Raw genomic sequence first — 42,275 nt, 5'->3', positions numbered from 1 at the left:
ACAGCTTGCCGATCACCAGCGCGAGGAAACCGTAGACGGTGAAGTCGAAGAACTCGAGGCCGTTGCCGATGGTGGTGGCGACGATGGTCTGGCGCCGGCTGGCGGCGCTGTGCGCGGGACGGGTGGGGCTCATGTCTCGGGGTGTTGGTGTGGTTCTGTGGGAATGCGGGTAGGTCGAAGGTCTTCGGCCGCGACGGATGCTAGAGAGTCGGTTGCTCGCTGAAAAGACAATAATTGGGCCAGTACGATAACTTTTGGTTGTCGCCTGTCCGGCACCCGTCCTCCATGAAACCCAACCAGTTGCACGCCTTCGTCGCGGTGGTCGAGCAGATGAGCATCCGCGCGGCGGCGCGCGTGCTCGGCATCTCGCAGCCCGCGGTGACCAAGATCGTGCGCGAACTCGAGCGCGAGGTCGACGCGCCGCTGGTCGAGCGCAGCGTCAAGGGCGTGCGGCTCACGCCCTTCGGCGAGGCTTTCGCGCCGCGCGCGCGCATGCTGCTGGCCGACATGCAGCGCGCCCGCGAGGAGATCGCGCAGATCCGCGACGGGCTCACGGGCCGGGTCGCGCTGGCCGTCAGCACTTCGTTCGCGCAGACCATCCTGCCGGCGGCGTTCAAGGACTTCCATGGGCGGCTGCCGGCCGTCGACGTGCAGTTCAGCGAGGCGGTGCTGCCCTGGATGTTGGCGCGGCTGCGCGAAGGCTCGCTCGATTTCGCGGTGGCGCACGTGGTGCCGGGCCGGCTCGATCCGCAGTTCGAGGCCATCGAGCTGTTCCCGGTGAAGCTGGTGGTGGGGCTGCGCGAGCGCCATCCCCTGCGCGCGAGCCGCTCGATGGCCGAGCTCGCGACCGCCGAGTGGATCCTGCCGGGCGACGATCATTTCAGCGGCCGCGAATCGATCTCGGCGCTGCTGCCGCTGGGCCTGCCCGCGCCGCAGCGCGTGATCCAGGGCCACTCGGTCACGGTCGCGCTGTCGCTGGTCGGGCAGATGGACCTGATCGGCCTGTTCGTCGAGCCGCTGGCCGCGCTGAGCTTCAAGCGCCACGGCATCCGGCGCGTGGACGTGGTCGAGACGCTGCCGACGCTCAACGTCTGCGTGGTCAAGCGCCGCGGCCAGTTGCTGACGCCGGCCGCGCAGCACTTCGTCGAATGCATCCAGCGCGCCTCGGCGCGCGCGGTCGCGACCTGATCAGCGGCCGCGCCAGGCCGGCGGCCGTCCCTCGGTGAAGGCCGCCACGCCCTCGGCGAAATCGGCGCTGCCGTAGCTGCGGCGCACCAGGTCGTCGGTGTCGGGCGCGCCCTGCGCCGTGCCGCGGCGCAGCGCTTCCTTGGCGGCCGCCTGCGTCACGGGCGCCAGCGCGGCCAGCCGCGCGCACAGCGAATGCAGCGCGCCGTCGAGTGCTTCGGCCGCGCAGACCTGCTCTAGGAAACCGCAGGCCAGCGCCTCGCTCGCATCGAGGACCTGCGCCAGCAGCAGCATGCGCCGCACCGGCTGCAGGCCCCAGGCCGCGCGCAGCCGCGCGAAGTTCAGCGACGACAGCGTGTTGCCCAGCGTGCGCGCGATCGGCACGCCGAAGCGCGCGCCCGGCGTCGCGAGCCGGAAGTCGCAGGCGGTCGCGATCGCGAGTCCGCCGCCCACGGCCCAGCCCTCGACCACCGCCACGGTCGGCATCGGCAGCGCCTCGATCAGGCCGATGCCGGCATCGATGCGCCGCTCGTAGGCCACGCCGTCGTCGCCGCCCGCGAAGTCGCGGAACTGCGCGATGTCGGTGCCGGCCACGAAGGCCTGGCCGCCCGCGCCGCGCAGCACCGCCACGCGCACCTCGCCGGCGCGCGCGGCCAGCGATTCGCAGTGCGCGGCGAGCGACTGGTACATGGCCCAGGTCATGGCATTGCGCGCGGCCGGGCGGTCGAACACCAGCGTGGCGATGCCCTCCGTCACGGAGAGATGTACGCTGCCTTCGCTCATGACCCGAAGGCTCCGGCCGCGGCCAGCTCGCGCTGCGCCGGCGCATCGATGCCGAGCTCGGCCAGCACCTCGGCCGTGTGCTGCCCGAGCAGCGGCGGCGCGCGCCGCACCTGCTGCGGCGTGCCGCCCATCTTCACGGCGAAGCCGATGTTGGGCACCTTGCCCTCCACCGGATGGTCGATCTCGATGCGCATGCGGCGGTGCCGGCCATGCTCGCTCTCGAAGGCCTCGGGGTAGCTGAGGATCGGCCCGGCCGGAATGCCCACGGCCAGCAGCCGGTCGATCCAGTGTTCGCAACCTCGTTGCGCGAAGCTGCGCTCGAGGCTTTCGATGAGCGCATGCCGATTCGCCAGGCGCAGCGACACGGTCGCGAAGCGCGCGTCATCGAGCAGGTCGGGCCGTTCCAGCGTGGCACACAGCATCTGCCACAGCTTCTGGTTGGTGGCGCCCATCACGAAGTGGCCATCGGCCGCCTTCATTGCCTGGTAGGGCGCGCTCATGCGGTTGGCGGTGCCGAGCTGCTCGGGCTCGCGGCCGGTGCCCCAGTATTCGCTGATGTCCCAGATCGAGAAGGCCAGCGCGGAATCGAACAGCGAGGCATCGACGTACTGGCCGCGTCCCGTGGCCTTGGCGCCGATGTAGGCCGACAGCATGCCGTAGGTGGCGAACAGCGCGCAGCCGATGTCGGCCACCGGCACGCCGGCCTTGGCGGGCGGGCCGTCGGGATGGCCGGTCACGCTCATGATTCCCGACATCGCCTGCGCCATCAGGTCGAAGCCCGGCCGGCCGGCCCAGGGCCCGGTCTGGCCGAAGCCCGAGATGCTGACGTAGACCAGCCGCGGGTTGATCGCGCTGAGCGTCTCGTAGTCGGTGCGCAGCCGCTTCATCACGCCGGGGCGGTAGTTCTCCACCAGGATGTCGGCCTGCGCCACCAGCTTGTAGAGCACCTCGCGCCCGCTGTCGGACTTGAGGTCGAGCGTGATCGAGCGCTTGTTGCGGTTCATGTTGAGGAAGCCCATGCTGTCCGTGCCCTTGAGCTTGAAGCCCATGGCACCGCGCGTCTGGTCGCCGCCTTGCGGCGGCTCGATCTTGATGACGTCGGCGCCGAGGTCGGCCAGCAGCATGCAGGCATAGGGGCCGGCCATGACCTGGCTCACGTCGAGCACGCGCACGCCGGCCAAAGGGAGGGGACGGGAGGAGGAGGTGTCGCTCATCGGTTGGCGTCTTTCAGGGGGAAAGGAAAATGGTCTCAAGCGTCGGCGCGCACGCCGGCTTCTTTAACGATGCGGCCCCACTTGGCGTATTCGCTCGCGATGAAGGCGCCGAACTTCTCGGGGCTGCCGCCCGCGTCCTCGGCGCCGAACTCGTCGAGCCGCTGCGCGATGTCGGGCAGGGCCAGCACGCGGTTGATGTCCTCGCTCATGCGCTGCACTATCGGCGCGGCCATGCCGCGCGGGCCGACCAGGCCGTACCACGAGGCCGCGTCCAGCCCCGGAAAGCCCGACTCGGCGAGCGTGGGCACGGTGGGATGGCTGCGCGCGCGCTGCAGCCGCGTCTGCGCGATCGCAATCACCTTGCCCTGCTTCACGAAGGGCGTGGCGGCGGTCATGGTGTCGAAGGCGTAGTCGATCTGCCCACCGAGCAGGTCGACGATCAGGGCGCTCGAGCCCTTGTAGGGCACATGAACCGCATCGACCTTGGCCTGCAGCTTGAACATCTCGAAGGCCAGGTGTTGCGCCGAGCCGATGCCCGAGGAGCCGAAGGACACGCGGCCCGGCCGCTCGCGGCACAGCGCCACGACCTCGGGCAGGGTGCGCGCCTTCTGCGCCGGCGCGCAGGTCAGCATGTTCGGCGTCACGCCCACCAGGGTCAGCGGCGTGAAGTCGCGCCGCGGGTCGTAGCGCACGCCGGTCAGCAGCGCCGGCGCGATCGCGTGGCTGTTGACGTGCGCCATCAGCAGGGTGTTGCCGTCGGGCGGCTGCTTGCTCACGTAGTCGGCCGCGATCGCGCCGGTGGCGCCGGGCTTGTTCTCGACCAGCACCGAGGCGTTCCACATCGCGCCCAGCTTCTGGCCGATGACGCGCGCCAGCACGTCGGTGCCGCCGCCGGGCGCGAAGCCGACCACGATCTTCACGGGGCCGGCCGGTGGCGCCGCCTCGTTCGCGGCGCGCACCAGTCCCGGTGCGGCGAGGGCGGCCGCGGCCGCCAGGGTGAAGCTTCTGCGTTGCATGCTGCGATGTCTCCGTCGTTCTTTAGGGTCGACGGATGGTGCGCAAGGCCCGCACCGGGCGCCATCGCTATTTGGGCGAGGCTGGATTCGCGTTTTGCGTATCCGCGAGCACGCGTGCCACGCTGGCCGCGGCGCGCGACAGCGAATCCCCGGCGCGATGGCACAGCACGAACTGGCGCCGCGCCCAGTCGCCGCGGATCGGCAATCGCGCGAAGCGGCTGCCCGCGGCCACATGGCGCGCGATGGCCGCCGGCATGACGCCGATGCCCAGGTCCTGCGCCACCAGCGCCGCGATGCTGTCGAAGCCGCCCACGCGCATGCGCATGCGCAGCAGCTGGCCGGTCTCGTCGGCCAGCCGCGCGAGCATGAGCGAGATCGCCGAGCCCTCGTTGAGCACGATCAGGTCGCAGGCCAGGATGTCCTCGAGCACCACCTCGCGCCGGCCGGCCAGCGCATGGCCGCGCGCGGTGACGGCCACCAGCTCATCGCCGCGGTAGGGCAGCATCGGCAGATCGATGGCACCGAGGCTGGCCTCGTAGATGCCGATGTCGACCGTGCCGCGGCGCAGCGCCTGCTGCACCACCTGGCTGTTCATCTCCTGCAGGTCGATGCGCACGCCGGGGCAGGCGGCGGCGCAGCGCTCGATGTCGCGCGGCATGAACTGGATCACCGCCGACTTCGGCGCCGCCACGCGCACCACGCCCTGTTCGCCGCCGAGGTAGGAGGCCGCGTCGTCCTGCATGCGCAGCACGGTGTGGGTGATGTTGCGCGCATGCGCGAGCATCGCGCGCCCGGCATCGGTCAGCACCATGCCGTGCGGGCGGCGCTCGAACAGCGCCACGCCGAACTGCGATTCGAGCTCGAGGATGCGGCGCGAGGCCGCGGCCGGCGCCATGTGCATGCGCTCGGCGCCGCGCGTGACGCCGCCGAGCTCGGCGGTGGCGATGAAGAGCTGGACCGTCGTGAGGTCGAAATGCAGGCGCGTGCTCATGGGAAGGCGATGCCGGCCTCGCCGCTGCGCCAGGGCGGGTTCTTGCGCATGACGCTGTCGAACAGCGGCGAGGCGATCCAGTCCGCGAGCCAGGCGCGCAGCCGCGGCCAGGACTGGGCCTCGAACCAGGCCGGCTCGACCATCGCGTACTGGCGCACGAAGGGCATCAGCGCGGCATCGGCCAGGGTGGCGTGGGCGCCGAGCAGGAAGGCCGAGGCGGCCAGCCGCGCCTCGAGCTCGCGCAGGAAGCGCGCGCCCTGTTCGCGCGCCTCGGCCTGCACCGCATCGGCGAAGCGGCCCGGGTACTTGTAGCGGTCGAGCTGCGGCTTGAAATGGTCGTCGCAGGCGGCGACCAGCGCCTCGGTGTCGCCGGGCTGCAGCCAGCGCAGCGGATCGGCCGCCGCGAGCGCCCAGCGCATGATGTCCAGGCTCTGGTCGATCACCGTGCCGTCGGCCAGCACGAGCACCGGCACCGTGCCCTTGGGCGAGGCGGCCAGCATCTCGAGCGGCTTGCGCTTGAGCTCGACCTCGCGCAGCTCGCAGCGCTGGCCGCTCGCCGCCAGCGCGAGGCGGGCGCGCATCGCATAGGGGCAACGGCGGAAGCTGTAGAGCACGGGCGGGGTCATCGGCGGCGGTAGGGCGGAGGCGGGCCCCGAGTCTATCGGCGCGGCCGGAGGCGGGCGCGGCGGGCGCTTTTCCGCTTTACATGCAACAGTGTTGCGTCATTCATATAATGCAATGCAGTTGCATATCAACGAGACCCACGCCATGCCCCAACGCCTTCCCGTCACCGTGCTGTCCGGCTTCCTCGGCGCCGGCAAGACCACGCTGCTCAACCACATCCTGCACAACCGCGAGGGCCGGCGCGTGGCGGTGATCGTCAACGACATGAGCGAGGTCAACATCGACGCCGCGCTGGTGCGCGAGGGCGGGGCCGAGCTGTCGCGCACCGACGAGCGGCTGGTCGAGATGAGCAATGGCTGCATCTGCTGCACCTTGCGCGAGGACCTGCTGATCGAGGTCGGGCGGCTCGCGAAGGAGGGCCGCTTCGACCAGCTGGTGATCGAGTCGACCGGCATCTCCGAGCCGCTGCCGGTGGCCGAGACCTTCACCTTCGCGGGCGAGGACGGCAAGAGCCTGGCCGACGTGGCGCGGCTCGACACCATGGTCACGGTGGTCGATGCCTTCAATTTCCTGCGCGACTACGGCTCGGCCGACAGCCTGCGGCAGCGCGGCCAGTCGCTGGGCGACGAGGACGCGCGCACCGTGGTCGACCTGCTGATCGAGCAGATCGAGTTCTGCGACGTGCTGGTGCTGAACAAGACCGACCTGGTGAGCGCGGCCGAGCGCGAGCGGCTGATGGCGATCCTCAAGAGCCTCAATCCGCGCGCGCGCATCGAGCTGTCGCAGTTCGGCCGCATTGCGCTCGACCGGGTGCTCGACACCGGCCTGTTCGATTTCGCGCAGGCCGAGCAGGCGCCGGGCTGGCTGGCCGAGCTGCGCGGCGAGCACCTGCCCGAGAGCGAGGCCTACGGCATCCGCAGCTTCGTCTACCGCGCGCGGCTGCCGTTCAATCCACAGCGCTTCTGGGACCTGGTGCAGCAGGAATGGGAGGGCGTGGTGCGCTCCAAGGGCTTCTTCTGGCTCGCGAGCCGGCCCACGCGCGCGGGCAGCTGGTCGCAGGCCGGCGGCGCCTGCCGCTACGGCGCGGCGGGTTTCTGGTGGGCGGCGGTGCCGCGCGAGCACTGGCCCAGCGATCCCGAGGGACTGGCGCTGATCCAGAGCCACTGGGACCCGGCCACGGGCGATGCGCGGCAGGAACTGGTGCTGATCGGCATCGGCATGGACGAGGCCGCGCTGCGCGCGCGGCTCGATGCCTGCCTGCTCACCGAGGAAGAGATGCGCTACGGCGCCTCGTGGTGGCAGAACCTGCCGGACCCTTTCCCGTCCTGGAACGCGTAGGGCGGGCGGCGGGCCGGGCCGCGGGTGCGGCTTCGGCCGGCACGCAGTCGCCGCAAGTGCCGTGCAGCGTGAGCGCGGTGCGGCGGGTGTCGATGCCCTGCTTGCGCAGCGCGCGGCCGAGCCGGCCCATGACCTTCGGCAGTTCGGGGTCGGAGGGCAGGGCCAGCACCTTGTGGCACTGGTCGCACTCGAAGGTGTTGCCCGAGGCGGCCTCGACGTGGCGCGCGAAGCGGTTCACGCGGTCGGCGCCGACGCGGCGGTCGCACAGGCCGACCTCGACCAGCCGGTCGAGCACGCGGTAGATCGTGACCCGGTCGGGTTCCTCGCCGGTGGCGGTGGTGTAGGCCGCGGCGACTTCGTCGTGCGTGAGCGGTTGGGAGGTGTGCTCGAGCAGCTCGAGCACGGTCTGGGCGGCGCGCGTGACGCGCAGTCCGCGGTCGCGCAGCTGGCTTTCGCTGTCGAAGGTTGCGTGGGCCATTCGGGGCTTCGGTTGCGAGGTCGTTGTCTTCATGCGAGCCGCCATTGTGTTGCATCCCGCGTCGTCGTGGGCGCGCCGCGGTGAATCGCCCGGCTTCCATGCCAGATAATCCGCGCGAATCGGACAGACCACGGACGCCACGACACGACAGCATGGACACGGGACGCGACGGCGACGCACTGAGCCACCTGCTCGCGGGCTACAAGTCCGAGCGCGCCGTCACGGCACGCTTCTCGCTCTCGGCGCCCTGGGCGCTGCACTCGACCGGCGTGGACGGCCCGCTGATCCGCCTGTGCACCGGCGCGCCCTACTGGATTTCGGTGGGCGATGCCGAACCGGTGCAGGTGGCGCCGCACGACATCGCGATGCTGCCGCAGGGCGGCGCGCACACCGTGTCGTCGGCGCCGGGGCTCGAGGCGCGGCCGTTCCGCGAGCTGATCGCCGCGCATTCCACCGGCCGCCACGGCGACCACCCGATCGTGTTCTCGCACGGCGGCGGCGGTCCGGTCACCGAACTGTTCTCGCTGCACCTGTGGCTTCCTGCCCAGGGGCTGGGTTCGATCATCGCGAGCCTGCCGCCGCTGATAGTGCTGCGCCAGGCGCAGATTCCCACCACCGCCTCGCTGGCGCTGGCGATGGAGACGCTGGTCAACGAGACCGTGGCGCAGCGCCCGGGCTGGCAGCTCTCGGCCGCGCGCATGGCCGACCTGCTGCTGGTCCACATCCTCTGCGAGCACCTGTACGCGCAGCCGGCCGCGGCGCCGGCCGAGCGCCTGGGCACCCTGCGCGGGCTCGACGACGAGAGCATCGCGCGCGCCATGGCGCTGATGCACGAGCGGCCCGCGCATCCGTGGTCGGTGGCGACGCTGGCGCAGGCCAGCTACCTGTCGCGCACCATCTTCAGCGAGCGCTTCCGCACGCTGGTGGGCGTGACGCCGATGCACTACCTGGGCTCCTACCGCATGACGCTGGCGGCCGAGAAGCTCAAGAACCGGCAGCTGAGCCTGCACCAGGTGGCCGAGTCGGTGGGCTACGCGTCGGAGAAGGCGTTCTCGCGCGCCTTCCAGCGCTGGACCGGGCTCACGCCCAGCGCCTACGCCCGGCGCCACGGCGCCGCCTGAACGCCGTCATCGTCCGGTCACGGACGAACGGTGACCAAATCCGGCGCGCCGGAGGTTGAGCCGCCGGCCCCGGGGCCGAAGAATCGCCGCATCCCCATCACGGCCCGCGCAGCACGCGGGCCAGAGAGACGACGACATGACGGTTTCCCCCTCGCGCCCCCGGCGGCAGCGCGTGATCCCCGCGGTGCGCGATCCCGCGCTCGAACTGTCGCTGGTCAAGCCGATCGCGGCCGGCGACAACCACCAGCGCGCGGCCACGGTGCAGGACACCGACGGCGAGCCGCTGCTGCGGTTCGAGGGCAGGAGCAACCCCTACCTCGAGCACCAGCGCAACGACCTGCTGCTGAGCCTGCAGCACATGCGCAGCGAAGGCCACGACGAGATGGTCTTCATGTGCATCACCCATTGCAAGGAACTGAGCTTCAAGGCGATCCACTACGAACTCTCGAACATGCAGCTGCGCGTGCGCGCCGACGACGTGGTCGGCGCACTGCAGCTCGCGCCGCGGGTGTGCGCGCTGCTCGAGTTCCTGGCCAAGACCTGGGACGTGCTCTCGACCATCACGCCGCACGAGTTCAACCAGTTCCGCAACACGCTGGGCATCGCCTCGGGCCAGCAGTCGTACATGTACCGGCACGTGGAATTCATCCTCGGCAACAAGTCGATTCCGCTGGCGCGCGCGCATGCCAACAACCCCGACGTGTGGCCCTACATGGAGCGCGCGCTGAATTCGCCGAGCCTCTACGACGACGTGCTCGCGCTGCTGCACCGGCGCGGCGTGCCGGTGCCGGCCGAGGCGCTGGCGCGCGACTGGTCGGCCAGCTATGCGCCGAACGCGGGCGTGGAGGCCGCGTGGCTGCAGGTCTACGGCGATCCGGCACCCGAGAACGATCTCTACCGGCTCGGCGAGGCGCTGATGGACATCGCCGACGTGTTCTCGCAGTACCGCTGGCGCCATTTCGTCTCGGTCGAACGCATCCTGGGCTTCAAGCCCGGCACCGGTGGCTCGGCCGGCGTGGGCTGGCTGCGCAGCGTGGTCGACCACCGCTTCTTTCCCGAGCTGTGGTCGGTGCGTACGCGGCTCTGAGCCTTTTCTTTCGTTTTTCTTTCTGGAGCACGCGTGTTCGATCAACTGCCGGCCCATGCCGACGATCCCATCCTCGGCCTGTTCGAGGCCTACAAGGCCGACCCGCGGCCGCACAAGGTCAACCTCGGCATCGGCATCTATTGCGACGAGCAGGGCCGGGTGCCGGTGCTGGATTCGGTGCGCGCCGCGCGCGCGCTGCTGGCCGAGGCCGATGCGCCCAGCGTCTATGCGCCGACCGAGGGGGCGCAGCCCTACCGGGACGCGGTGCGGCGGCTGGTGTTCGGCGAGGTGGCAACGGCGCCGCTCGTGGTGGTGCAGACCGTGGCCGGCACCGGCGCGCTCAAGACCGGCGCGGACCTGCTCAAGGACCTGTCGCCCGAGGCCACGGTGTGGATGCCCGACCCGACCTGGGCCAACCATGCGGCGATCTTCGAGGGCGCGGGGCTGCGCGTCGATCACTATCCCTACTACGACGGCAGCACCGGCGGCTTCGATCTCGACGGCGCCATCGCCACGCTCGGCAAGCTTCCGGCCGGCGACATCGTGCTGCTGCATCCCAGTTGCCACAACCCGACCGGCGTGGACCCCTCGCACGAGGAGTGGCACGCGCTGTTCGACACCATCGCGCAGCGCGGCCTGCTGCCCTTCTTCGACATGGCCTACCAGGGCTTCGCTCGGGGCGTGGAGGAGGACGCCTGGGCGGTGCGCGAATGCGTGCGGCGCGGCATCGCCTGCCTGGTGGCGAGCTCGTTCTCGAAGATCTTCTCGCTCTATGGCGAACGCGTGGGCGCGCTCGCCGTGCATGCGCCGGGCGCCGACGCGACGCGGCTGCTGGGTCGGCTCAAGCTCGGCATCCGGCGCAGCTATTCGTGCCCGCCGGGACAGGGCGCGGCACTGGTGCAGGCGATCCTGTCGGACCGCGCGCTCGAATCGCAATGGCGCGCCGAGCTCGAGGCGATGCGGCTGCGCATGCGCGCGATGCGCACGGCGTTGCATCGGGCGTTGCATCAGGCGTTAGGGCCGGGCTCCGGCTACCTGGTGGCGCAGCACGGCATGTTCAGCTACACGGGACTGGCGCCCGCGCGGATCGATGCGCTGCGCGAACGCTTCGGCGTCTACCTCGTGGGCTCGGGGCGGCTGTGCGTCGCGGGGCTCAATGCCTCGAACATCGAACGGGTGAGCGCCGCGCTCGCGGCGGTGCGCGCATGACGCGGCCCGAACGCATCCTCGTCGTGGGCGCCGGCATCGCGGGCTGCTCGGCGGCGATCGCGCTGGCGAGCCGGGGCTTCGGCGTCACGCTGGTCGAGAAGCAGGCCGAATGGCGCTTCCAGAGCTCGGGCATCTTCATCTACGGCAACGGTCTCGAGGCGCTGCGCGCGGTGGGCGTGCTGCCGCGCATCCTCGAGGCCGGCTTCGCGATCGAGGACGGGCGCAACGTCTACCTCGACCACCTCGGCGCGCCGATCGTCGACGTGTTCTATCCGCGCTCGCAGGGCGGCGCGGCGCCGATCGTGGGCATCAAGCGTTCGCAGATGCACCGCGTGCTCGCGGACCGGTTGTCGGCGCTGGGCGTGGAGATCCGGCTCGCGACCACGGTGGAATGGGTCGACCCCGAGAGAGAGCGCGCGCGGGTGCTGCTGTCCGACGGCACGGCGCGGGCCTTCGACCTCGTCGTCGGCGCCGACGGCATCCGCTCGCAGCTGCGCGAACGGGTGACGGGTCCGCTCGCGCCGCGCTACACGGGCTTCGGCGTCTGGCGCAGCGTGCACGAGCGGCCGCGCGCGCTGGTGGCCAAGATCATGATGATGGGCATCGGCAAGCGGCTGGGCATCATGCCGATCGCCGACGACCGGCTCTACCTGTTCGGCACCGTCGCCGAGCCGGCCGGCCGCTGGTATCCGAAGGAGGAATGGCCCGCGCGCATGCGCGAGCGCTTCGCCGAGTTCGGCGGACCGGCGCGGCCCTTCCTCGACCAGCTCGGCGCGGGCTCGGAGTTGCTCTACACGGCGGTCGAGGAGGTGCAGGCGCCGCTGCCCTGGCATGCGGGGCGCATCCTGCTGATCGGCGACGCGGCCCATGCCTCGACGCCGTTCATGGGGCAGGGTGGGGCGATGGCGGTGGAGGACGCGGTGGTGCTGGCCCGGATGCTGGACGAGCACGGCATTTCGGAGGCCAGCTTGCGCGCCTTCGGCGAGCGCCGCTATCCGATGTGCCGCTTCGTGCAGGACGCCTCGCGCCAGGTGGGCGAGGCCGGGGCGGTGGAGGACGCCGCGGGCTGCGCCTCGCGCAATGCGGCGATGCGCGAGGGCGCGCAGCGGCAGGTCGACGCGTTCTACGGCCAGCTGGACGCGCTGCGCGCGGGGTAGCGAGGGCCCTTATGTCCGAATCGCCCTAAGCATCTGACGAATGGGTCGTTCGCGTCCGGACGAGGGCGCGACAGAATCGCGCGCGTTCCCCAGTCCGTACCCGAAAGTTCTCCATGCGCGTCCCCTCCCTGTTCAAGCCGGCCTTTCTGTTCTGGGCCGGCGCGTCGATCGCCCTGGGCGCGCAGGCGCAAAGCGCCGACGCTTCCTATCCGGCCAAGGCCGTTCACATCACCGTGGCCAATACGCCCGGCAGTTCGCCCGACGTGCTCGCGCGCTACCTCTCGTCGCGGCTGTCGGCGCAGTGGAAGCAGCCGGTGGTGGTCGACAACAAGGCCGGCGCGGCCGGCATCCTCGCGGCCGACGGGCTCGCCAAGGCGCAGGCCGACGGCTATTCGCTGCTGGTCGGTGCCGACGGCCCGATCACCATCCTGCCGAACCTGCAGGCCAGCCTGCCCTACGACGCGCGGCGCGACCTGCTGCCGGTGGTGTCGCTGGGCCAGATCGACTTCGTGCTGGTGGCCAATCCCAAGACCGGCTATCGCAGCGTGGCCGACTTCGTGCGCGCCGCCAAGGCGCAGCCGGGCCGCATCAACTACGCCTCGGCCGGCAACGGCAGCCCGCAGCAGCTGGGCATGGAGCTGTTCAAGCAGAAGGCCGGCATCTACGTCACCCACATCCCCTACCGCGGCGGTCCGCTGGGCATGCAGGACGTGATCGCGGGCCAGGTCGACGTGATGCTGATCGCCGTGGGCCCGGCGCTGCCGCACATCCGCAGCGGCCGGCTGGTGGCGCTGGGCACGGGCGGCGAGAAGCGCCATCCGCTGCTGCCCGAGGTGCCGACCCTGGCCGAGAGCTACCCTGGCTACCGCGCCGGTACCTGGTTCGGGCTGTTCGCGCCCGCGGGCACGCCGCAGCCGGTGGTCGACGCGATCGCGCAGGAGGCCGGCCGCATCGTGCGCACGCCGGCCGCGCGCGCCGACCTCGCGGCCCAGGGCATCGAGGCCACCGGCTTCGCGCAGCGCCAGTTCCAGGGCCAGGTGGCGGCCGAGTACGAGCGCTATGCGCAGATCGTGAAGGCGAACGGCATCAAGGCGGAATAGAAGCCGGTCAACGCACCGACTTGGCCAGCGCCCGGGCGAAGGCCGCGACATCCTCGTCGCGGCAGACTTCCGCCACCAGCGGCGCATGGCCCTGCGCCACGGCCGCCAGGGCCATCGCCTTCTTCGGGCACAGGCCCAGGCAGCTGGACTGCACCACGCGCAGCCGCAGCGGCACATCGCGCAGTTCGTGCTTCAGTTCCTTGCGCACCGGCCTGGCCTGCAGCTTCGCGGGACCGTCCTTGCGCGCCTCGCACTCGCCGCAGACCAGCACGAGGCCGGCCAGCTTGGTATCGACCAGGGGTGGGGAATGGCTCACGCGGGGTCCTTCGCTGGGGTTCTTGCGGACCATCTTGGGGGCGGGGCCGCGCCGCGCAAGTCGGCCAAGCGGCCGTCCGGGTGCGCGGGATGGGGCGAATCCCTGTGCCGGATCAATGCCCCCGCCGGCCCGAATGCGCTAAGGTCCGGCCATCCGCGCCTGTTTGGCGTACTTTTTCACGACTTTCACCGACCATGTCCCGTCCCCCCATCGAGATCGAAACCGCCCCCCATCCCACCGCCACGGTGATCGTGATGCATGGCCTGGGCGCCGACGGCAACGACTTCGTGCCCATCGCCAACGAGCTCGACCTCTCGAGCGTGGGCCCGGTGCGCTTCGTGTTCCCGAACGCGCCCGTGATCCCGGTCACCATCAACGGCGGCTACCAGATGCCGGCCTGGTACGACATCGCGGTGGCCGACCTGGTGGCGCGCGAGGACGAGGCCGGCCTGCGCCGTTCGCAGGCCACGATCGAGGCGCTGATCGCCAACGAGAAGGCGCGCGGCATCGCGGCCGGGCGCATCATGGTGGCCGGCTTCTCGCAGGGCTGCGCGATGGCGCTGATGACCGGGCTGCGCCATGGCGAGCGGCTCGCGGGCATCGTCGGCCTCTCGGGCTACCTGCCGATCGCGGCCACCACCGCGGCCGAGCGCCATGCATCCAACCACGACACGCCGGTGTTCCTGGCCCATGGCCGGCAGGACCCGGTGGTGCCGATCGCGCGCGCCCAGCAGTCGCGCGACGCGCTCGCGGCGCTGGGCTACGCCGTCGAATGGCACGAGTACGCGATGGCGCACTCGGTCTGCCTCGAGGAGATCGGCGACCTCAACGCCTTCCTGCTGCGCGTGCTCGCCCCCTGAACCGGCGGGCCGAGGCGCCCGCGACCCGAAAAAGGAGACACCCCATGATCCTCGTCATCGGCCATGCCACCGCCAAGCCCGACACTCTGCAGGCCATGCTCGCGATCAGCGTCGAGCACGTGCAGCGCTCGCGCGCCGAGCCCGGCTGCCTCTCGCACGAGGTCTCGACCGACGCGATGCAGCCGCTGCGCCTCACCTTCGTCGAGCGCTGGAGCGACATGGCGGCGCTGCAGGTGCATTTCCGCGTCGAGGCCTCGCGCGCCTTCGGCAAGGCGCTGGCCGCGATGGCCGACGGGCCGCCGCAGATCCATGTCTACCAGTCCGAGGAGATCGACCTGGCCGGCCTCGCGGGCCGTTCGGGCGCTGCTTCACGGCCCCCCGAAAAGAGCTGATCGCCCCACCGAATCGAAAGGTGATGCTATGGAAAAAATAGCGAGCCGCAGCATAGCCGGCAGCGGGTTTCCCTGCACGAGCAGCGCCCGCGCCGCCGTGCTACCTTCCAGCCCCTCAGAAGATTGATGGGTCATAACAATATGAGCAACAGATTGCAGGAGAGGCTGGGTTCGCTCTCGGCCGGGCGGTTGAAGGGCATGCGGCGCGGCATCGAGAAGGAAAGCCTGCGCGCGCTGCCCGACGGCAAGCTCGCGCTGACGCCCCATCCGCTCGCGCTCGGCTCGGCGCTGACCCATCCGCACATCACGACCGACTTCAGCGAGTCGCAGCTCGAGTTGATCACCGGCGTGCACGGCGATGCCGAGGCCGCGCTCGACGAGCTGACCCGCGTCCACCAGTTCACCTACCGCGTGCTCGACCAGCTCGGCGACGAGCGCATGTGGGTCTCGAGCATGCCCTGCGGCCTGCCGACCGACGAGACCATTCCGATCGGCCGCTACGGCTCCTCGAACGTGGGCCGCGCCAAGAGCGTCTACCGCATGGGCCTGAGCCATCGCTACGGCCGCCGCATGCAGACCATCTCGGGCATCCACTACAACTGGTCGCTGCCCGAGGTCTCGAGCGAGGAGTACTTCGCGCTGATCCGCAACTTCCGCCGCCACGCCTTCCTGCTGCTGTACCTGTTCGGCGCCTCGCCGGCGCTGTGCTCGAGCTTCGTCGCGGGCCGCCCGCACGAGCTGCAGCCGCTGGGCGACGGCAGCATGTTCATGCCGCACGGCACCTCGCTGCGCATGGGCCGCCTGGGCTACCAGAGCGACGCGCAGGCCTCGCTGGCCGTGAGCTACAACAGCCTCGAGGGCTACGGCGCCTCGCTGCAGGACGCGCTCACGCGCCCGTGGCCGGCCTACGAGGCCATCGGCATCCGCAACCTCGGCGGCGACTACAACCAGCTCGGCACCAGCCTGCTGCAGATCGAGAACGAGTTCTACGGCACGATCCGCCCCAAGCGCGTGATCAACCCCGGCGAGCGCCCGCTGCATGCGCTGCGCGAGCGCGGCGTGGAGTACGTCGAGGTCCGGCTCATGGACCTCGATCCCTTCGAGACCGTGGGCATCAACGCCCAGACGATGCGCTTCCTCGACGTGTTCCTGCTGCACTGCCTGCTGAGCGACAGTCCCGACGACACACCGCAGGAGATCGCCGACCTCGCGCACAACCAGCACCTGACGGCCGCGCGCGGCCGCGAGCCGGGCCTGGCGCTGCGCCGCGGCGGCCAGCCGGTGACGCTGGTCGACTGGGGCCTGGAGCTGGTCGAGCAGTGCGCGCCGATCGCCGAGCGGCTCGATGCCGCGCACGGAGGCACGGCCCATGCCGAGGCGGTGCGCGCGGCGCGCGAGGCGCTCGGCAACCCCGACAGCCTGCCCTCGGCGCGGGTGCTCGCGGCGATCGAGCGCGAGCATGCCAACTCCTTCGTCGGCTTCGTTCGCGCGCGCTCCGAGCAGACCCGCGCCGCGCTCATGGCGCTGCCCTTCTCCGAGGCGCAGCGTGCCGAGTTCGCTCGCATGACCGAGGACTCGATCCAGGAGCAGAAGCGCATCGAGATGGCCGACACCCTGCCGTTCGAGATCTACCGCGAGCAGTACGTCTCGCCCGCGCGCCTGGGCGTGGGCCGGGGCCAGCGGGTGGCCGTGGCCGCCTGAGGGCGGGCCGCCGGCCGACGACAGCCGTCTTGGCCGGTGGCCTACAGGCGGTCGGTGTCGCTGGCTCACGCGGCACCGCCGCATGGCTGAGAGGATGGCGCCATGCAAGCCGTCGTCCGCCAGCCCGTCCCTCCCGTCCCGTTCCGCTTTCCGGCCCATCCGCAAGGGGGCGCCGCGCGGGGCGGGCGATCATGAGTCTCAAGGCCTATCTCGTCGAAGACAGCCCCGTGATCCGCGAGAACCTCGTGGGTTTCCTCGAGGACGTGACCGAGACCGAGGTGCTGGCCGTGGCCGGCAGCGAGGACGAGGCGGTGGCATGGCTCAAGCGCCACCGCGACGATTGGGACCTGACCATCGTCGACCTGTTCCTCGAACGCGGCAACGGCCTGGGCGTGCTCGATGCCTGCCGCCAGCGCGCGCCGCACCAGAAGGTGGTGGTACTCAGCAACTACGCCACCGCCGAGATGCGCGACCGCTCGCGCCTGCTGGGCGCCGACGCCTTCTTCGACAAGTCGGCCGAGCTCGACCAGCTCGTCGCCTACTGCGAAACCCTGCACGAAACCTCGTCGCACGGGTGACTGGCAAGGCGGCCCGGTCGCGGGCCTCCGGGGCTTTCTGAGGTAAAACGCGCCGCGGCGCGTGCGGTTCGGACGCGCCTTCCATCCATCCTCCGAGAGACCCAGACGACATGAGCAACGACAGCAGCAGCATCGACTTCCAGGGCCGCGTGGCCATCGTGACCGGCGCCGGCGGCGGCCTGGGCCGCCAGCATGCGCTGGCCCTCGCGGCGCGCGGCGCCAAGGTGGTGGTCAACGACCTCGGCGGCGCGCGCGACGGCTCGGGCGGCTCGGTGAGCGCGGCGCAGGCGGTGGTCGACGAGATCGTGGCCGCGGGCGGCGAGGCGATCGCCAACGGCGCCTCGGTCACCGACTTCGAGGCCGTGCAGGCCATGGTGCAGCAGGCGGTCGATGCCTGGGGCCGGGTCGACATCCTCGTGAACAACGCCGGCATCCTGCGCGACAAGAGCTTCGCCAAGATGGAACTGGCCGACTTCAAACTGGTGGTCGACGTGCACCTGATGGGCGCCGTGAATTGCACCAAGGCCGTCTGGGCCCTGATGAACGCGCAGAAGTACGGCCGCATCGTGATGACCACCTCCTCGAGCGGCCTGTACGGCAACTTCGGCCAGAGCAACTACGGCGCCGCCAAGCTGGCGCTGGTGGGGCTGATGCAGACCCTGAGCATCGAGGGTGCGAAGAACGACATCCGCGTCAACTGCCTGGCGCCCACCGCGGCCACGCGCATGACCGAGGACCTGTTCCCGCCCGACATGCTCGAGGCCTTCCAGCCCGAGGCCGTGGTGCCCGCGATGCTGGTGCTGGCGGCCGAGAACGCGCCCACGCGCGCCATCCTGTGCGCGGGTGCGGGCACCTTCGAGGCCGCGCACATCACGCTCACGCAGGGCGCGTGGATCGGCATCGGCGGCGACACGCCCGAGCAGTTGGCCGCCCGGCTCGACGAGGTGCGCGCGCGCGAGGGCGAGCAGGTGCCCCAGAGCGGCACCGCGCAGGGCGCGAACGAAGTCGCGAAGGCGAAGGCGGCGCGCGGCTGAATTCCGGCCGGGCGTTCAGGGCGCTTGACCTCGAGTGCACACGAGCACTTCCAATGGAATTCACCGGGCCTTCCGGTGCTTTCCATCGAAGCTCAAGAGGACATCGCCATGACCACGACCACCACCACCACCGCCAGCAACAAGGCGTTCATCCAGCACATCCACGCCCAGCTCGACCAGGGCAACAGCCGGCCCTTCCTCGAGGGCTTCGCCGACGACGCGACCTGGAAGCTCGAGGGCAGCACCGCCTGGTCGCGCACCTACCGCGGCAGGAAGGCGATCCGCGAGGAGCTGCTGAACCCGCTGTTCGCCCAGTTCGCCACCCCCTACACCAGCCGCACCGAGCACGTCCTGGCCGACGAGGACCGGGTGGTGGTGCAATTCAGCGGCGACGTGCTGACCCATGCCGGGCGCCGCTACAACAACCGCTATTGCTACGTCTACCGACTCGAGGGAGGCCTGGTGAAGGAGCTGATCGAATATTTCGACACCGGCCTGGTGGCCTCGGCGCTGGAAGCGCCGGCGGTCCCGGCCCCGGCCGATGCCGGCGCCTGAGGCCCGGCGCGGCGTCGCGCAGGGCACGCCGTTCCTGATCGGCGAGCTGGCGCAGCGCACCGGCCGCAGCGTGCACGCGATCCGCTGGTACGAGTCCCAGGGGCTGGTGCCCGGCGTGGTGCGCGACGCGGGCGGGCGGCGCCTCTACGGCGAGCCCCACATCGGCTGGCTCGACCTGATGGACAGGCTGCGCCGCACCGGCATGTCGATCGCCGAGATGCGCGAGTACACGGCACTCGCGCTGCGCGGCCGCGCCACCCTGGCCGAGCGGCGCGCGCTGCTCGCGGCGCACCGCGAGCGCGTGAACCGGACCATCGCCGAATGGAAGCGCGCGCTGTCGCTGGTCGACCGCAAGATCGATTTCTACGACGCCTGGATCGAGAGCGGGCAGCGCCCGCCGCTCATTCCCACCGCGGAGCCCGAGCCGGCGCTCCCGCCGCGCCAGCCGGACGAGCCCGCGCCCTCGCGCCGCGCGCGCCGGCGCTGAAGAAGGCTATTCGGCCACCAGCCCCGCGCCGCCGTCGCGGCGGATCGACTCGCGGTCGCGGTGGTTGTGCAGCCGGCCCAGCGTGCTGTCGAGCAGGCGCTTGAGCTTGTCGGACGCACCGCGGAAGGCTTCGTCCATGCTGGAAGCGTGCTGCTTCACGGCCAGCGGCTGGTGGTGCGCGAGCCGCGCCTCCATCACGCAGCACTTGTCGCGTTCGCCGGCCTTCTCGTGGTTCTCGTCGCTCAGGTGCACTTCCACCCGCGTCACGTCGTCGCGAAAGCGCTGCAGCTGCTGCTGGATCTCGGTGTCGGCCCAGCGCTCGAGCGCTTCCTTGTTGTCGATGCCGTTGCTCGTGTTGACCTGGATCTGCATGCCCAATGTCTCCCTTCTTGGATGTCAGGTTGGAGGATCGAAACGAGACTCCACTCTGAACGCTGAAATGGCGGCGAGCGTAGGCCAAGGCCCTGCCGGCGGGCCGGGCAGGGTTGGCGATGCGGCGATGAAGAGACCGGCCTACGCGCCCAGGCGCGACACCACGATGTGATCGGGCGGCAACTGCGCGCGGTGGCGCTCCCAGGCCGCGGCGAAGCCCGCTTCGAGGTGGCGCGTGTAGGCCGCGGTGTCGAACAGCGCGCAGTGCCCGCGCGTGGCGGCCAGCTCGGCGCGCAGGGCCGCGAGGCGCGGCGGGTCGGTCGCGAGCGCCAGGGCCAGCGCCTCGTAGGCGGCCGGCGAATCGGTCGCGAGCTGCGGGAAACCGGCCGCGCCCAGCAGGCTGCCCGCCACGCGGCCGGCGAAGGTCTGGCCCATGCAGCTCACGAGCGGCAGCCCGGCCCACAGCGCGTCGCTGGCGGTCGTGTGGGCGTTGTAGGGCAGGTTGTCCAGGCACAGGTCGGCCAGCGCCAGGCGCTGCAGGTGGGCCGACTGCTCGGCCCAGGGCGCGAACACCAGCCGCTCGGGCGCGATGCCGTGGGCGCTGGCGCGCTCGCGCAGGTTCCGTTCGTAGGCCTCGGTGCCGCCCTTGAGCCAGAGCACGCTGCCCTCGACGCGCGCGAGCAGCCGCAGCCAGATGTCGAAGAACGCGGCCGTGAGCTTCTGGCCGTTGTTGAAGTTGCAGAAGACGAAGGCCGCCTCGGGCAGGCCGGCATCGGCACGCGACAGCGGCGCGGTCGCCGTCTCGCGGCGCGAATCGTTGGGCTGGTAGGCGTCGGGCAGGTAGAGGATCTTCTCGCTGTAGTCCGCGCGCGCCGCCTCGGGGATCAGGAAGGGGTCGGCCACCAGGTAGTCGATGAAGGGCGCGCCCAGCGTGCCCGGGAAGCACAGGTAGCTGAGCTGCAGCGGCGCCGGCCGCAGCGCCAGCACCGAGGGCCGCGCATCGATGGTGTAGCCGCCGAGGTCCACCAGGATGTCGATGCCGAGGTCGGCGATGGCCTGCGCGGTCTCGCTGTCCGACAGCTCGTGCGCGTCGACGAAGCGGTCGAAGGCCCGCTCGAGCCGCTCGCGCATCGCGCTGCCGTCGCTCTGGCGCAGCGAGATCGCCGTGACCTCGAAGCGTTCGCGGTCGTGGCGCTCGAACACCTCGGCCACCAGGAAGGAAGTGGCGTGGCGCCCGAAGTCGGCCGAGATGTAGCCGACGCGCAGGCGATCGCCCTCGGCGCGCACCGGCGCGTGCAGCGGTTCGGGCGCCATCGGGTAGTGGCGCTGCGCATGCAGCCGCGCCACCTGCAGCTGCTCCTGCGGCGTGGAAGGCAGGATCAGCAGCGCGAAGGGCTCGATGCATTCGCGCTGCGCGCGGATGTCCTCGCGCAGCAGCGCCATCTGGGCGTCGAAGTCCTGCCAGTCGGCGATGGCCGCGCGCGCATAGAGCAGGCCGCCGCGCGCGAAGGCGTAGTCGGTGTCGCCGGGATGCTCGCGCAGGGTCCGGTCGTACAGGCGTGCCGCGTCCGCGAAGCGCCGGGCCTGGCACAGCGCGGTGCCGTAGTTCTCGATCAGCGTGGGATGCGCCGGCTGCAGCGCCAGCGCGCTTTCGTAGCACTGAAGTTCCTGTGCATGCAGGCGCAGCTTGCCGCAGGCCGCGCCGCGGTTCATGTGGGCCTCGAAGGCGCCCGGGCGCAATTGCACCGCGCGGTCGAAATGGGCCAGCGCCTCGCCGGCCTTGCCGAGCGCGAGCAGCGCGAGGCCCAGGTCGTGCTCGGCCTCGAACAGGTTCGGCTGGCGCTGCAGCAGCGCGCCGAAGGCCTCGGCCGCGGCGCGGTGCTGGCCCGACTTCTGACAGGCCACGCCGAGGTAGTACCAGCTCTCGAGGGAATTCGGGTCGTAGCGCAGCGAGGCGCGCAGCCGCTCGATGGCCTGCGCGAAATCCTGCGCCTGGCCCGCGATGAAGCCCAGCAGCCGGTTCGCGGCGGCCATGTGCTGGCCCTTCTTCAGCAGCTGCAGCAGCACTTTCTGCGCAGCGGAATACTGGCCCTGCCGGAAAAGCAGCTCGGCCGACTGCAGGCTCATTGCAGGCCCTTGTTGTTCGATGATCTGGGGAGAGGAACCAGGAAGTGGCGCCCGGCCGCGAGGGCGGGCGCGCGCAGTCTAGCGTCGCCGTGTTGCGTCTGCCTGACGCGGGAATTAGGGCGCGGCGGCGCCCCTTCGCTCAACTCTGGATGTAGTGGGTGAGCTGCTCGATGGTCTGCTCGTGGTCGGCAATGATGTCGTCCATCAGGTCCTGGATCGAGATCATGCCCACCACCCTGTCGCCGTCGACCACCGGCAGGTGGCGGAACTTGCGCTGGCTCATCAGCGCCATGCAGGTGTGGGTGGGGGTCTGCGGGTTCACGGTCATCACGTCGGGCGTCATGATCTCCGAGACCTTGACCTCCTTGGAGTTCTTGCCCTGCAGCGCCACCTTGCGCGTGTAGTCGCGCTCGGAGAGGAAGCCGACCAGCCGGTCGCCCTCCATCACCATCAGGGCGCCGACCTCGAAGCGGGCTAGCGTGGCCAGCGCGTCGAACACCGTGGTGTCCGGCGATGTGCGCCAGGCCGAGGAATCGTGGCGTTTGAGCAGTTCGGAGACGGGTTTCATCGCGGCAACTCCTGGAAAAAAGTCTGGATTCGACCGACGCCGGAAGGCGCGCGCTCGGACAAATCATAGGGGCTGGCGCGCGCGAACGGCGCAAGACTTTGCAAGCGTGGCGGCCATGCCCCGCGCGGCAAAGACCCCGGTATCCCCGCGCGGCCGGGGCGTATCGATCCATTCAGGTTCGCGGTTCACAATGCGCACCCCGGACCGGTGCACGCACCGTCTCCCGGCCCCCTCCCGCAGCCACAGACACAAGAAAGAACACGCACCGATGGCGATCCAGTGGTTCCCCGGTCACATGCATCTCACGCAAAAGGCGATCACCGAGCGCGTGAAGGACATCGACGTGGTGATCGAGCTGCTCGACGCGCGGCTGCCCGGCTCGAGCGCCAACCCAATGCTCGCGCGGCTGACCGCCAACCGGCCGGCGCTCAAGGTGCTCAACAAGCAGGACCTGGCCGACCCCGAGCGCACCGAGCGCTGGCTCGCGCACTACAACGCCCTGCCGGCCACGCGCGCGATCCCGCTCGACGCCAGCCTGTCGACGCCCGCGCAGCAGATCGTGCGCGCCTGCCATGCGCTGTCGCCCAACCGCGGGGGCCTGGCCAAGCCGATGCGGGTGCTGATCTGCGGCATCCCGAACGTGGGCAAGTCCACCCTGATCAACACCCTGACCGGCGGTCGCAAGGCCAAGACCGGCGACGAGGCCGGCATCACCAAGCTCGAGCAGCGCATCACGCTGGCCGACGACTTCTACCTCTGGGACACGCCCGGCATGCTGTGGCCGCGCATCGTGGTGCCCAAGAGCGGCTACAACCTCGCGGCCAGCGGCGCGGTCGGGCGCAACGCCTTCGACGAGGAGGAGGTGGCGCTCGAGTTGCTCGGCTACCTCAAGCAGCACTACGCGGCGGGGCTGGTCGCGCGCTTCAAGCTGGTCGAGCACGAACATGAACCCGCGGAGCTCGCCGAGATGCGCGACGAGGCGCTGCTCGACACCATCGGCCGCAAGCGCGGCGCGCTGCTCGGGAAGGGGCGCGTGAACCTGCAGAAGGCGGCCGAGATCGTGATGCACGAGTTCCGCGCCGGCAACCTCGGGCGCATCACGCTCGAGACGCCCGAGGAGTTCGCCCAGTGGCTGGCCGAGGGCCAGCGCGCCGATGCCGAGCGCGAGGCGAAGAAGGCCGCGCGCAAGCAGCAGCGCAAGGGCGGCAAGGCCGCGGCCGCCGAGGACGACGCGGCCGCCTGAGGCGCCTTCCCGGGCGCCCGGCCATCCCTTGGCGCGGCCGCGGTGCGCGCTGTCGCCGACGCAACTGCCGCGCGCGTTCCGGTCGCGGGCGCGACGGGCCGGCCGGGGGCCGCTTCGTAGAGTGGACTCGACCCATTCCGGTCGACAAGGAGAGTCCCCCTCTCGAAGGAGCATCCGATGCTAGACACCATCCAGGCCGTGAACCGATCGGCCGCATTCAACCGCTGGGCCGGCTTCGAAGTCGTGCGCGCGGAACAGGGCGAGGCCGAGCTGCGCATGGCATGGCGCGAGGCCGACATGGGCCAGTACGCCGGCTTCCTCCATGCCGGCATGATCGGCGCGCTGCTCGACACCGTCTGCGGCTTCGCGGCCGCCACCGTGGCGGGCCGCGTGCTGGCCTCGCACTTTTCGGTCGACTGCATCGCGCCCGCGCTGGGCCGCGCCTTCGTGGCGCGCGGGCGCGTCGTGAAGGCCGGGCGCAAGCAGGTCTTCACCGCCGCCGAGCTGTTCGGCGAGGCCGAGGACGGCACGCTGAAACTGGTGGCCACGGGCAGCACGATCCTGGTGCCGGTCGAGGACAAGGGCTGAGGCCTTCAGCGCGCGGCCGTCAGGGCCGCCGCGGGCGCCGGCCGCGGCGCCCGCTTTTCCCGCATCGGCAGGCCGAACAGCGGCCGCAGCCAGCGCACGCGGCGGATCAGCGCGTCGTTGAGCAGCCAGCAGCCGCCCAGCGTGGCCGCGAGGATCAGCGCCGGCTCGAGCACCGGGCCGAGCGCCAGCGGCGCCAGCCGGACGATCGCCAGCACGATCAGCGTCTGGTGCAGCATGTACCAGGGATAGACCGAGGCATTGGCCCAGCGCAGCCAGGGCCAGGGGCGGTTCAGGTGGCGGTGGCCATGGCCGAGGAGGGTGGCGACCGCGGCCCAGAGGTAGAGCGAGCGCAGCACGGCGTTGACCTCGTCGGGCACGCGGCCGGCGCCCAGCGTGCGCGCCGCGATGTAGGCGGCGACCACCGCCACGGCCAGCGCCAGCGACACGCGGCGCAGCCGCTCGAGCTCGCGCCAGATGCCGCTGTCCGCGCCCATCCAGTAGCCGTAGAGGAAGACGGTGAAGTAGATGCTGTGCAGGAAGGGGTCGCGCACCAGGTCGTGGGTCGGCGGGTAGTGCGGCGCCAGCAGCAGCGTGAAGGCCGCGAGCGGCAGCGCGGGCACCAGCAGCAGCCAGCCGCCGCGCAGCCCGTTGAAGGCCCGGCGCAGCGCCTGGCCCGCGGCCGAGCGCCACAGCGGCAGCGTGAGCGCCACCGCGGCCGTGTAGACGAACAGGTACGGCAGGTACCAGAGGTGGTTCCAGGTGATGCCGAACTCGGCGCCCGCGAAGGCGCCTTTCGGCCAGGGCTGGCTCATCGGCAGGTAGCGCGCGAGGAAGGCGCCGAAGCCCGGCGCCACCAGACCGTTGGCGACGCCCTCGGCATAGGCCTGGTACGGCACGACCACCGCCATGCCGAAGGCCAGCGGCAGCATCAGACGCAGCCCGCGGCCGCGCAGCAGCGCCGCCGTGCCCTGGTGGCGGCTCAGGAAGGCCAGCGAGACGCCCGAGATCAGGAACACCAGGTCCATGCGCCACAGGTTCAGCAGCCGCATCGGCCACTGCAGCCACTCGGCCGCATGCGGGCTCTTGAGGTGCCACGGCCAGTCGGCCACGTAGTACATCGCCACGTGGTAGACGATGACGAGCAGGAAGGCGAGGGCGCGCAGGGCGTCGATGTCGTGGCGGCGCTCGACGGCGGGCGGTGGGGTGGCGGGCATGGGGGGCTCCTGACTGCAAAGGCGGCCATGGTCGAGGCGCGATGCCGCCGCGGCGCGCCCCGGGGACGGATCGCCGGCACTTTGTGACGAGCGGTGAGCCCGCTGGGACGAAACCAGGGGAGAAAACCGCCCCCTGGGCCGCCCCTGTCGCCCCATTCGCCACGCGGATCGCGACAATCGCCGGCCATGGCCGGCCCGCGCAAAGACCTCTACCACCGCTACGAGCCGATCCGCCGCTACGTCGAGGTCGGCTTCTGGATCGTCGTGATGGCGCTGCAGGCGCTGTTCAACACCATGGTGGCGATGGTCGACGCGCGCTCGCGCGCCGTGCCGCGCGAGACCTGGGAGATCGTGGTCTGGGAGGGCTCGAGCCACCTGGTCCTGCTGCTGCTGGTGCCGGCCATCGTGGCGCTGGAGCGCCGGCTCTCGCCGCTGGCCTCGCTGGCGCCCGGCAGGCTGGCGCGCTACCTGGCATGGCACCTGGCGGCCAGCGTGGTGTTCAGCGGGGTCCACGTGATGGCGATGTTCGCGCTGCGTTCGCTGGCCTATGCAGTGGCCGGCGAGCACTACGCCTTCGGCGGCTGGGCCGCGCAGTGGGGCTACGAATACCTGAAGGACGTGCGCGCCTACGTCTCGATCGTGTTCGGGATCTGGGCCTACCGGATGTTCATGCTGCGCTGGCAGGGCGAGGCGCGGGTGCTCGACGCGCCGGACGAGGCACCGGAAGCGTCGCCGCAGCCGGCGGATGCCGCGCCCGCGCAGCCGCCCGCCGAACCCTCACCGCCCCCGGCGCCCGCGCGCCCCGAGCGCTTCCTGGTGCGCAAGCTGCGGCGCGAATTCCTGATCGCCGCCAGCGACATCGACTGGCTGCAGGCCGAGGGCAACTACGTCGGCCTGCACGTCAATGGCCACGACTACCTGCTGCGCGCCACCCTGACCGATTTCCTGACCCAGCTCGACCCGGCGCTGTTCGTGCGCGTGCACCGCAGCCATGCGGTCAATCTTTCGCGGCTGCGCGAGATCGAGCCGCTCGACGGCGGCGATGCCCGGCTGCACATGCACGACGGCAGCACCGTGCCGTGCAGCCGGCGCTACCGCGAGGCCCTGCGCGGCGCGACGGCCTCCTGAACCGCCGCGGGGTGCCGCCATGCACCGTCAGGCGGCATCCGTTCCGGTGCGCCGTGCCTGCCCACCGGGCTCGTTGAGCCCCATCTCGGCCCGTTTCGCACCATTGACGAGCTTGTGGGCACCATTTTTGCTTCATTGGCCCGCCGTCCTGCTGAATTCAGGTGCGGCGCACCAAATCAATCCAAAAACCAGCAAGAAGCTCCAATGGACGCACTCAAACAGGGCGCAGACGCGCTGTTCATCCTTCTAGGCGCGATCATGGTGTTGGCCATGCATGCGGGGTTCGCCTTTCTCGAACTCGGCACGGTCCGCAAGAAGAACCAGGTCAATGCGCTCGTGAAGATCCTGGTCGACTTCTCGGTCTCGACCATCGTCTACTTCCTCGTCGGCTACGGCGTGGCCTACGGCACCCATTTCTTCGTCAGCGCCACCGAGCTGTCGGCCAGGAGCGGCTACGACCTGATGAAGTTCTTCTTCCTGCTGACCTTCGCGGCCGCCATCCCGGCCATCATCTCGGGCGGCATCGCCGAGCGCGCCAAATTCTGGCCGCAGCTGATCGCCACCGCCGTCATCGTCGGGCTGGTCTATCCCTTCTTCGAGGGCATCGCCTGGAACAAGCACTTCGGCATCCAGGACTGGATCGCCTCGGTCACGGGCCATGAATTCCACGACTTCGCGGGCTCCGTGGTGGTGCATGCCGTGGGCGGCTGGCTCGCGCTGCCGGCCGTGCTGCTGCTGGGCGCGCGGCGCAACCGCTACCGCGGCGACGGCTCGCTGGCCGCGCATCCGCCGTCGAACATCCCGTTCCTCGCGCTCGGCGCCTGGGTGCTGTGCGTGGGCTGGTTCGGCTTCAACGTGATGAGCGCGCAGACCATCGACAAGATCTCGGGCCTGGTCGCGGTCAATTCCGTGATGGCGATGGTCGGCGGCACGCTGGTGGCGCTGGCCATGGGCAGGAACGACCCCGGCTTCGTCTACAACGGCCCGCTGGCCGGGCTGGTGGCGGTGTGCGCGGGCTCCGACCTGATGCACCCGATTGGCGCGCTGGTGGTGGGCGGCGTGGCCGGCGCCATCTTCGTCGCGATGTTCACGCTGACGCAGAACAAGTGGAAGATCGACGACGTGCTCGGCGTCTGGCCGCTGCACGGCCTGTGCGGCACCTGGGGCGGCATCGCGGCCGGCATCTTCGGCACCCAGGCGCTGGGCGGCATCGGCGGCGTGAACCTCGGCGCGCAGCTCATCGGCACCGCCATGGGCGTGGTCTGGGCGCTGCTCGGCGGCGCCGTGGTCTACGGCGTGCTCAAGAAGACCGTCGGGCTGCGGCTGTCGCAGGAAGAGGAATTCGACGGGGCCGACCTCTCGATCCACCACATCTCGGCGACGCCGGAGCGCGAAGTCAACTGGTGAACGGTTCGCGGTGGGGGCGGCTCAGCACTTCTGGAAGCGCGGGCACTCGGCCACCGCGCGGATCGCCACCACCGTGTTCTCGCCGTCGAGCCGGCGCGAGAGGAATTCGACCGGCGTGCCGTCGGCGATGTCGGCCGCGAGCCTGCGGTCGGCCAGCCTGAAGGTCTGGGTGGTGAACGGGATCTTCGAGCGCGGCGGGATCTTCAGGTGCAGGTACAGCTTGCCGCCGGACTCCTCGTGCGAGGACATCAGGCGCGCGCGCGTGTAGACGGGGTCGGTCTTCGTTTCCTGCGCGGCGGCGCCCGCGAGTGCGAGCAGGGCCGCGGCGGCCAGGGCCAGGCGGGACAGCGGCGGGAAGGGCATGTGCGAACTCCTCGTCGAAGGTGGCGGAAACGCCATTGTCGAAGCGCCAACCTTCGGCCAAGCCAAAGATGCGTTCGCCCGCGCGCGCCACGCGACCGCGCTTCGGCACAATCGCGCCCCCGGCAAGAACACGGAGGACGGGAGATGGCGAACGACACGATCGAGATCCGGCGCTTCGATGTCCATGCGGACGACGCGTCCGAATGGGCGCGCTTCCACAGATACCGGCGCATCCGCGACGAGGAGCTGCACCCCGGCGAGCCGCAGGCCGCCGATGCCGATTTCGAGCACGACGCGCGGCGCCGCATGCCCTTCTTCGAGGCCGAGCGTTTCGTCGCGCGTGAGGGCGACGAGCTGGTCGGCAACATCATCCTCTGGCGACGCCGGCCCGACGCACCGAACAGCGAGCCCTTCGCCTTGCACATGGAAGCCTGGCTCGGCGTGCTCGGCGCGCACCGGCGCCGCGGCATCGGCAGCCGGCTGCTGGTGCCGCTGCTGGCCTTCATGCGCGAGCACGGCAAGACCGTCGCGACGATGAACACCTTCTACCCTCCGGGCCATGCCTTCCTCGAAGCCTCGGGCGCGGTCCTCAAGCACCGCGTGGTCGAGAACCGCATGCGGATCGACGGCCTCGACGCGGACGAGCTCGCACGCTGGAAGGCGCAGGGCACGGCCGGCGGCGCGCTGCATTTCGAGATCCATCCCGGCCGCACGCCGATGGAGCGCCTGGCGCAACTGCTGGCGCCGTTCTCGGACCTCTTCAACGACATGCCGCTCGGCGAACTCGAGCTGCCGCCCGCGCGCTACGAGCTCGACGGCTACGCCAACTGGTACCGCGAACTCGACCGCAGCGGCGGCGAGCACCACCTGGTGCTGCTGGTCGACACCGACGGCACGCTGGCCGCGATGTGCGAGGCGCACTGGGACCCGCGCACCCCCGACCGCCTGCACCAGCGCCTGACCGGCGTGGCGCGCGCCTGGCGCGGCCGCTCGCTGGCCAAGGCCGTGAAGGCCGCGATGCTCGACAGCGTGCGCGCGCTGCATCCCGAACTGCGCACCGTCGTGACCTACAACGCCGAGGCCAATGCGCCGATCCTCGCGATCAACCGCCGGCTGGGGTTCGAGGTGCATCGGCGGCAGGGGGTCTATCAGCTGGGGGTCGAGGCGCTGGCCGAGTGCCTGGCGCGGCGCGGGGAATCGTCGGCCTGAAGCGCAAATTGCGCCGATACGCTTCAAATTTGAAGCGTATCGGGCCGGAACCGGCGCCCAGCAAGAACGCGCCGCCTGTAGCAAACTCGCGCGACCCCGATCCCGCCCGAGCCGCCACACCCCACCATGACGCAATCCCCACCCGCTCTCGAAGTCCTCCCGCGCGACCTCTCCGCCTACCGCCAGGGCAATGTCGGCGTCGACTACGTGCACCGCTTCGAATCGGGCAAGCCCGGCCCGCACGTGCTCATCAATGCCCTGACCCACGGCAACGAGATCTGCGGCATGACGGCCGCCACGCACCTGCTCGACCATGGCGTGCGGCCGAAGATCGGCACGCTCACCGTGAGCTTCGCGAACATCGACGCCTACGAGTCCTTCACCGAAGCCGCGCCCTACGACAGCCGCCAGATCGTCCACAACCTCAACCGCATCTGGTCGCCCGAGTGGCTCGATGGCACCGAGGACAGCCCCGAGCTGCGCCGCGCGCGCATCCTGCGGCCGGTGGTCGAGGCCGCCGATCACATCCTCGACATTCATTCCACCAGCCAGCCGGTGGTGCCGTTCTGGGTCTACCCGTCCTTCGAGCGCAATGCCAGGGTGGCGATGGCCATCGGCCGGCCGCCCGTGCACCTCGTGATGCCCGACGGCCTGGGCTCGGGCACGCCGCTGATCCAGTACGGCAGCCATGGCGGGCCCGACGGGAAGGGCGTGGCGATGGTGGTCGAGTGCGGCCAGCATTTCCTGCGCTCCGCCTCCGACCTCGCCACCGCCGTCACCTACGACTTCCTTGCCTACTTCGGCCTGGTCGACAAGGACCCGGCCGCCCCCGCGCCCGAGCCGCAGCGCCGCTTCAAGCTGCTGCAGACGCACGTGATCCAGAGCGAGGACTTCGCCTTCGTGCGCCCGTTGATCGGCTTCGAGACCTTCGCCAAGGGCGAGCTGATCGCCACCAACGGCCCCGACGAGATCCGTGCGCCGGTCGACGACTGCACCGTGTTCATGCCCGCGCAGCGCGTGATCGTGGGGCGCGAGGCGCTTTACCTGACGCAGCCGATTTGAGACGAGCCAGGGCAGCGTCGTGTGAGGCCGCGGGCGTGGTGGGGTCGAGGCAGGCGGCCGTGAAGCCCGACCGCTCCGAACTCATGCGCGTGCCTTCGAAATCGTCTTGCCCCGGCAGCGCGGATAGTTCGCGCAACCCCAGAAGCTGCCGTCGTTCTTCGCCGAGGGGCGCTCGACCATCTTGGTCCCGCAGCTGGCGCAGGTCGGCCGCCAGTATTCGCCCTCATAGGCGACTTCGAGCAAGGCGACCTGCTGCGCGGGCGTGCGCTGGCCGATGAGCTTCAGCAGCGCCTCGCCATCCTGGACATGGATGCGGTTGGCCTTGGCGAAGGCGATGGCATCGCTCGAGAACCTGGAGCTCGTGACGTAGGTGCCGCTCTTCAGGCCGTGCGAGGTCATCACGCCGAGGAATTCGCGCAGCTCCTTCACACCCACCGGCCGGTTCTGCCAGTGCTTGCACTGGACGATGCGCGGCTGGTCGCTGTGTCGGGACTGCAGCCAGATGTCGACACCGCCGTCGGCACCATGCGACTGGCTTCGGGTGGCGAAGCCCGCCTGCGCGTAGAGCGCTTCGCATACCGCCTCGAAGCGCCGCCATTCGATCTCGGCGAAGACGGCGGCGCTCCATGTCGCCGCGGCCTGGCTACCGGTATCTCGCCGGGGGTAGAGCGGCGACGCGGCACCGGTGTCGAGCACGGGCTCGGTCCGCGCGCGGGAGGCCGAGGCCGGATCCGCCTCGGGTGCACCGGCCGCCTTGACCGCCCGATCGATGAAATGGTGGAGCGCCAGCAGCACAGCGCCGACGGCCAGCGCGGCCCAGCCGGCGGGCCGAAGTGCGGCGCCCAGGCCGGCCAGCATCGGACCGCGCAGGAACATCGGCACGACCAGCAGGAGAAGCAGGCCGACGAGCACCGCGGTCCAGCCCTTGCCCGCCAACTCCCGGCGCGCCCGCTCGCGACGTCGGTCCTGGCGCTTGGATCGGGCCATCTGCGCTGCCTCGCCGCTCAAGCCGCCAGCGCACTGCGCGCCGGAATCTTCTCGAAGCAGTGGTTGCACAGCGACTGCTTCACGAAGGCCGCGTGCGTGGTGTCGACCGGCTTCTTGCAGTGCTCGCACATGAAGGCCTCGCCGACCGCGAGCTGGAATTTCTGGAAGAAGGCATCGCTCAGGTGGATGCGGCGGATGTCGCGGATGTCGTCGCGCACCTTGAGGTTCTCGAGGGTGTTGTTGTCGAGCGCGGTGCGCGTGATGTTGAGGTGGTTGTAGCAGCCGTAGTCGATCGAGTAGACGTTGAAGGTCTCGCCCGCCATGTCCTTGTGCGAGTAGCCCTTCTTGCGCAGGTGCAGCACGCGGAAATCCACCAGCCCGAGGATGTGCGGATTGGCCGAGTACTTCTCGCTGATCATGAAGTGGCTCGAGTTCTTGCCGACCACGATCTCCTGCACGATCTTCTCGAGCAGGTTCTTCTCGACCGAGTGCTCGTCGACCTGCTTCTTCTTGTCGGTCTCGTACCAGCCCGAGGTGGCGGCGCGCACGTTCTTGATCGAGATGTGCTTGGACCCCGAGCTCTTGAACTGCGCGTACGAGTGGATGAAGAGGTTGATGAAGTCGCGCGGGATGCCCGCGCTCGCGATCAGCAGTTCGCCCAGCGCCTTGTTGGTGAGGAAGGCGTTGATGAAGGCGTCGTTGTTCTTGCGCGAGGGCAGCAGCAGTTCGTCCGAGAGGCTGGGGCTGTGCTGCTCGAGGTGCTTGCACAGCAGCTGGTTGAAGAAGTTTCGGGTCTTGGCCTTGTCGATCTCGAACACGTAGCGGTTGTCGAGCTGGTAGCCGAAGATGTCGCCGCCGTCCTCCAGGCCGTAGAACTTCTCGTCGGTCTTGTGGCCGAGGTCGGTGCGGTTCGGGATCGCGGCGATCTTGAAGCTGAAGCGGCTCGCGATGAAGGACTTCTTGACCAGTTCGGCCAGGTGCTTCTGGGCCGAGTTCGGGATCTCGGACCATTCGTCGATCAGGCAGAAGACGCGGTTCAGTTGCAGTTCCTCGCTCAGCTCCTGCAGCAGGTTCGCGATGTCGAAGACGCTGATGAACTGGTCCTTGAGCCTCGACTCCTGCGACTTGGTCTGCAGGCTGCCCGAGGCCTGCAGCTCGGGCGCCTTCGAGAGCTTGAGCGAGGCGCCGGCCTGCGCGATCGACTCGACGGCGAGGGCCGTCTCCTTGAGCTTGTTGAGCGAGCTGCCGTCGAGTTCGCGCTGGATGGCCTCGAGCCGGTGCTGCAGCTGGCGCTCGGCTTCGGCGTCGAGCGGATCGCGGCGCAGCGGGATGATGTCGTCCCGGCCGTGGATGGCGCGCAGGTTGCTCGAGAACGCGTTCACCAGGCTGCGGATGATGTTCTTGAACAGGATGACCGCGTACTGCTCCCAGCTCAGGCCGTCGGCCTCGGCATGCGGCAGGATGGTGCGGGCATCGATGTAGACCGCGATCCGGCGCGAGGCCGCGAAGTCGTTGTTGATCTTCTCCTGCAGCGCCTTCAGCAGATGGGTCTTGCCCGAGCCGCGGCGGCCGTAGATGACCTGGTTGTTGAGGTTGTGGATGTCGTGCAGCGCGTCCTCGCCCACGTACAGGCCGAGGTAGCTCTGGTCCTGGATGTTCTCGGCGCGCAGCGCGTTCGAGAGCGTCGCGACGGCCTTCTGGATCTGGACGTCGCTGATGGGCATGGCATTGCCGGTCCGGGGCGCGCTGGTCGTGTTCTTCTGCATGAGGGCTGGTGCAAGTGAAACGGACCGGCGCGCGTCCCCGAGATGGGGCCTCCCGGCGCGCGGTCTGAAAACGAATTGTTACTTGCGTCGAGCGCCTTGCCAACAGAGGCGCCCCGGCCCGGACCGCCGGCGAGGTGCCGGCGCAACGTTCAGGCGGAAATGAACAGCGCCGGATCGACCATGGCGCGGTTGAGCATCACCGACCAGTGCAGGTGCGGGCCGGTCACGCGGCCGGTGGCGCCCACCGCGGCGAGCTTGTCGCCGGTCTGGAGCACGTCGCCGACCTTCACGTCGACGCGGCTCAGGTGGCAGTACATGGTCAGCAGGCCGCCGCCATGGTCGAGCCAGACGGTGCCGCCATTGAAGAAGTAGTCGCCGGTGTCGATGACCTTGCCCGGCAGCGGCGCGAGCACCGGGGTGCCGGTGCCGGCCGCGATGTCCATGCCGCTGTGGGGATTGCGCGACTGGCCGTTGAACACACGGCGCAGGCCGAAGGAGCTGGAGCGGCGGCCGGGCACCGGCACGCGCATCTGCAGCGCGGCATCGGGGCGCAGTTCGGTGCGGGTGGCGGTCACGGTGGCGAGGTGGTCGCGCTCGCGCTCGTAGCGCGCCTGGTCCTCGGGCGAGAGGTCGACGGTGCGCGGCGCCACGTTCAGGCGCTGCTCGCGGTACTGCTTGGGCGCGATGCTGTAGCCGAGCTGGCGAGGCGCGGCATCGGGGCGGGCCTGCACCGAGATGCTGGCCTCGCCGGGTTCGGCCGCGAGCGGAATGCCGACGAGGGCGGTCCATTCGATGGCGTCGCCGAGTACCAGCACGGGCTGGTTGCCGTCGCCGCCAGTGGTGGCCAGCGGGCGCGCGGCCGCGGGGCCGAGCGACAGGCGCGCGATGCCACCCGGGACCTGGGAGGCGCGGGGCCAGACTTCGGGGGGCTGGGGCTTGGCGCCGCCGGCCTTCTTGGTCGCCGCCGTGGCGGGCAGGGCGAGCAGGGCGGCGGTGCCGATCAGGAGCGTGCGGCGGGTGGAGAGCGGAGCATGAAGGATGCGTGACATGGGCCGCATTGTGGCGGCATGGCCCGCGCCCGGTTGTCGGAAAGCACCATGTAAAACCGGGGCACGCGGCCCCGGTTCGTGATGCGGCGAGAGCGCCGGGGCCTACTTGCCCCAGCTGTCGCGCATGCCCGCCGCGCGGTTGAACACGCGCTGCCCGGCGGCGGCCGCCTTGGCGTCGAGCACGAAGTAGCCGTGGCGCTCGAACTGGAAGGCCGCCTCGGGCTTTGCGTCGGCGAGCGAGGGCTCGACATAGGCCGCGCAGACCTCGAGGCTGTGGCGATTGAGCTCCTCGAGCAACTCGCCGCTGCCCGGGTTGGCTTCGGCGAACAGCCGCTCGTAGAGCCGCACCTCGGCCTGCACCGCGTCGGCCACGGCCACCCAGGTGATGTTGCCCTTGACCTTGATCGCGTCGGCGCCCGGGGTGCCGCTCTTGGTGTCGGGCACCAGCTTCGCCTGCACCTCGATGAGCTTGCCCTCGGCATCGCGCGTGGCGCCGGTGCACTCGATGACGTGGCCGTACTTGAGCCGCACCTTGTTGCCGGGGAACAGGCGGAAGAAACCCTTGGGCTGGACGTCCTCGTAGTCGGTGCGCTCGATCCAGACCTCGCGGCCCAGCTTGAAGGCGCGCTTGCCGAGTTCGGGATGGTGCGGATGGATCGGTGCCGAGCAGTCGTCGAGCGCAGCGTCGCCACCCATGAGTTCGCCCCAGTTGGTGATCACCAGCTTGACCGGGTCGAGCACCGCCATCGCGCGCGGCGCCACGGGGTCGAGGGTGTCGCGCAGCGCGGCCTCGAGCGCGGCGTAGTCGATCCAGCCGCCCGACTTGGTGGTGCCGCTGCGTTCGCAGAACAGGCGCAGCGCCTCGGGCGTGTAGCCGCGGCGGCGCAGGCCGGCCAGCGTGGGCATGCGCGGGTCGTCCCAGCCGTCGACGTGCTTTTCTTCCACCAACTGGCGCAGCTTGCGCTTGCTGGTGAGCACGTGCGTCACGTTGAGGCGCGCGAATTCGTACTGGCGCGGGTGCGGGCTGGCGATCAGGCCGCCTTCGGCGAGGCGGTCGAGCAGCCAGTCGTAGAACGGGCGCTGGTCCTCGAACTCGAGCGTGCAGATGCTGTGGGTGATCTGCTCGAGCGCGTCCTCGATCGGGTGCGCGTAGGTGTACATCGGGTAGATGCACCACTTGTCGCCGGTGTTGTGGTGCGTGGCCCGGCGGATGCGGTAGAGCGCCGGGTCGCGCATGTTGATGTTGGGGCTCGCCATGTCGATCTTGGCGCGCAGGGTGGCGGCGCCGTCGGCGAGCTGGCCGTCGCGCATCTCGCGAAAGCGCGCGAGATTCTCCTCCGGCGTGCGGGTGCGGTAGGGGCTGTCGGTGCCGGGCTTGCCGAAATCGCCGCGGTTGGCGCGCACCTCCTCGGCCGACTGCTCGTCGACATAGGCCAGGCCGGCGCCGATCAGGTATTCGGCCGCGCGGTACATGAAGTCGAAGTAGTCGCTCGCGAAGTACTCGTGCGGCTGCATCACGCCGGGCGCGCTGGGGCGGTCGGCCAGGTAGGTCTCGTAGCCGAGCCATTCCACGGCGTCGCGGATCGAATCGACGTACTCCTGCTCTTCCTTTTCGGGGTTGGTGTCGTCGAAGCGCAGGTGGCAGACGCCGCCGTACTCGCGCGCGAGCTCGAAATTCAGCCAGATGCTCTTGGCGTGGCCGATGTGCAGGTAGCCGTTGGGCTCGGGCGGAAAGCGCAGGCGGACCCGGGCCGGATCGCTCATGCCATGGGCGTGGTGCTCGGCATCGCCCGGGGCCCCGCCCCAGCGGCGGCCGGCGTAGGCGCCCTGGGCGAGGTCGTTTTCGATCACGTGGCGCAGGAAATTGCTGGGTGCGGCGGGTGTTTTTGCGACGTCTTTGTCGGTCGGGGAGGTCATCGACGCATTCTAATTAGGGGACTCTTCAGGTTACCTTTGGCAACGCTCTTCACAATGTGGCGGGCAACCACTTTGCATTTGGCGCGTTCAATACGTACATGGGCAGCGAATGCCCACCCTACAAGGAGTCCAACATCATGAGCGTCACTCGTTCTACCTTCTTCAAGTGGGCCGCCGCAGGCGTCGTCGCCGCCGGTGCCCTGTTCGCGGCCACCTCGGCCAGCGCTCGCGGCGACGTGAGCTGGTCCATCGGCGTCGGCGTTCCCGGCGTGTCGGTGGGCGTGGGCGCCCCGGCCTATTACCCGGCGCCGGTCTACGCGCCGCCGGCCCCGGTCTACTACGCGCCGCCCCCGCCGGTGTACTACCGCCCGCCGCCGGTCTACTACCGTCCGGCCCCGGTGTACTACGCGCCGCCGGCCTACTACGGCCCGCGCTACTACGGTCGCGGTTACTACCGCGGCCATGGCCACTGGCGCTGAAATGCAACGTTAGACGTGAGCAAATGAAAAAGCCGGTTCCTCGGAGCCGGCTTTTTCTTTGGGCGACGCACCGGCCCGGATTTCACATGGCGCGAAAAAGATGGGCGTAGAGCCGGCTGACCGGGATCCGCTCGGGCCGCCCGCGCAGGTCGAGGGAGAGCTTGCCGGCCTCGTCGCGGTGCACCGCCTCGATGGCCGAGGCGCGCACGACGACCGCGCGGTGCACCTGCCAGAAGGTCTGCGCATCGAGCTGCGGCAGCAACTGCTTGAGCGGCGTGCGGATCAGGTATTCATGGTCCGCGGTCAGCACCCGCAGGTACTTGTCGGCGGCCTCGAAATACAGCACCTCGTCGATCGGCACCATGCGCACGGTGCTGCCGCCGGCATCGCTGGCGGCGATCATGCGCAGCGGCGCGGCCGAGGGTTCGGGCAGCGGCGCGCCGGCGCCACCCGCCGCCGCCAGCACCTCGCGCCAGCGCGCGAGCGTGCGGTCCAGCGCCTCGTCGGGCGGCGCTTCGGCCGTCGGCCGCGCGGCCAGCGCCTGCTTGAGCCGCGCCACCGTCTTGCGCAACCGATAGGGCTGCACCGGCTTCAGCACATAGTCGATCGCCTGGGCTTCGAAGGCGCGGGCCGCGTACTCGTCGTAGGCGGTCACGAAGACCAGCTGCGGCATCGGTGCCTCGTCCGCGGGCCAGGCATCGGCCAGCTCGGTGGCGGCGCCCAGGCCGTCGAGGCCCGGCATGCGGATGTCGAAGAACAGCACCTGCGGCAGCAGCCGCAGCGCCTCGCGCACGGCGCTGCGGCCGTCGCCCGCGATGGCGGCGATCTTCAGCTCGGGCCAGGCGGCGGCCAGTTCGGCCTTCAGCGCCTGCGCGAGCAGCGGTTCGTCCTCGGCGATCAGCGCGGTGGGGGAGGTGGCAGTGTTCATGGCGTGGGGGAGGCGGCCGGCGCATCGCCGGTGGAGGAAGCCTGCAGCGGAAAGCGCAAGGTGGCGCGGGTGCCCGTGTGCTCGCCGGGCGCGAGCGTCAGGGCGGCGCGCGGCCCATAGACCGTGGTCAGCCGCTCGCGCACCTGTTCGAGGCCGAAGCCGCCGCCGTCCCGCGACGTCGACGGCGATGCGGCATCGAGCCCGACGCCGGTGTCGCTGAGTTCGATCACCAGCAGCTCGCCCTCGCGGCGCGCGCGCACCGCGATCTCGCCGCCCTCGACCTTGGGCTCGAGGCCGTGGCGGATGCTGTTCTCCACCAGCGGCTGCAGCAGCAGCGGCGGCACCGGCACCTCGCGCAGCTCGGCCGGCAGCTCGAGCGTGTAGCGCAACCGCTCGCCCATGCGCACCGACATCAGCTCGAGGTAGTCGGCCAGCCGGTCGAACTCGGCCCCCAGCGGGTGCGCGAGCGTGCGCGAGCCGCTGAGGGTGACGCGCAGGTAGCTGTTGAGCCGGTCGAGCATGGCCACGGCGCGCGGCGGATCGAGCGTGATCAGCACCCGCAGGTTGGCCAGCGTGTTGAACAGCATGTGCGGCTCGAGCTGGGTTTCGAGCAGCTTGAGCCGGGCCTCGGTCGCATCGCGCCTGGCTTTTTCGATCTGGCCCTGCAGGTGCTTGCTCTTGCCGAGGCTGTAGAAGAAGAAGCAGGCGCCGGCGGTGGCGACCAGCGTGATGGTGAGCGTGGTCGCCAGCTTGTGGCCGCGGTAGTCGAGGAAGTCGAGCAAGGGGGCGCCGCTCCAGGCGTCGCCGATCAGGTTGCCGAGCAGGAAGCCGGCGGTCACGCCGAAGCCGATCAGCGCGATGCTCTGCGGGCCATGCGGCCAGAGCACTTCGCGGTGGCCGCTCATCAGCAGCCGGCCGCCGTCGATGCACAGCCAGCTGATCAGGCCGATCGACATCGAATAGACCATGTGGTTGACCCAGCTGCGGCCGCTCGAGATGCTGAGCGCGGCCGCGATCAGGCAGCAGAAGACGGCGGTGATCAGCCCGTGCCGCAGCAGGTCGCGCAGGTTCTCGGTGCCGAACCTGGGGCGGGCGGCGGCAGGGGCCTGGCTCAACGGCGCTCCCCGGCGGCCAGCGCGCGGCGCTCGCGTTCGACCAGGCGCTCGTAGAAGTCGCCGCCCGGCGCGATGAACCAGATCACGGCGCCGTGCACCAGCAGCCCCAGGCCCCAGCCCATCAGCGGATAGACGGCCCAGGTGTGGCCCTTCGAGGCCGACAGCACGACCAGCCCGAGGTTGACCAGCACGTAGACGAAGGCATGGATGTACCAGCCCATCTTGGCGCCGGCGCGGCGGCGGGCGCGCTTCTCGAGCTCCGCGGGAGAGGGGGACGAGGACATGTTCATGACGGCTCCTTGATCTGGACGGGAATGAAATTCATGACGGCTCCTTGATCTGGACGGGAATGAAATCGGGGGCGGGGACGGGCGCCGGGGCTTGCACGGCCGCGCGCCGGCGCAGCTCCTCGGTGGTCTCGCCGGGCCCGTCGGGGTTCCAGCCCGGCGGCTTCACGAGGTAGCCGACGAAGGCGCGCACCGAGCGGGCCGAGGCCAGGTCCTCGAACAGCGCGCGCCATTGGCCGAACTCGATCTCGAGCAGGTTGTACGAGGTGATCGGCTTCACGAGGCCATAGCGGCAGGGCAGGTCGGCGCGTTCGGGGATGTAGGTGCCGAACAGGCGGTCGAACACGATCAGCACGCCGCCGTAGTTGCCGTCCAGGTACTCGAGGTTCGAGGCATGGTGCACCCGGTGCGCCGAGGGCGTGTTGAGCACCCATTCGAGCGGCCCGAGCTTCGGGATCCAGGCGGCGTGGATCCAGAACTGGTAGAGCAGGTTCAGCGTCAGCATGATCAGTACCACGCGCGGCGGCATGCCCAGGAGCGGCGCCAGCATGAAGAAGGCCAGCGTGCCGGTGAGCTTGCCGGTCCAGCCGAAGCGGTAGGCGGCCGACAGGTTGAGCTCGTTGGGCGAATGGTGGATCGTATGGGTGCACCAGAACCAGCGCACCCGGTGCGCGGCGCGGTGGTACCAGTAGTAGCAGAACTCCTGGCCGATGAAGCAGGCGGCCCAGCCGGTCCAGTGGTCCATCGGCAGGGTGATGAGGCGGTGCGCGTAGAGCCAGTCCATGGCGCCGACCCAGAAGGCCAGCGGCAGCAGCCAGCGCAGCGGGTATTCGCGCACCAGGAAGTCGAACACCGAGATGCCGGCCGCCTTCCAGTCGTAGCCGCGCCAGCCGTTGCGCCACGAGAGCACGAGCGCTTCGGCCAGCGAGGCGATCAGCACCACGGACACCGAGATCTTGAGGATCAGCACGAGGACGGACATGGCGCTTCCTGCAGGCGGATGGGGAGGGAATGGACGGCGGCGATCTTAGGCGGCGCCGGCCCGGCTGGCCATGGCGTCGGTGGCGATCGCCAGCTTCCACAGGCGCAGGGCGCGGGCCGCGAAGACGCCGCTGAAGGCACCGTAGAGCACGGGGATCGCGACCGCGAAGACGCTGTCGTGGCGCAGCTCGGGGTGCAGGGCCAGCGCCACGCCCACCACGTACTTGGTGAAGAAGATGCCCATCATCAGCGCCAGCGGCACCGCGCTGCCGGCCAGGTGGAAGCGGCGCGCGGCGGCGTCGTAGCGGGTGCTCGCGGGCAGCGGGCGCCGCAGCACCAGCGCGATCATCACGGCCGCGGCGGCGGCCCAGCCGAGCAGGGCGCCGAGCGAATCGCCGAAGGCCGAGGCCACGCCCATCAGCGACAGCGCGCCCATCGCGATCGGCATCAGCGTGATGCGCGTCAGGCCCACGCTGCCCGACAGCAGCTGCTTGCCGCCGAACCAGACCAGCAGCGCGAAGACGGCGAACACCCACTTGGGCGTATGGAGGAGGATCTGGATCAGCATGGAAAGACTCCTGGATCGGTTGAAGGGTTGAAAGGCGGACGAAGGGTTCGGGAGAAAGGATGGAGGCCCGGTGGCGTTGGAGCGGACTGTGCCGGCCCGCTCGCGGGACTGCCACGGTGTTGCGATGAAATGCGGGGCCGGCGGCGCGAAGTGCCTGCCGGCGGCGCGAAATGCGCGCGGCTTCGAGCGACGCCGGAACGGCACGCCGTCCTGCGGCAAGCGGGGGTACGCGAGCTTTACCGCCCGTTTACGGCACAGCAAACTCTGCATACACCTTTTGGCGCTGTACTCTAGGCCGCACCCGATCAGGCTCTCTTCTCTCTCCCATGGATCCCCAAACGCCTCCCGAACCCCTGCCGGCCACCGTGTCGCCCACGCATCCCCAGGTCCGTCGCCGCCGCTGGTTCGGCAGCCTGATCGCGCTGATCCTGCTCGTGGCGCTGGGCGGTGGCGCCTGGTACCTGGTGCAGCGCTCGAAGACGCCGGCGGCCGGTCCCGGCGCCGGGCCTGGCGGGCCGGGTGGCCCGGGCGGGCGGCCCGGAGGCGGGCGAGGCGGCGGTGCCGCCTCCAGCACCGTCGGCATCGCGACCGCGCGGCAGGCCGACATCCCGATCCAGCTCGAGGCGCTCGGCACCGTCACGCCGCTGGCCAACGTCACGGTGCAGCCGCAGGTCTCGGGCGTGCTCACGCAGGTGCTGTTCCAGGAAGGGCAGATGGTCAAGAAGGGCGACGTGCTCGCCACCATCGACCCGCAGCCCTACCAGAACGCGCTGGCCCAGGCCACCGGCGCGCGCCAGCGCGACGAGGCGCAGCTCGCCGCGGCGCGCGTCACCCTGCAGCGCTACCAGACCCTGCTGGGCCAGGACTCGATCGCGCGCCAGGACGTCGACACCCAGAGCGCGCTGGTCAAGCAGCTCGAGGGCACGGTCGCGATCGACCGCGCCAACGAGAACAGCGCGCGGCTGAACCTGGCCTGGACCCGCATCGCGGCGCCGGTCGGCGGCCGCATCGGCCTGCGGCCGGTGGACGTGGGCAATTACGTCTCGACCGGCACCAGCGGCGGCGTGGCCGTCATCACCCAGATGGCGCCGATCGACGTGGTGTTCTCGGTGCCGCAGGACCGCGTGCCCGAGGTCCAGCAGCGGCTGGCCGCCGGCGCCAGGCTGCCCGCCACCGCCTTCGACCGCGCGCGCGTCAAGCAGCTCGCCACCGGCAGTTTCTCCACGCTCGACAACCTGGTCGACACCCAGACCGGCACCGTCAAGGCCAAGGCGCGCTTCGCCAATGCCGACGGCGCGCTGTTCCCGAACCAGTTCGTCAACCTGCGCCTGCTGCTGCGCACCGTGACCAGCGCCGTGGTGGTGCCGGTGACGGCGATGCGCAACGGCCCGAACGGCGACTATGTCTATGTGCTGAACGCCGACAACACGGTGTCGCAGCGCGTGGTGACGCGTGGCGAATCGAGCGTCGACAACATCGCCGTGACCGCCGGCCTGAATGCCGGCGAGGTGGTCGTGACCGAGGGCGGCGACCGCCTGAAGGACGGCGCGCGCGTGCAGACCCAGGCCGACCGGCCCGCGGTCGCGCCCGGTGCCGCCGCCAATGGCCAGCACCGTGGCGGGCGGCGCCAGCGCGACGGCGCGCAGGGTGGTGCCCAGGGCGGGCAGGGTGGGCAGGCCCCGGCCGGCGGC

Annotated in this window: 43 protein-coding genes; 22 read left to right on the top strand and 21 right to left on the bottom strand. The window is 70.4% G+C overall.

The window, feature by feature from the left end; translation table 11 throughout:
* The first annotated feature begins 285 nt into the window (after positions 1 to 285).
* A complete protein-coding gene (locus tag KV106_RS38295) occupies positions 286 to 1,188 on the top strand; it encodes a LysR family transcriptional regulator (RefSeq protein WP_261217476.1) in 903 nt (300 codons plus the stop codon).
* Here the strand turns inward: KV106_RS38295 and KV106_RS38290 are convergent, their stop codons facing one another.
* The 5 genes from KV106_RS38290 to KV106_RS38270 form a co-directional block, all read right to left on the bottom strand.
* The gene (locus KV106_RS38290; RefSeq protein WP_261217474.1) at positions 1,189 to 1,968 is read right to left on the bottom strand and encodes an enoyl-CoA hydratase/isomerase family protein; all 780 of its coding nucleotides are present in this window, start codon (positions 1,966 to 1,968) and stop codon (positions 1,189 to 1,191) included.
* Positions 1,965 to 3,182 carry a CaiB/BaiF CoA transferase family protein gene (locus KV106_RS38285; RefSeq protein ID WP_261217472.1) on the bottom strand — a complete coding sequence of 406 codons (1,218 nt, stop codon included), beginning with the start codon at positions 3,180 to 3,182 and terminating at the stop codon, positions 1,965 to 1,967. The genes KV106_RS38290 and KV106_RS38285 overlap by 4 nt, the downstream gene beginning before the upstream one ends.
* Before the next feature lie 35 nt (positions 3,183 to 3,217).
* On the bottom strand, positions 3,218 to 4,198 hold the full coding sequence (locus tag KV106_RS38280) for a tripartite tricarboxylate transporter substrate binding protein (protein WP_261217471.1): 981 nt from the start codon (positions 4,196 to 4,198) through the stop codon (positions 3,218 to 3,220).
* 67 nt (positions 4,199 to 4,265) lie between these two features.
* Positions 4,266 to 5,189, bottom strand: coding sequence for a LysR family transcriptional regulator (locus KV106_RS38275; RefSeq protein WP_057595642.1), 924 nt, complete (start codon positions 5,187 to 5,189; stop codon positions 4,266 to 4,268).
* Positions 5,186 to 5,815, bottom strand: a complete 630-nt coding sequence (locus KV106_RS38270) for a glutathione S-transferase (RefSeq protein WP_261217470.1) — start codon at positions 5,813 to 5,815, stop codon at positions 5,186 to 5,188. The genes KV106_RS38275 and KV106_RS38270 overlap by 4 nt, the downstream gene beginning before the upstream one ends.
* A 142-nt stretch (positions 5,816 to 5,957) precedes the next feature.
* Here KV106_RS38270 and zigA point away from each other — a divergent pair, with 142 nt between their 5' ends.
* The gene (zigA, locus tag KV106_RS38265; RefSeq protein WP_261217467.1) at positions 5,958 to 7,151 is read left to right on the top strand and encodes a zinc metallochaperone GTPase ZigA; all 1,194 of its coding nucleotides are present in this window, start codon (positions 5,958 to 5,960) and stop codon (positions 7,149 to 7,151) included.
* Here zigA and KV106_RS38260 read toward each other — a convergent pair.
* Entirely contained in the window at positions 7,075 to 7,629 is a 555-nt protein-coding gene (locus KV106_RS38260; protein WP_256222257.1) for a Fur family transcriptional regulator, read from the bottom strand. The two genes, zigA and KV106_RS38260, sit on opposite strands and share 77 nt — an antisense overlap.
* Before the next feature lie 152 nt (positions 7,630 to 7,781).
* Between KV106_RS38260 and KV106_RS38255 the strand changes: the two genes are divergently transcribed.
* From KV106_RS38255 to KV106_RS38235, 5 genes are all read left to right on the top strand, one after another.
* Positions 7,782 to 8,750, top strand: coding sequence for an AraC family transcriptional regulator (locus KV106_RS38255; protein WP_261217452.1), 969 nt, complete (start codon positions 7,782 to 7,784; stop codon positions 8,748 to 8,750).
* A gap of 136 nt (positions 8,751 to 8,886) precedes the next feature.
* Positions 8,887 to 9,837, top strand: coding sequence for a tryptophan 2,3-dioxygenase (locus tag KV106_RS38250; protein ID WP_261217448.1), 951 nt, complete (start codon positions 8,887 to 8,889; stop codon positions 9,835 to 9,837).
* A gap of 33 nt (positions 9,838 to 9,870) precedes the next feature.
* Positions 9,871 to 11,046, top strand: coding sequence for an amino acid aminotransferase (locus KV106_RS38245; protein WP_261217446.1), 1,176 nt, complete (start codon positions 9,871 to 9,873; stop codon positions 11,044 to 11,046).
* Positions 11,043 to 12,203 (top strand): FAD-dependent oxidoreductase, encoded by a 1,161-nt coding sequence (locus tag KV106_RS38240; RefSeq protein ID WP_261217444.1) that lies wholly within the window; start codon positions 11,043 to 11,045, stop codon positions 12,201 to 12,203. Before KV106_RS38245 ends, KV106_RS38240 begins: the two co-directional genes overlap by 4 nt.
* 113 nt (positions 12,204 to 12,316) lie before the next feature.
* Positions 12,317 to 13,303: a Bug family tripartite tricarboxylate transporter substrate binding protein gene (locus KV106_RS38235; protein WP_261217442.1), complete on the top strand. Its 987-nt coding sequence runs from the start codon at positions 12,317 to 12,319 to the stop codon at positions 13,301 to 13,303.
* A gap of 7 nt (positions 13,304 to 13,310) precedes the next feature.
* Here KV106_RS38235 and KV106_RS38230 read toward each other — a convergent pair whose 3' ends face one another.
* Positions 13,311 to 13,619 (bottom strand): hypothetical protein, encoded by a 309-nt coding sequence (locus KV106_RS38230; RefSeq protein ID WP_261217440.1) that lies wholly within the window; start codon positions 13,617 to 13,619, stop codon positions 13,311 to 13,313.
* Between the two features lie 194 nt (positions 13,620 to 13,813).
* Here KV106_RS38230 and KV106_RS38225 point away from each other — a divergent pair, with 194 nt between their 5' ends.
* The 7 genes from KV106_RS38225 (at position 13,814) to KV106_RS38195 (ending at position 19,226) form a co-directional block, all read left to right on the top strand.
* Positions 13,814 to 14,479, top strand: a complete 666-nt coding sequence (locus KV106_RS38225) for an alpha/beta hydrolase (protein ID WP_261217438.1) — start codon at positions 13,814 to 13,816, stop codon at positions 14,477 to 14,479.
* Between the two features lie 44 nt (positions 14,480 to 14,523).
* Entirely contained in the window at positions 14,524 to 14,871 is a 348-nt protein-coding gene (locus tag KV106_RS38220; protein ID WP_261217435.1) for a putative quinol monooxygenase, read from the top strand.
* Between the two features lie 141 nt (positions 14,872 to 15,012).
* The gene (gene gshA / locus KV106_RS38215; protein ID WP_261217433.1) at positions 15,013 to 16,572 is read left to right on the top strand and encodes a glutamate--cysteine ligase; all 1,560 of its coding nucleotides are present in this window, start codon (positions 15,013 to 15,015) and stop codon (positions 16,570 to 16,572) included.
* Between the two features lie 191 nt (positions 16,573 to 16,763).
* Entirely contained in the window at positions 16,764 to 17,150 is a 387-nt protein-coding gene (locus KV106_RS38210) for a response regulator (protein ID WP_261217431.1), read from the top strand.
* Positions 17,151 to 17,260: 110 nt separating this feature from the next.
* Entirely contained in the window at positions 17,261 to 18,184 is a 924-nt protein-coding gene (locus KV106_RS38205) for an SDR family NAD(P)-dependent oxidoreductase (RefSeq protein ID WP_261217424.1), read from the top strand.
* Between the two features lie 108 nt (positions 18,185 to 18,292).
* Complete coding sequence (locus KV106_RS38200) at positions 18,293 to 18,739, top strand: nuclear transport factor 2 family protein (protein ID WP_261217422.1); 447 nt, start codon at positions 18,293 to 18,295, stop codon at positions 18,737 to 18,739.
* Positions 18,726 to 19,226 carry a MerR family transcriptional regulator gene (locus KV106_RS38195; protein ID WP_261217420.1) on the top strand — a complete coding sequence of 167 codons (501 nt, stop codon included), beginning with the start codon at positions 18,726 to 18,728 and terminating at the stop codon, positions 19,224 to 19,226. Before KV106_RS38200 ends, KV106_RS38195 begins: the two co-directional genes overlap by 14 nt.
* Positions 19,227 to 19,232: 6 nt before the next feature.
* Here the strand turns inward: KV106_RS38195 and KV106_RS38190 are convergent, their stop codons facing one another.
* From KV106_RS38190 to KV106_RS38180, 3 genes are all read right to left on the bottom strand, one after another.
* Positions 19,233 to 19,598 (bottom strand): HPF/RaiA family ribosome-associated protein, encoded by a 366-nt coding sequence (locus KV106_RS38190; RefSeq protein WP_057595657.1) that lies wholly within the window; start codon positions 19,596 to 19,598, stop codon positions 19,233 to 19,235.
* 141 nt (positions 19,599 to 19,739) lie between these two features.
* Positions 19,740 to 21,725 (bottom strand): O-linked N-acetylglucosamine transferase, SPINDLY family protein, encoded by a 1,986-nt coding sequence (locus KV106_RS38185; RefSeq protein ID WP_261217417.1) that lies wholly within the window; start codon positions 21,723 to 21,725, stop codon positions 19,740 to 19,742.
* Positions 21,726 to 21,864: 139 nt separating this feature from the next.
* Positions 21,865 to 22,293: a CBS domain-containing protein gene (locus KV106_RS38180; RefSeq protein WP_057595659.1), complete on the bottom strand. Its 429-nt coding sequence runs from the start codon at positions 22,291 to 22,293 to the stop codon at positions 21,865 to 21,867.
* Positions 22,294 to 22,561: 268 nt separating this feature from the next.
* Here KV106_RS38180 and ylqF point away from each other — a divergent pair, with 268 nt between their 5' ends.
* Both ylqF and KV106_RS38170 read left to right on the top strand, forming a co-directional pair.
* Positions 22,562 to 23,536 (top strand): ribosome biogenesis GTPase YlqF, encoded by a 975-nt coding sequence (ylqF, locus tag KV106_RS38175; protein WP_057595660.1) that lies wholly within the window; start codon positions 22,562 to 22,564, stop codon positions 23,534 to 23,536.
* A gap of 177 nt (positions 23,537 to 23,713) precedes the next feature.
* On the top strand, positions 23,714 to 24,124 hold the full coding sequence (locus KV106_RS38170) for a PaaI family thioesterase (RefSeq protein ID WP_261217414.1): 411 nt from the start codon (positions 23,714 to 23,716) through the stop codon (positions 24,122 to 24,124).
* 5 nt (positions 24,125 to 24,129) lie between these two features.
* Here KV106_RS38170 and KV106_RS38165 read toward each other — a convergent pair whose 3' ends face one another.
* Positions 24,130 to 25,338, bottom strand: a complete 1,209-nt coding sequence (locus KV106_RS38165; RefSeq protein ID WP_261217412.1) for an acyltransferase family protein — start codon at positions 25,336 to 25,338, stop codon at positions 24,130 to 24,132.
* A gap of 186 nt (positions 25,339 to 25,524) precedes the next feature.
* On the opposite strand from KV106_RS38165, the gene KV106_RS38160 reads away from it, so the two are divergent.
* Positions 25,525 to 26,466, top strand: coding sequence for a LytTR family DNA-binding domain-containing protein (locus KV106_RS38160; protein WP_261217411.1), 942 nt, complete (start codon positions 25,525 to 25,527; stop codon positions 26,464 to 26,466).
* A 204-nt stretch (positions 26,467 to 26,670) separates the two neighbouring features.
* Positions 26,671 to 27,873: an ammonium transporter gene (locus KV106_RS38155; RefSeq protein WP_261217410.1), complete on the top strand. Its 1,203-nt coding sequence runs from the start codon at positions 26,671 to 26,673 to the stop codon at positions 27,871 to 27,873.
* Positions 27,874 to 27,894: 21 nt separating this feature from the next.
* On the opposite strand, the gene KV106_RS38150 is transcribed toward KV106_RS38155, so the two are convergent.
* Positions 27,895 to 28,236 carry a hypothetical protein gene (locus KV106_RS38150; RefSeq protein ID WP_261217409.1) on the bottom strand — a complete coding sequence of 114 codons (342 nt, stop codon included), beginning with the start codon at positions 28,234 to 28,236 and terminating at the stop codon, positions 27,895 to 27,897.
* Positions 28,237 to 28,380: 144 nt separating this feature from the next.
* Here KV106_RS38150 and KV106_RS38145 point away from each other — a divergent pair, with 144 nt between their 5' ends.
* On the top strand, positions 28,381 to 29,445 hold the full coding sequence (locus KV106_RS38145) for a GNAT family N-acetyltransferase (RefSeq protein ID WP_261217408.1): 1,065 nt from the start codon (positions 28,381 to 28,383) through the stop codon (positions 29,443 to 29,445).
* A 126-nt stretch (positions 29,446 to 29,571) separates the two neighbouring features.
* Positions 29,572 to 30,507, top strand: coding sequence for a M14 family metallopeptidase (locus tag KV106_RS38140; protein WP_261217407.1), 936 nt, complete (start codon positions 29,572 to 29,574; stop codon positions 30,505 to 30,507).
* An 81-nt stretch (positions 30,508 to 30,588) separates the two neighbouring features.
* On the opposite strand, the gene KV106_RS38135 is transcribed toward KV106_RS38140, so the two are convergent.
* The 4 genes from KV106_RS38135 to KV106_RS38120 all read right to left on the bottom strand — a co-directional run bounded on the left by KV106_RS38135 (position 30,589) and on the right by KV106_RS38120 (position 36,226).
* Positions 30,589 to 31,494 carry a restriction endonuclease gene (locus KV106_RS38135; protein ID WP_261217406.1) on the bottom strand — a complete coding sequence of 302 codons (906 nt, stop codon included), beginning with the start codon at positions 31,492 to 31,494 and terminating at the stop codon, positions 30,589 to 30,591.
* Between the two features lie 17 nt (positions 31,495 to 31,511).
* Positions 31,512 to 33,260 (bottom strand): ORC-CDC6 family AAA ATPase, encoded by a 1,749-nt coding sequence (locus tag KV106_RS38130; protein ID WP_261217405.1) that lies wholly within the window; start codon positions 33,258 to 33,260, stop codon positions 31,512 to 31,514.
* A gap of 149 nt (positions 33,261 to 33,409) precedes the next feature.
* Complete coding sequence (locus tag KV106_RS38125; protein ID WP_261217404.1) at positions 33,410 to 34,309, bottom strand: M23 family metallopeptidase; 900 nt, start codon at positions 34,307 to 34,309, stop codon at positions 33,410 to 33,412.
* A gap of 102 nt (positions 34,310 to 34,411) precedes the next feature.
* Positions 34,412 to 36,226 carry a glutamine--tRNA ligase/YqeY domain fusion protein gene (locus KV106_RS38120; RefSeq protein WP_057592852.1) on the bottom strand — a complete coding sequence of 605 codons (1,815 nt, stop codon included), beginning with the start codon at positions 36,224 to 36,226 and terminating at the stop codon, positions 34,412 to 34,414.
* Positions 36,227 to 36,363: 137 nt separating this feature from the next.
* Between KV106_RS38120 and KV106_RS38115 the strand changes: the two genes are divergently transcribed.
* Positions 36,364 to 36,705 carry a hypothetical protein gene (locus tag KV106_RS38115; RefSeq protein WP_261217399.1) on the top strand — a complete coding sequence of 114 codons (342 nt, stop codon included), beginning with the start codon at positions 36,364 to 36,366 and terminating at the stop codon, positions 36,703 to 36,705.
* Positions 36,706 to 36,787: 82 nt separating this feature from the next.
* Here the strand turns inward: KV106_RS38115 and KV106_RS38110 are convergent, their stop codons facing one another.
* Genes KV106_RS38110 through KV106_RS38090 form a run of 5 tightly spaced genes read right to left on the bottom strand, consistent with a single transcriptional unit; the run spans position 36,788 to position 40,584 of the window.
* Positions 36,788 to 37,633 carry a LytR/AlgR family response regulator transcription factor gene (locus KV106_RS38110; protein WP_261217394.1) on the bottom strand — a complete coding sequence of 282 codons (846 nt, stop codon included), beginning with the start codon at positions 37,631 to 37,633 and terminating at the stop codon, positions 36,788 to 36,790.
* Positions 37,630 to 38,748 (bottom strand): sensor histidine kinase, encoded by a 1,119-nt coding sequence (locus KV106_RS38105; protein ID WP_261217393.1) that lies wholly within the window; start codon positions 38,746 to 38,748, stop codon positions 37,630 to 37,632. The genes KV106_RS38110 and KV106_RS38105 overlap by 4 nt, the downstream gene beginning before the upstream one ends.
* Positions 38,745 to 39,038, bottom strand: a complete 294-nt coding sequence (locus tag KV106_RS38100; protein WP_057592849.1) for a 2TM domain-containing protein — start codon at positions 39,036 to 39,038, stop codon at positions 38,745 to 38,747. Before KV106_RS38100 ends, KV106_RS38105 begins: the two co-directional genes overlap by 4 nt.
* A gap of 31 nt (positions 39,039 to 39,069) precedes the next feature.
* Positions 39,070 to 40,017, bottom strand: a complete 948-nt coding sequence (locus tag KV106_RS38095) for a sterol desaturase family protein (protein WP_261217392.1) — start codon at positions 40,015 to 40,017, stop codon at positions 39,070 to 39,072.
* Positions 40,018 to 40,062: 45 nt separating this feature from the next.
* On the bottom strand, positions 40,063 to 40,584 hold the full coding sequence (locus KV106_RS38090) for a DUF6622 family protein (RefSeq protein WP_261217391.1): 522 nt from the start codon (positions 40,582 to 40,584) through the stop codon (positions 40,063 to 40,065).
* Between the two features lie 326 nt (positions 40,585 to 40,910).
* On the opposite strand from KV106_RS38090, the gene KV106_RS38085 reads away from it, so the two are divergent.
* The coding region (locus KV106_RS38085; protein ID WP_261217390.1) for an efflux RND transporter periplasmic adaptor subunit at positions 40,911 to 42,275 on the top strand (1,365 nt) is incomplete at its 3' end.

Origin of the sequence: Variovorax endophyticus, from assembly GCF_025376855.1 — a bacterium.
In the GTDB taxonomy this organism is placed as follows: domain Bacteria; phylum Pseudomonadota; class Gammaproteobacteria; order Burkholderiales; family Burkholderiaceae_C; genus Variovorax.
This window is presented reverse-complemented; position numbering and strand designations above follow the sequence as displayed.

Bases quoted from the DNA above. Each gene is read 5' to 3' on its own strand.
- KV106_RS38100 (WP_057592849.1), bottom strand. From the start codon at position 39,038: ATGAACATGTCCTCGTCCCCCTCTCCCGCGGAGCTCGAGAAGCGCGCC.
- KV106_RS38145 (WP_261217408.1), top strand. From the start codon at position 28,381: ATGGCGAACGACACGATCGAGATCCGGCGCTTCGATGTCCATGCGGAC.
- KV106_RS38155 (WP_261217410.1), top strand. From the start codon at position 26,671: ATGGACGCACTCAAACAGGGCGCAGACGCGCTGTTCATCCTTCTAGGC.
- KV106_RS38115 (WP_261217399.1), top strand. From the start codon at position 36,364: ATGAGCGTCACTCGTTCTACCTTCTTCAAGTGGGCCGCCGCAGGCGTC.
- KV106_RS38235 (WP_261217442.1), top strand. From the start codon at position 12,317: ATGCGCGTCCCCTCCCTGTTCAAGCCGGCCTTTCTGTTCTGGGCCGGC.
- KV106_RS38295 (WP_261217476.1), top strand. From the start codon at position 286: ATGAAACCCAACCAGTTGCACGCCTTCGTCGCGGTGGTCGAGCAGATG.
- KV106_RS38180 (WP_057595659.1), bottom strand. From the start codon at position 22,293: ATGAAACCCGTCTCCGAACTGCTCAAACGCCACGATTCCTCGGCCTGG.
- KV106_RS38205 (WP_261217424.1), top strand. From the start codon at position 17,261: ATGAGCAACGACAGCAGCAGCATCGACTTCCAGGGCCGCGTGGCCATC.
- KV106_RS38260 (WP_256222257.1), bottom strand. From the start codon at position 7,629: ATGGCCCACGCAACCTTCGACAGCGAAAGCCAGCTGCGCGACCGCGGA.
- KV106_RS38195 (WP_261217420.1), top strand. From the start codon at position 18,726: ATGCCGGCGCCTGAGGCCCGGCGCGGCGTCGCGCAGGGCACGCCGTTC.
- KV106_RS38185 (WP_261217417.1), bottom strand. From the start codon at position 21,725: ATGAGCCTGCAGTCGGCCGAGCTGCTTTTCCGGCAGGGCCAGTATTCC.
- zigA (WP_261217467.1), top strand. From the start codon at position 5,958: ATGCCCCAACGCCTTCCCGTCACCGTGCTGTCCGGCTTCCTCGGCGCC.
- KV106_RS38210 (WP_261217431.1), top strand. From the start codon at position 16,764: ATGAGTCTCAAGGCCTATCTCGTCGAAGACAGCCCCGTGATCCGCGAG.
- KV106_RS38090 (WP_261217391.1), bottom strand. From the start codon at position 40,584: ATGCTGATCCAGATCCTCCTCCATACGCCCAAGTGGGTGTTCGCCGTC.
- KV106_RS38170 (WP_261217414.1), top strand. From the start codon at position 23,714: ATGCTAGACACCATCCAGGCCGTGAACCGATCGGCCGCATTCAACCGC.
- KV106_RS38275 (WP_057595642.1), bottom strand. From the start codon at position 5,189: ATGAGCACGCGCCTGCATTTCGACCTCACGACGGTCCAGCTCTTCATC.
- KV106_RS38250 (WP_261217448.1), top strand. From the start codon at position 8,887: ATGACGGTTTCCCCCTCGCGCCCCCGGCGGCAGCGCGTGATCCCCGCG.
- KV106_RS38150 (WP_261217409.1), bottom strand. From the start codon at position 28,236: ATGCCCTTCCCGCCGCTGTCCCGCCTGGCCCTGGCCGCCGCGGCCCTG.
- ylqF (WP_057595660.1), top strand. From the start codon at position 22,562: ATGGCGATCCAGTGGTTCCCCGGTCACATGCATCTCACGCAAAAGGCG.
- KV106_RS38165 (WP_261217412.1), bottom strand. From the start codon at position 25,338: ATGCCCGCCACCCCACCGCCCGCCGTCGAGCGCCGCCACGACATCGAC.
- KV106_RS38130 (WP_261217405.1), bottom strand. From the start codon at position 33,260: ATGCAGAAGAACACGACCAGCGCGCCCCGGACCGGCAATGCCATGCCC.
- KV106_RS38120 (WP_057592852.1), bottom strand. From the start codon at position 36,226: ATGACCTCCCCGACCGACAAAGACGTCGCAAAAACACCCGCCGCACCC.
- KV106_RS38290 (WP_261217474.1), bottom strand. From the start codon at position 1,968: ATGAGCGAAGGCAGCGTACATCTCTCCGTGACGGAGGGCATCGCCACG.
- KV106_RS38225 (WP_261217438.1), top strand. From the start codon at position 13,814: ATGTCCCGTCCCCCCATCGAGATCGAAACCGCCCCCCATCCCACCGCC.
- KV106_RS38140 (WP_261217407.1), top strand. From the start codon at position 29,572: ATGACGCAATCCCCACCCGCTCTCGAAGTCCTCCCGCGCGACCTCTCC.
- KV106_RS38125 (WP_261217404.1), bottom strand. From the start codon at position 34,309: ATGTCACGCATCCTTCATGCTCCGCTCTCCACCCGCCGCACGCTCCTG.
- KV106_RS38095 (WP_261217392.1), bottom strand. From the start codon at position 40,017: ATGTCCGTCCTCGTGCTGATCCTCAAGATCTCGGTGTCCGTGGTGCTG.
- KV106_RS38200 (WP_261217422.1), top strand. From the start codon at position 18,293: ATGACCACGACCACCACCACCACCGCCAGCAACAAGGCGTTCATCCAG.
- KV106_RS38270 (WP_261217470.1), bottom strand. From the start codon at position 5,815: ATGACCCCGCCCGTGCTCTACAGCTTCCGCCGTTGCCCCTATGCGATG.
- KV106_RS38240 (WP_261217444.1), top strand. From the start codon at position 11,043: ATGACGCGGCCCGAACGCATCCTCGTCGTGGGCGCCGGCATCGCGGGC.
- KV106_RS38110 (WP_261217394.1), bottom strand. From the start codon at position 37,633: ATGAACACTGCCACCTCCCCCACCGCGCTGATCGCCGAGGACGAACCG.
- KV106_RS38135 (WP_261217406.1), bottom strand. From the start codon at position 31,494: ATGGCCCGATCCAAGCGCCAGGACCGACGTCGCGAGCGGGCGCGCCGG.
- KV106_RS38280 (WP_261217471.1), bottom strand. From the start codon at position 4,198: ATGCAACGCAGAAGCTTCACCCTGGCGGCCGCGGCCGCCCTCGCCGCA.
- KV106_RS38285 (WP_261217472.1), bottom strand. From the start codon at position 3,182: ATGAGCGACACCTCCTCCTCCCGTCCCCTCCCTTTGGCCGGCGTGCGC.
- KV106_RS38190 (WP_057595657.1), bottom strand. From the start codon at position 19,598: ATGCAGATCCAGGTCAACACGAGCAACGGCATCGACAACAAGGAAGCG.
- KV106_RS38160 (WP_261217411.1), top strand. From the start codon at position 25,525: ATGGCCGGCCCGCGCAAAGACCTCTACCACCGCTACGAGCCGATCCGC.
- gshA (WP_261217433.1), top strand. From the start codon at position 15,013: ATGAGCAACAGATTGCAGGAGAGGCTGGGTTCGCTCTCGGCCGGGCGG.
- KV106_RS38220 (WP_261217435.1), top strand. From the start codon at position 14,524: ATGATCCTCGTCATCGGCCATGCCACCGCCAAGCCCGACACTCTGCAG.
- KV106_RS38255 (WP_261217452.1), top strand. From the start codon at position 7,782: ATGGACACGGGACGCGACGGCGACGCACTGAGCCACCTGCTCGCGGGC.